Here is a 57435-nt window from a genome sequence, read left to right as displayed (position 1 = left end):
ACTTCGGCGACCTGTTCGGCCGCAAGCGCATGTTCACGCTGAGCGTGCTGCTGATGTCGGTACCGACGCTGCTGATGGGCCTGATGCCCACCTACGCGAGCATCGGCGTGCTCGCACCGGTGCTGCTGCTCGTGTTCCGCGTGATGCAGGGCGCGGCGGTGGGCGGCGAAGTGCCGGGTGCATGGGTGTTCGTGTCCGAGCATGTGCCCGGGCGGCACGTCGGCTATGCATGCGGCACGCTGACGGCCGGCCTCACGGCGGGCATTCTGCTCGGTTCGCTGATTGCGTCGGCGGTCAATCGCCATTTCACGCCGGCCGATATCTCCGCGTATGCGTGGCGGGTTCCGTTCCTCATAGGAGGCGTGTTCGGCATGTTTTCGGTTTATCTGCGCCGCTGGCTGCACGAGACGCCGGTGTTCGCCGAGCTGAAGCAGCGCAAGGCGATCGCCGCGGAAGTGCCGCTGAAGGCTGTGCTGCGCGATCACGGCCGCGCGGTGATCGTGTCGATGCTGCTCACGTGGATGCTGTCCGCGGCGATCGTCGTCGTGATCCTGATGACGCCGACGCTGCTGCAAAAGCAATTCCACGTCGAGCCGGCCACCGCGCTGATCGCAAACTGTGCCGCGACGCTGTGCCTGACCATCGGCTGCGTGATGGCCGGTTCGATCGCGGGACGCATTGGCGCGGGGCGCACGATTTTCGTCGGCGGCCTTGCGCTTGCGCTGATCTACTACGTGATGTTCCGCCAGTTGGCCGTCGATACCTCGCTGCTCGTACCGCTGTACGCACTGGCCGGGCTTTTCGTCGGCGTAATCGGCGCGATTCCGCTCGTGATGGTGCGCGGCTTCCCACCGGCGGTGCGCTTCTCGGGCATCTCGTTCTCGTACAACGTCGCGTATGCGGTGTTCGGCGGCCTGACGCCGATCGCCGTGTCGCTGATGATGAAGTCGAACCCGCTGGCCGCGCCCCTGTATGTCGCGGCGATTTGTGTGCTTGGCGCGCTGACCACGCTGTTCGTCAAGGACGCCCCGCGGGCGCACTGATCCGACCGGCCCCTGCGACGGCGTGCTTTTCGAGGCGCCGTCGCTAGCGAAGCGACTTCCACACTTCACGCGACCCCGAAACGTGGCGCGCTGCATCGGGTTTACGATGCAGTCATGAACTCATCCACCCCCTCCCTTTCGCCCGCGCTCGGCCGCGTTCTCGCGACCGTCAGCGTCGGCTTCGTGGTCACGCAACTCGATGTGACCATCGTCAACATCGCACTGCCGCGAATCGGCGCCGACTTGCACGCCAACGTCGCGGGCCTGCAATGGGTCGTCGATGCGTACACGCTCGCGTTCGCGGTGCTGATGCTCTGCGCCGGCGCGCTCGGCGACCGCTTCGGCGCGCGGCGCATGTATGCGTGCGGGATCGTGCTGTTCGCGCTCGCGTCGCTGGCCTGCGGGCTCGCGCTCGACGCGCCGATGCTGATCGCCGCGCGCGCGGTGCAAGGCATCGGCGCGGCCGCGATGCTGCCGAACTCGCTCGCGCTGCTCAATCAGTCGTTCGGCCACGAACCGAAGCTGCGGGCCCGCGCGGTCGGCCTGTGGACCGCGTCCGGCGCGATTTCGATCGCGGCCGGGCCGGTGGCCGGCGGTCTGCTGATCGCCGCATTCGGCTGGCGCAGCATCTTTCTCGTCAATCTGCCGATCTGCGCGGCCGGCCTGCTTGCGACGCTGCTGTGGGTGCCGCGTCCGCCAACCGCGCAGCGCGGCACGCCGGCCGCCGCTTGCGACAACACCGACGGGCAGCCGCGCGGCATCGATCTCGGCGGCCAGTGCCTCGCGATCGTCGCGCTGACCGCGTTCGTCGCCGCGGTGATCGAATGGCGCCCGCTCGGGCTCACGCATCCGCTCGTGGCCGGCGGCTTCGTGCTGGCGCTGTTGGCGGCGGGTGCCTTCGTGTTCGTCGAAGCGCGGGTCGCGCGCCCGATGCTGCCGCTGTCGCTGTTCGGTACGCGCACGTTCAGCGCGGCAGTGCTGTTCGGCGTCTGCGTGAACCTGACGTATTACGGCATGGTGTTCGTGCTGAGCCTTTACCTGCAGCGCGTGCGCGGCTACACACCGTTGCAGGCGGGCCTCGCATTCCTGCCGCTGACCGGCGGCTTCCTGATCTCGAACGTCGCGAGCGGCTGGGTGATCGGCCGCTTAGGGGTGCGCGTGCCGATGATCCTCGGGGCGATCACGGCGGGTCTCGGCTACGGCCTGCTGCATCTCGTCGACACCGACACGCCGCTCATCGGCCTGCTGCTGCCGTTCTTATTGATTCCGTCGGGCATGGGGCTCGCGGTGCCGGCGATGACCACGGCGGTGCTGGCATCGACCGAGGCGCGGCGCGCGGGTACGGCGTCGGCAGTATTGAACACGGCGCGCCAAGCCGGCGGCGCGGTGGGCGTGGCGGCTTTCGGCGCGCTCGCCGGCGGCGCGGCCGCGACGCAGATCGTGCCGGGGATGCAGGCGGCGACGGCTATTTCGGTGGGACTGCTGGTGCTGGGCCTCGTGCTTGCGTGCTTCGTGCATCCGGAGCCGCACGCGGCCGCATCGTCCGCGCGCGGGGCAAGCGCCGCAAGCAAGTAAGCGGCGTGCGTGACGCCGTCGCCTACAGCGCCGCCTCCTGAATCGTGCCGGTATCGATTGCGCGCTCGATCAGACCGTCGTTGCGCGCCTTGGCGATCGCATCGGCGAGCAGTTTCTCCGGGTCCTCGATCTCGGCCTTCAGCGTGCCGATGAATCCGGATGCATCCAGAACCACCAGCGTCTTCGCGGAATCAGCGAGGCTGATGATCACGCGATGCGGCGTCGGCCCTTCGCCGAGACTCGCGCACAGTTGCGTGACCTGGCCGCCGATCATTTGCTCGAAGTTCTGAATCATCATCTGCTCCCTTGATTGCCGCGGATCGTAGCTGCTGCGTAGCACGATGCGGGCCGCGTGGACTGCGCGCGCTCGCGCCTCACAAGCCGCCGAGACCGCCGCGCGGCGCGCGCGCGCCGTCGATGCTCAGACGCCCCGCGCCCGTCACGAACAGCAACAGGAAACCGCCCGCGATGCCGATGTTTTTCCAGAAATGGATCACCATGTCGTGCTGCAAGGCAGGGTCGGTGATATTCCAGAAGTCGTGGCCGAGCACCGCCGTCGCGACCGTATACACGGCCATGATCAGCGCGAGCGGCCGCACCTTGAAGCCGATCACGAGCAGCAGGCCGCCGAGCACCTCGACCGCGGTTGCGATCGGCGCGGCGATCTGCACGAACGGGACGCCCTTCGAATGCAGGTAGCCGACGAAGCCCGCATAGCCCAGCAGTTTCATCACCCCGCTCCACAGGAACAACACGGAAAGCGCAAGACGAGCGATGAAAATAATGCCGAAATCGACGGGACGCGACATGGGGGACTCCGTAATTGAATAAGCAGCAGACCCGAACGGACGGACTCAGTTCCCCGCCTCGCCCCTGAGCATATGTGCAATGGCGGCGATTTCCAAGCGCGCTCAGGCTGGCGGATACGTGGCGACCTCGATCAGGTTGCCGTCCGGGTCGCGGCAATACACCGACGTCATCTTGCCGCGCGCGCCGTCGCGCTCCACCGGCCCGGCCTCGATCGCGACGCCTTGCGCGCGCCAGTGCGCCTTGACGTCGTCCGGGCTCGCGGTGGTCACGAAACACAGGTCCGCCGTGCCCGGCACCGCCTCGCGCGACGTGAACCATGCGCCGGTATCAGCCGACGCAGGGCGCAGGTTGATCTTCTGATTGCCGTAGGTCATCGCCACGCGCGTGCCGCTGCGCGACGCGAACTCGATGCGGCGCATGCCGAGCATCTGCGCGTACCACGCCGCGCTGACTTCGACATCGGCGACGTTCAGAACCAGATGATCGAGACTGTCTAGCTGGAAGCTCATGATGGGTCGTGGCGCATCGAGGAAGGTGGACACACTATGCGTATGTGCGTGGCGCATCCGGCGCAAGCAACACGCCTTTCGTGAACACGAAGCAACCGTAGCCGCGCTCCTCGCCGGTCGCGATCACGCAGTACGCGCGACGCGCACGCTCGTAAAACGCGAATCGCTCGATCGACACGAACGGCACCTCGCGGCCCTCCCCCGCATTGACCTCGGCTTGTGCCTCGCGCTGCACCGCGGGAATCGTGTGCGGCTCGCCAACCACTTCCATGCGCGACGCGGGATGCTCGATGAAGGTGTCGAGCGGCAGCACCGACAGCACCGCGCGGATCGCGCGCGGCGAACTGACGCCATCCAGACGCAGCGGCTTACCGAGCACGGTATCGCGCGCGACCGCATCAGCGGGGAAGTTCGCGTCGCAGATCACGAGCTCGTCGCCGTGCCCCATCGAGCGCAGCGCATGCAGGATATCGGCGTTCAGTAGCGGGTCAAGATTTTTCAGCACGGGGTCTCCTGGTCGTTCGTTCGGAACGGGTCGCGGGGGTGGGTCGTGCGCTTCGCGCAAGATCATTGTCACGCGTTATCCGCACGACGATCGATTGTAGCAAGCACCTCTCGCGCGTTGCGGCGCTGCGCTCGCACCACATTGCCAGCGCAGCCATCCGACCACCGCGAGCAGCACGAGCCCCGCGCCGCCGAGCACCGGCTCGCGCCAGCCGAACAGTGCGACGAACATGAACGCGCGCGCGCCGCCGAGCAGCGCAAAACCAGCGATCGCGCTCGATAACGCGTCGAGCGCGGCCGCGACGCGCGACAACGCGAGATGGATTTGGGCAGGTTTCGCAGCGGCGGGCTCGTGCATGTTCGTCTCCGATGAACAGCGCCTCAGGCGCCGCCGGGGGCTTCGTCCAGGAAACCGGTGACCGCTTGCAAGCGCCCATGCGCGTCCACCACACCGAAGTCCGAGCCCTTCACGATCGCCTCGCCCGCGGGCGTCGTCAGTGCCCACGAGAACCGCACGCGATCCGCGAAGCCGTCGACGTCGGTCGTACGGCGAAACGTGTGATGGGGAAACCGCTCATGCACCGCGCGGATCATTGCGTCGATACCATCGTGGCCGGTACCCGCCAGCAGCGGGTCGCGATAGTCGGCATCGACGCTCCACGTTGCCGCGATCAACTCGCGACGGCGCGCGCCATCGGTCTCGTTCCAGCTATCGAAGTAACGGTCGATCAAATCGGTATGCGCATTCATCACAAACTCCTTGATTGGCAGAATCGAGCACTTCGCGCGGCATACGCGTTGCATGCGGCGGGCTCGGAATGAAGATTGGCTGCTCGCGTGCATTGCGTCGATTACGTGGCAGGTAATCAGGCGGATGCAGTGTCGCTCTCGCGCAATTAGCGGAGCATGACCTGACAGGTAATCGATTGCTTGCGCGCTTCGACTATGATCGATGGCATGAACACACTCTCTATTGCACAAACCGCTCCGTCATCCGCGCCGACGGTCAGTCGCTCGGTCGGCGATCTGCTGCGCGAATGGCGGCAACGGCGGCGCATGAGTCAGTTGCTGCTCGCCACGGAGGCCGAGATTTCGACGCGCCATCTGAGCTTTGTCGAATCAGGGCGCGCGCTGCCGAGCCGGGAAATGGTCATGCATCTGGCCGAGCGCCTCGAGGTGCCGCTGCGCGCGCGCAATGCACTGCTCGTCGCGGCCGGTTACGCGCCGCTGTTTCGCGAACGTCCTCTCTCCGACCCCCAGCTCGCCGCCGCGCGCGAAGCCGTCGAACTGGTGCTCAACGGACACGAGCCCTACCCCGCGCTCGCGATCGACCGGCACTGGACCATCGTGGCGACCAACAATGCGATCGCGCCGTTGCTGAGCGGCGCGAGTCCCGAACTGCTGAAGCCGCCGGTCAACGCGCTGCGCCTGAGCCTGCATCCGCAAGGCATTGCGGCGTCGATCGTCAACTGGCACGCGTGGCGCGAGCACGTGCTGGCCCGGCTGCAACGACAGATCGACGTCAGCGGCGACGACACGCTGAGCGCACTGCGCGACGAACTGGCCGCCTATCCCGCGCCGCCGGATGCAGACGCCGCCATGCCGGACGATGCAGTCCTCAGCCAGATCGCCGTGCCCTTGCGGCTGCGCACGCCGCTTGGCGTGCTGTCGTTTTTCAGCACCACCACGGTCTTCGGCACGCCGGTGGACGTTACGCTGTCGGAACTCGCGATCGAGGCGTTCTTTCCAGCAGATCGGCAAACTGCGGCGGCGCTGCGCGAGTTTGCCGAACAGCAGCGCGGGTAGCCGCTATGCGTGCCCCTTTCGCACGACCTGCCACGAACAGGTGATATGTCCGACAACGCCGACACCCTGCTCATCCGCCAGCTCGGACCCGCCGACCGCGATGCCTATTTCCAGCTTCGTTTGCGCGGGCTGAAAGCGCATCCGGCCTCCTTTGGACAAAGCTACGAGGAGGCGCTCGCGAAAGGCGCCGCGCAGTACGACTCGACATTGCAGGGTTCCGAGACGGAAGGCACGTTTCTGCTTGGCGCCTACGCGTCGGCGGATGCTCCGTTGATCGGCGTCGTAGGTCTGCTGCGCAATAAAGCCCACAAGGAGCGGCACAAGGCGAGCGTGGTCGGCATGTATGTCGCACAGGAAACGGCAGGTCGCGGGGTCGGGCGTGCGCTGCTCACCGAGCTATTGACCCGCGCGGCGCGCGTCGACGGCTTGCGGCAGGTGCAGCTCACCGTGGGGAGCCGCAACGACGCAGCGCGCAAGCTGTATGAATCGCTCGGGTTTCGGAAATATGGGTGTGAAGTCGACGCCTTGCACGTCGACGGCAGGTTCCATGACGAGGATCTGATGGCGCGGTTCCTGGCATAGCGCCTCGAATCCTTGGCGCGGGGCCGCCTGTCCGCATCTGTGCGCCTCGTTACGACCTCGTTACAACTCGGGTTCGCGCCTGGTGGAATTTGTAACCGGGGGCGGTTCCTCCCGTTACATCCTTCATCCGTCCCCCATGCGTCGCCCATGGCGAGTATTTATTACCGTCTATTCCAACGCTTTCTATTCCCTTCTAATCCCGCAGAAACTTGCCGGTCGTCCCGCGGCGGGCATTCGTCGCCTGTGCCACTTGGCAGGAGGCCGATCCAGCAAGGGTTTTCATGGATTAGAGGCAAGTCTCCAAACCCTCAAAATGCACCCCGAAGCGTTCATTACAACGGCGTGAAAATCTTACCGAAAATTCATGCATTTTTTTGAGATATTTTTTCGACAAGGGATTGCTTTCTGGTTTTACGCTTCATACAATTCGTCCCAAGCTGTTACGAAATGTAACGGCTTGTATCAAATGTTCGCGGCCTGTAGCCGAGCAAGATATAGCCGGAGGCGAGGTCTCCGGCGACGCAAAAAAGTCATAACGGCGCAAAGCCGACATGGTAATTCGGGGCTTCGGAAAACAGAGAACATGGACCGTAGCAGCGAGACGCTGGATTCAATCCGCGAGATTAACTTGTCTTACATCATGCTCGCGCAACGCATGTTGCGCGAGGACAAACCGGTCGGCATGTTCCGGCTGGGGCTGTCGTCGGAACTGGCTGACTTGCTTGTCGGGCTGTCGCTCGCGCAGATCGTCAAGCTGGCCTCTTCCGATCAGCTTTTGTGCTTTTTCCGCTTCAACGACCACGCGATGCTGTCGGCGTTGACGCAATCGACCAAGCACGCCGCAGTTGCACCGACCCACACGGCGATCCTGCTTGCAGGCCAGCCCGCCGAGCAATTTGCCTGATCGAGGTGACTGCCATGCTCAAGCGAAGCCTGACCGAAGATGCACAGGAAGTATTCCGCGCAATCGCACTGATCGAACTCGGCGCCCGCATGCAGGTACTCGAGAGCGAGTTGACGCTGTCGCGCGACCGCATGATCCGTCTGTATCGCGAGGTCAAGGGGGTGTCGCCGCCCAAGGGCATGCTGCCGTTCTCGGCGGACTGGTACATGACGTGGCTCGCGAACATTCACGCGTCGCTGTTCTACAACACGTACCTGTTCCTGAAGAACGAGGCGCGCTGCTCGCACCTGGATGCGCTGACCAAGGGCTACCGGTTGTATCTCGAACACTGTCGGCACAGCGATACAGAACCGGTGCTCGATCTGACGCGCGCGTGGACGCTCGTGCGTTTCTTCGACGCGGACATCCTGCAATTGACCAAATGCTGCCGCTGTACCGGCAAGTTCGTCGCGCACAAGCATGACCTGCAGCACAACGTGGTGTGCGGCGCGTGCCAGCCGCCGTCGCGTGCCGGCAAGACGAAGAAGGCGGCTGCCGCCCGCCAGGAAGCGCTCGACGCAGCGCAGGTTGCGCAGGCCGCCTGAGCGATCGATTCGCCCGACGCGAGACGCGGCCAGTCCGATTCAAACCGAAGCTCACAGATATCCGCGCGGTGAATGCACTGCGCGGTTTTTTTTCGCCTTCGCGCTGGGCAAACCGGCAAAACGGTGTGCCGAATTCGCATCGTGCAGGCGGTGCCGCATTACCTGCGTTGCGCCTATAAGAAACTCGATATGCACAACACGAGCCAGATTCCGTGGCTGCTCGGACTGCGGGATGCACCGGCCGCGAGCCAGTCCGGCGCATAACCGTCCGGCGCGTCCTCATTCGTCGTGTTGCGCCCCACGTTCAGATCGTCGATGGCGCGATACACGCGCTCGACGATCTCCGTGCCGATCGTCGGTTCGCGCGGGTGGTAATGCGCTGCGAGGTCTTTCGAAATCACCCGCACCAGTTCGGCGCTCGTGTCCGTCAACGACAGCAGCGCGCGCCGCTGTTCTACGGCGAAGCGTTCCTTCGGTATCAGTTCCATGGCTCCATTCGCACAAGCACGGCCGCCTGTGCTGGGCGGTCGTCTTGTGGGTACGCTGGAGATCGATCTGCGGTGCGTCGGTGCACTGCTGTACAAGACGGGGCGGTCGAGGAAAGCGGTCAGGCGGCGGTGCTGAATCATCGCGCCAATGGCGCCACCTGGCTCTCGAACAAGATCCGCGCTGCGACCAAGTCCTGAACGCCAGCGCCGTGATCCTCAGTGGCTCGTTGACGTCCGAACCGCATCCGCAGCACGCTCGCGCAACTGCAAGCGGTCGCCGCTTACCCATCGCATCCGGTGCTGCGGCCCGTGCGCAGCAATGCCGCGCTAATCAAGCAGTTGCCCGATATCGGCGCACAGAGCCTGCTGTTGCCGATGATCGAAACACCGGAGCAAGCCGCCGACGCGGTCGCCACAAGGCGCTACCCGCCGCGGGGCATTCGGGACGTCGGCAGTGCGCTGGCGCCGCGCTGGAACTGTATCCCCGACTATCTGGCGACGGTGGCGCAGGAATTGTGCGTGTTGGTACAGGTGAAGAACAAAACCGGCTTGGGTAACCTCGCCGCGATTGCGAATACAGGCAGCATAGACGGCGTGTTCTTCGGCCTGGCCCGCATCGACGGGCCTGCTCGGCAAGCCGGCCGCGCCTCGCGTCCGGGACGCGATCCGCAACGGTATCCAGACGGTGCGCGCTACGAGCAAAGCTGCCGACGTGCTGGCGCCAGACCGCGAGATTGCGATGGAATACCTCGAAGCGGGTGCGACGTTCGTCGCGGTGGGTACGGTACCGGTTTGTTCAGTAAGGCTGCTTCCGATCTGTCCGCGTCGTACAAACAGATTGCCACCCTCTCGACTGCGCCTAAAGGCGGCTACTGAAGCGCTCGCTTTGCACTGCACAGGTCCACTCGCGAGAGCGCGGCAGGACCTTGGCGGTCTGCGCCGCGCCCGGAAGCGCCTTTCCCTCGCCCCCCTTCCCCTAGCGTTCCTTTCCCTTCGCCTCGCTAACTCGCCCCGTCTCCATCCACCCGGCGTGTGCATGAATTCGCCCGCTTCTTCGCTCTCCACCGCCAGCATGGCATCGCCTTTCAACCCGCAACCAGGCCGTTCCGCGGTCGCATCGGCGCGTCTTGACTAGCCACACCAGGGGTAAACACAGATTCGTCCCGACCGAAAGCTGCATAGAATGGCAAATATTAGCAAGGAGCAATGATACTTGCTATAGATTAATAAATCCGACGCGCAGCACACGGAGACACGATGCAAATCGATTATCAAACGATGCGGTTCGACTACGAGCGAGCCGCCGACCACGACGCCGCGACGCCCACTACCTATCCGGTCGTCGTGATCGGAGCGGGCCCTGTCGGGCTGAGCGCCGCGATCGATCTTGCGCAGCAGGGCGTGCGTACCGTGCTCGTCGATAACGACGACACGCTGTCGAGCGGCTCGCGCGCCATCTGTTTCGCCAAGCGGACGCTGGAAATTTTCGACCGCCTCGGCTGTGGCGCGCAGATGGTGGACAAAGGCGTGAGCTGGAAAGTCGGCAAGGTGTTCCTGCAGGACGAACTGATCTACACGTTCAATCTGCTGCCCGAAACGGGACACGCCCGCCCCGCCTTCATCAACTTGCAGCAGTACTACGTCGAAGGCTATCTGGCCGGGCGCGCACGGCAGACGGCCAATCTGCAGATGCGCTGGAAAAGCAACGTCATCGGTCTGACCCAGCACGACGGCTATGTCGAATTGCAGGTCGAAACCCCCGACGGCGTCTACCCGATGCGCGCGCAATACGCGATTGCCGCCGATGGCTCCCGCAGCGCGGTGCGCAAGGCGCTCGGTCTCGATAGTCGTGGCCGTACGTTCAAGGACCGCTTCCTGATCGCCGACGTCAAGATGAAGGCGCCGTTTCCGAGCGAGCGCTGGTTCTGGTTCGATCCGCCGTTTCACCGCAATCAGTCGGTGTTGCTGCATCGTCAGCCCGACAACGTCTGGCGCATCGATTTCCAGCTCGGCTGGGACGCCGACCCGGTTGCGGAAAAGCAGCCGGAGAAAGTGATTCCGCGCGTGAAGGCATTGCTGGGCGAAGACACGGAGTTCGAACTCGAATGGGTCAGCGTCTACACGTTCTCGTGTCTGCGCATGGACAGCTTTCGGCACGGTCGGGTGCTGTTCGCGGGCGATGCGGCGCACGGCATGTCGCCGTTCGGCGCACGCGGCGCGAATAGCGGCGTGCAGGACGCCGACAACCTCGCGTGGAAGTTGCGGCTGGTGGTCAACGGCGACGCGCCGCCTTCATTGCTCGACACCTATGCATCGGAGCGCGAATACGCGGCCGATGAAAACATCCTGAACTCGTCACGCGCAACGGACTTCATCACGCCAAAAAGCGCGATCTCGCGGATGTTCCGCGATGCGACGCTCGAGCTCGCGAAAGACTGCCCGTTCGCGCGACGCATCGTCAATAGCGGGCGACTGTCGATTCCCGCCGTGTTGCGCGACTCGACGCTGAACACGCCCGACGCCGCTGACGCCGCGTTCTCCTGCACGATGGTGCCCGGCGCGGTCTGCACGGACGCGCCCGTGAAGGTGCAAGGCGACGACGCGTGGTTCCTCAACCAGACGGGCCACGGCGGCTTTACGGGCGTGCATTTCTGCGGCCATGGAGACGATCTTTCGGCGTGTGCCGAACAGCTTGCCGCGCTCGCCCGGCTCGCGGTTCCGGTGCGCACGGTGATCGTCGTGCCGCGCGGCGCTGCGGCGACGGCCTTGCCGGGTATGCCTGGCATCACCGTGGTCGAAGACGTGGAGGGCATCGTCACGCATCGCTTCGATGCGCGTCCCGGCACGTTCTATCTGCTGCGACCCGATCAGCATGTCTGCGCACGCTGGCGCGCGTTCGACGGCGGATCGGTCGCGAAAGCCGTCAATCGCGCTACGTGCAACGGATGACCATCATGACCACGCTGAATATCGAAACCAATATCGCCGACCCTGACGCGTTCTACGAAAAACTGATCGACGCGCACAACGGTCTGACCGACCAACAAAGTCATTTCATGAACGCGAAGCTGGTGCTGCTGCTCGCCAACCATATCGGCGATGCCAGCGTGCTGGCCGAGGCGCTCGCCATCGCCCGCGCGGGCGTCGCGTCCGATAACGACGCCGCGCCGCAATAGCCGCACTGATCCAACATTTCCCGTTCCACGGAGAAGCAGATGCCGGAAAACACACATGGACTGACACGGGTGTCGGACGACCGATACCAGTCCGGATTTGGCAACGAGTTCGCCACCGAAGCCTTGCCGGGCGTGCTGCCCGTGGGCCGCAACTCGCCGCAGCAGGTCGCAAGAGGGCTGTACGCCGAGCAGTTGTCGGGCACCGCGTTCACCGCGCCGCGCGCACACAACCGCCGTTCGTGGCTCTACCGGATTCGTCCGGCCGCCGTTCACAAGCCGTTCACACGGCTGTCGAACGACCGGCTGGTTGGCGACTTTTTGACGGTGCCGACGACGCCGCCCAACCAGTTGCGTTGGGACCCGCTGCCGATGCCCGATGGTCCGGTGGACTTCGTCGATTCGCTGGTGACGATGGCGGGCAATGGATCGGTGGCGTCGATGAGCGGCTGCGCGATTCATCTGTACGCAGCCACCGCATCGATGCATGAGCGCTTCTTCTATTCCGCCGACGGCGAATTCCTGATCGTGCCGCAGCGAGGCCGCCTGACGATTGCGACCGAACTCGGCGTACTCGATGTCGAGCCGTTCGAGATTGCGGTGATTCCGCGCGGCGTACGTTTTTCGGTTGCGCTGCCGGATGGCGAGGCGCGCGGCTACGTATGCGAAAACTTCGGCGCGTTGCTCGCGCTGCCGGACCTGGGACCGATTGGCTCCAACGGCCTCGCGAATCCGCGCGACTTCCTGACGCCTCATGCGGCTTTCGAAGATCGCGAAGGCCGGTTCGAACTGGTCGCAAAATTCGACGGTCATCTTTGGCGCGCGGATATCGGGCATTCGCCGCTCGATGTGGTGGCGTGGCATGGCAACTATGCGCCATACAAATACGATTTGCGGCACTTCAATACGATCGGCTCGATCAGCTACGACCATCCCGATCCGTCCATCTTCCTCGTGCTGCAATCGCCGAGCGATACGGAAGGCGTGCACTCGCTCGACTTCGTGATTTTCCCGCCGCGCTGGCTGGTCGCGGAAGATACGTTCCGCCCACCCTGGTTCCATCGCAATGTCGCAAGCGAGTTCATGGGACTCGTGCACGGCGCGTATGACGCAAAGGAAGAAGGCTTCGTGCCGGGCGGTGCAAGTCTGCATAACTGCATGTCCGGGCATGGGCCGGATGCGGAGACGTTCCGCAAAGCATCGGCATCGGACACGACCCAACCGCATAAGGTGGACAACACGCTCGCATTCATGTTCGAGACGCCGCGCGTGATTCGCCCGACTGCGTTCGCACTGGAAACCTCGCAATTGCAGGCCGAGTATTTCGAATGCTGGCAAGGTCTGCGGAAAAACTTCAAGCTGGAGACACAGGCATGACGAATCCCACTTCGATGACGTGGCAAGCGGCCAACGATCCGCGCCGTAAAAGCTGGGTCGAATCTGCAAACGATCCAGCCAGCGACTTTCCGATCCAGAACCTGCCGTTCGGCGTGTTCAGTGACAACCACAATGCGACGCCGCGGGTCGGTGTCGCGATTGGCGATCGCATCGTCGATCTCGCCGCACTTGCGGATAACGGGCTGCTGCCATCAGGCCCTGACGTGTTCGCGTGTGCGTCGCTGAACCGCTTTATCGGGCTCGGACAGGCGCAGTGGCGCGCAGTGCGCGCGCAGCTGTCGTCGCTGCTCGATGCGAACACGGCCTCGTTGCGCGACGACGCTTCGCTGCGCGAGAAGGCGCTGGTCGCGCAAGCCGATGCCCGGATGCATCTGCCCGTCGAGATTCCGGGCTATACGGATTTCTATTCGTCGAAGGAACATGCGACCAACGTCGGCTCGATGTTCCGCGATCCGAAGAACGCCCTTCTGCCTAACTGGCTCGAAATCCCGATTGGTTATAACGGCCGCGCGTCGTCGGTGGTCGTCAGCGAAACGCCCGTCAGGCGACCCAACGGCCAGATCAAGACGCCCGACAGCGATCGCCCGATTTACAGCCCGTGCCGCAAGCTCGATATCGAACTGGAGACGGGTTTTATCGTCGGCACGAATACGACGCTCGGCGAGCCGGTTGCATGCGAACAGGCTGAGGCACATATCTTCGGCATGGTGCTGCTCAACGACTGGAGCGCCCGCGACATCCAGCAGTGGGAATACGTGCCGCTCGGACCGTTCAATTCGAAAGGCTTTGCCACCACGATTTCGCCGTGGATCGTGACGCTCGACGCGCTCGACCCATTCCGCTGCGCACAGCCGGAACAGTCGCCGCAACCGCTGCCGTATCTGCGTCACGCAGGAAGACACGGCTTCGATATTCAACTCGAAGTCCATCTGCACGGCGCGGGCGAACCCGAGACGTCTACGATTTGCCGCACCAACTTCAAATACATGTACTGGACGATGGCGCAGCAACTCGCGCATCACACCGCTTCCGGCTGCAACCTTCGGGTCGGCGACCTGATGGGCTCGGGAACGATCAGCGGCGCAACGCCGGATTCGTGCGGCTCGCTGCTGGAATCGACGTGGAACGGCCAGCGCCCGCTCGCGCTGCCTTCCGGCAACACGCGCGCGTTCCTTCAGGACGGCGACGAAGTGGCGATACGCGGATGGTGCCAGGGCGACGGCTATCGCGTCGGCTTCGGCACATGCTCTGGGAAGATCCTGCCCGCGCCGGAGCTTGCATGAGCGATCCCACGCTGCATGGCTATTTCCGCAGCTCGGCGTCGTATCGGGTGCGGATCGCGCTGGCGTTGAAAGCGATTCCGTTCGACCAGTCGCCGGTCCATCTGGTGCGCGACGGCGGCGAGCATCTGAAGCCCGCATATCGTGCGATCAATCCCGATGGGCTCGTACCGTCGCTGACGCATAGCGTTGGCGATCAGACGCATGTGCTCACGCAATCGCTTGCGATCATCGACTATCTGGACGAGGTATATCCGGAGCCACCGCTGTTGCCTCGCATCGCGCTGGATCGCGCGTATGTGCGCTCCGTGGCGTTGCAGGTGGCATGCGACATTCATCCGGTGAATAACCTGCGCGTGCTGAAGTATCTGAGCGGCACGCTCGGTATCACGGACGAGCAGAGGAGCGCGTGGTATCGGCACTGGATCGAGCTTGGCTTCGCTTCGCTGGAGAAGCGGCTGTCGGTCGATCCGCGCGTCGCCACGCTCGTGTTCGGCGATACGCCGACGCTCGCGGACCTCTGCCTCGTGCCGCAGGTCTGGAACGCGCGGCGCTTCGACGTGCCGCTCGACGCCTATCCGACGATAGTCAGGATCGCCGGTCACGCGATGAGCCTTCCCGCTTTCGCTGCCGCCGAGCCGTCCTTGCAACCCGATGCCGAGCCGCCGCCCCACTCCGCTTAACCACGCGCCGCGCGTCGGCATCAGCCGCACAGCCGGTCGCGGAGTCAATTGCAGGGTCGCAAAGTCAGCCGCCGATCCAGCCAAAGCGCCACGACAGCGGGCGACCTGCCGAAACCAGCGCGAGCAACAGTTCGCCCGTGCTGTCGAGCGCGCTGATGCCGCGCTGCACTTTCGGATCGCTGGTTTGAGTCACGTTGAAACCGGACGTGTCCGGAGTGGCAGTCTGCATGGTTTCAATTCGAGGCGACGAGCGCTTCGGTGATTTGCCGGGTGGTTTCGATCAACTGGCGAGCCACCTCGCCGTCCCAGCCGACGTCGATCGATCCCGAGGAGCCAATTGCCGTCAACGCAAGCTGCATTCGCTGCTGCGCGTCGAACACCGGCACGCTCAGGCTGCTGATGCCCGGACTCGGCACGTCGATGCCGCGCTCTATCCCGCGTGCGCGAATGGCGTCGAAGCGCTTGGACCATTGCGCATCGACCACCGGTGTCCTGGCCGAGTTGTCACCCGGCGACGATGCATCGGGCGCGAGCGCCTGACTCCGCGCCATCTGGCCGACCTGCTCGCGCGCGTAAAAAGCACAGAAGATGCGGCCCGTGGACGTGGCTTCGAGCGACATCACCGTGCCGATATGCAGATTCACATGCAGCGGAAAACCGCCGCGCTCATATCTCACGATGGTCGGCCCTTGCGCGCCTGCCACGCAGATCGCCACGCTGAAACCAATCCGTTCGGCGAGCGCTGGCGCATACGATGCGGCGATCCGGTACACCGGTTGCTGTTCAATATGCATGAGCCCGAGCCGCAACGACAGCGGGCCCAGCTCGTAATTGCCCGTCAGCGCGTCGCGCTTGACGAGGCCAAGACGCGTCAGGCTCACCAGATACGTGTGGGCCTGCGCGGAAGGCAGTTGCGCCTCGCCCGCCAGTTCGGTCAGGCCGAGCGGCACGCGATGCCGCGCCAGCGCTTCGAGCAGACGCCCGCCTACCTCGACGCTTTGAATGCCGCGTTGCTTCTTCTCGACCGAGGCGTCAGCCGTCGTATGACCGGGACTTTCGTCCGCAGCGGATTTGACCAATTCGGTGCCTCGCAATGGAAGGGATAGATGGTATCCGATTGAGCCCCTTGCCCCGACACACGGGAGTTTACCCTACGTTAGTGAAAGGCAAGTTGATTTGCTATTGACAAATTTTTGCGTGGCGACGACCATGGCTCATCCCCAACGAGTCGTATAACGGAGACATACATGGCAAAGGCTTTTGCATCCCAGGCCGACCTGGAAGAAAAGAAAATCACGTGGACCCAATTGTCCGAAAACGCCTATGCGTATACGGCCGAGGGCGACCCGAATTCTGGCGTCATCATTGGCGACGACAGCGTGCTGATCGTCGACACCACCGCCACGCCCGCAATGGCGCAAGACCTGATCGCGAAGATCCGCAGCGTGACCGACAAGCCCATCAAATACGTCGTGCTGTCGCACTATCACGCGGTGCGTGTGCTCGGCGCGTCGGCGTATTTCAACGAAGGCGCGCAGCAGGTGATCGCGAGCCGCGGCACCTACGAAATGATCGTCGAGCGCGGCGAAGCCGATATGAAATCGGAAATCGAGCGCTTTCCGCGTCTGTTTGCGGGCGTCGAAACCGTTCCCGGTCTGACGTGGCCGACTCTCGTGTTCGAAAAGGAAATCACGCTGTTCCTCGGCAAGCTCGAAGTGCGCATCGCACATCTGGGTGCCGGTCATACGAAGGGCGACACGGTGGTGTGGCTGCCATCGCAGAAGGTGCTGTTTTCCGGCGACCTCGTCGAATACGACGCTGCCTGCTATTGCGGCGACGCGCAACTCGAACAATGGCCCGCGACGCTCGAGGCATTGCGCGCGCTTAATGCGGACAAGCTCGTGCCGGGACGCGGCCCCGCGCTGCTCAATCCGGCTGACGTGAACAAGGGCCTCGACTACACAAAAGACTTCGTGACGACGCTGCTGCAAGCCGGCCGCGACGCGTACAAGGACAAGCTCGATTTGAAGGGCGCGATGGCGCTCACGCGCAAGGCGATGGACCCGAAGTTCGGCCAGGTGTTCATCTACGAACACTGCCTGCCGTTCGACGTTTCACGCGCGTATGACGAAGCGAGCGGCATCACGCATCCGCGTATCTGGACCGCGCAGCGCGACAAGGAAATGTGGGCCGCGCTGCAGGGCTGATCGCGAAACAGGGCGCGGCACGCGCCGCGCACTGATCGCACGAAGCACACCTGGAAAGGCCGTCCGGCTTTTCCTCTCACCGTTCAGAACATGAAGGCGCACAGACGCCTCGGGCTTGCTCGTCTCCAGTCAGACGCGCAACGTATATGGAGCGAGACATGCAACATTCCCTCGATGGCGACGCCATTCGGCAAGTCGCACCGGTCACGGCCGATCACCTGATGTTTCAGAAGGTCGCGTGGCGCATCATTCCGTTTCTGTTTCTCTGTTATGTCGTGTCCTTTCTGGACCGCATCAATATTGGTTTTGCGCAATTGCAGATGAAGCACGATCTCGGCTTCAGCGATGCCATGTATGGGCTTGGCGCAGCCGTGTTCTACGTCGGCTATGTGCTGTGCGAAGTGCCGAGCAACATCCTGCTCGCCCGATACGGCGCACGTAAGACCTTCATGCGCATCATGCTGCTGTGGGGCATCGCGTCGATGTGCATGATGTTCGTATCGAAGCCGGCGCACTTCTATATCCTGCGATTCATGCTCGGCGTGTTCGAGGCAGGCTTCTTCCCCGGCATCGTGCTGTATCTGACCTACTGGTTTCCGGCAAATCGTCGCGCGGCGGTGATCTCCGTGTTCTTTGCGGGCGTCGCGGTAGCGGGGGTGCTGGGCGGCCTGTTTTCCGGCTGGATCATGCGCGACATGAACGGCGTGATGGGACTGTTCGGCTGGCAATGGATGTTCGCAATCGAAGGCGCACCCGCCGTGATCCTCGCGTTTCTCACATGGCGCTACCTGGTGGACAAGCCGCACCACGCGAACTGGCTCACCCAGGAAGAAAAGGACCGGCTCCTTGCACTCTGCGCGCAAGGCCAGGCGAAGGACAGCAAGCACGACGGTCGCAGTTTCGCGGCGGCGCTGCTCAATCCGCGCGTCTATCTGTTCGCGTTCATTTACTTCTCGCTGACCTGCGCGTCGCTCACGTTGAACTTCTGGATGCCGCTGATGATCCGCGATTTCGGCATCAAGGATGTCGTGTCGGTGAGTCTCTATACCGTCGTGCCGAACGCGATCGGCGCGATCGGTCTCGTCTTGATTGCGCGTCGTTCCGATCGCACGGGCGAGCGGCGCAAGCACTTTGCGTTTTGCACGATCGGCGGCGGGCTGGCGCTGGCGGCACTGACGCTGCATCTGAACAGCTTTCCCGCGATGCTAGCGATCCTGTCGCTTGCCGCCGTATTGATCTTCGCCGCACTGCCGATCTTCTGGTCCGTGCCGACGAGCTATCTTTCCGGCAAGGCTGCGGCATCCGGCATTGCGTTTATCAGCAGCATCGGGATCACGAGTGGCATTGTCAGCCCATGGGTAATCGGCCAGATTCGCACGAGTACGGGCAGCATGGATCTCGCGGTGTACCTTCTCGCGAGTTTGCTGGTGCTGAGCGGGCTGGCGTTGATGGTCGGCATCAAGGCCCAGGCAGTGAAGGCTTAGTCATCCGGCCGCGCTCAGGCGTCTCCAGCAATGACGCCACGCGCGACTTTCGCGTTTGTCGATATCTGTTTCGCAAGCTTGTCGGTTTCATCGGCAAGCGTTTTGATTTCTGATGTCGGTCGGAATCCGTGGACGCCAACGGGTTAAGCAGCGATTTTACTCAATATGGAATCGCTGCGTGATTGCGGCCGGCGACAGATAGTCCAAACGCGCCTGTGTGCGCTGCCGGTCATAAGAGATTTCGATGTATTCCGGTGATTTCTTTCTCAGCTTGATTGCGGGTGACGAACTTGCGATGACAGCCAAGTTCATTTTTCAGCGGGCTCCGGAATGATTCGATGCTGGCGTTGTCGAAGCAGTTTCCACGTCTGCTCACCGACGCCTGCATGCCGAACTGTTTGAGGAGCTTCGATAGGCGTGAGCGCAGTACTGACTGCCACGTTCCGTGTACTGTATGAGAGCAGCCGGTGGTCGGTGAGACGCGGCGGCACGAAACAGCGCCTCATCCTGCCCCTCTTTACTGTTCCCAAGCAAACACACGGGAAGTTCGCCATGCACCCTTGCGCGGGCCCGTCCTGCGGGCCGCTCCGGACTCGCTCGAACGCGGCCATCCCCGTCCCGTAACGGGTCCTTCGTGCGATCGATTGGTCTATCGAGCTAACGATGAGAGCGGGCCGGTTCGTCTTCCGAGAGGGGCCTTTCTTTAAGTGTCTGCAGACGTCCGCGAGTGTCAATAAAGCGGCCGTGCCAGATGTCGAACAACGCTAGTTATTTACGGTACTCAGGGCATAGGAAGTCGTCGCGTCCATATAGCCCTATAGGAAATTGGGTTGCGAATCCTGTTGACAGTGCATAGGTCACCTTAACTGGTGCAGAACGGCGCGGTGGCGCTGGTCGGTAGTTTGAACCGCAAGCCGGAAATCTCTCATGGGGAATCGACGCGACGCCTGGGGCGCCGCAAGCCGCCTCGAGTGTACCGAGAAACTTCCGGCAGAGTCCCGCTGAACAACGCCGGACGGCGCTTACGCGCCGCCCGGCGTGGGTGATGAGGTCGATGAAGCGCTTGCTAACAGGGTTCGGAATTCAGCGCTTCGCCACCTGCTGTTGCGCTGAAACAGGTGCAGCCATCGCCGCACCGCCGGCAACGTCGACCGGCACCGGCGCCGCTCCGACCGCCGTCTCCCCCGCCGCCGCATCGCCCCAACCACCGCCGAGCGCGCGAATCAGATTCACGGTCGCGACCGCCTGAACCCCCGCCAGATGGCTCGCCTGCAATTGCGACTGCAGCACCTGCCGCTCGCCATCGATCACGTCGAGGTAACTGACCGCGCCCTCCGTGTACTGCGTGCGCGACAGATGCGCGGCGCGCTGCGACGCATCGACTGCGTCGTTCTGCTCGCGCATCTGATCGTCGAGCAAGCGCAGATCGGCGAGATTGTCCTCGACTTCACGGAACGCCACGAGCACCTGCTGGCGATATTGCGCGACGTCCTCGTCGTACTTCGACCGCGCCTGCGCGAGATTGGCCTTGCGACGGCCGCCGTCGAAGATCGGCATCGTCAGTGCGGTACCCGCGAACGGACCGAGGATGAACGCGCGGCTCGACCACATGAACAGGTCGCCGAGCGTCGCCGATTCAAAGCCGAACGCACCGGTGATGTCGAGCTTCGGGAAAAAGGCCGACTTCGCGAGCCCGACGCGCGCATTCGCTGCCTGCATCGCGCGTTCGGCTGCCGCGATGTCCGGTCTGCGTTCGAGCAGCGCCGACGGCAAGCCCGGCGGCACGCGCACCGTCACCGGCGCGAGCGGTGCTTCCGCGAACGAAAAGTTCGCGGGCGGCTTGCCGAGCAGAATCGCGAGGCTGTGCTCCGAGGCCGCCCGTTGCCGCGCGACGCCGACTGCATCGGCACGCGCGCTCGCGAGCTCGTTACGCGAGCGCGACAGGTCCAGCTCGCTGATATCGCCTTCCCTGAAGCGCCGTTCGACGAGCTTCAGCGTGTCTTCGCGCAATGCGACGGTGCGGCGATACAGGTCCTGGTCCGTGTCGAGCTCGCGCAACTGGAAGTAGTTCTGCGCGACGTCGGCCTGCAACGACAGCTGCACTGAACGGAACAGCGCTTCGCTCTGCTGCTCGTCCGAGCGCGACGCATTCACGTTCGAGCTGACCCGCCCAAACAGATCCGCTTCATATGACGCGCCGACCTGCGCGCGCCAGATCGTGCCCGTCGTGCCGCCCGCGCTGTCCGGCTGGAATTGCGACGCCGCCGACGCACGCTCGCGCGTCGGGCCGAAGCCCGCGTCGAACTTCGGGAACCAGTCGGACTTCGCGGCCTGCGTGACCGCGCGTGCCTGCTGCACGCGCGCGGCCGCGGCCTTCAGGTCCTGGTTCGCGGCGGCGGCCTGTTCTTCGAGCGCATCGAGCTGCGGGTCACCGAACACCTTCCACCATTCGCCACGCAGCGCGTCGTCGGCGGGCTGGGCCGGTTTCCACGTGCCGGCGTTTTGTGCCGACGCAGCCGAACCAGCCGTCACTCCCGACGCCGCCGCGGCCGACGTCGCCACCGCGGGCGCTTCCTTGAACGCCGCCGGCGTATCGACGTCGGGACGCTTGTACGTCGGCTCGACAGAGCAAGCGGCCAGCAGCGCAACCAGCAAACCGCTCGCAGCCGCGCGGCCCCAACCGCGCAAAGATACAAAGCGAGATTCAAAGCGTTTCATTGTTGTTTTCTCCTCAAGCGTCCGTAACCGGCGCGCTATAGCGCGGCGCATCCTTCTGCGCGACGTGAATCGTCCCGCCGGCGAGCGAACGCAGCACCACATAGAACACCGGCGTCAGCATCAGACCGAACAGCGTGACGCCGAGCATGCCGAAAAACACCGCGACGCCCATCGCGTGACGCATCTCCGAACCCGCGCCGCTCGACAGCACCAGCGGCACCACGCCCATGATGAATGCGATCGACGTCATCAGAATCGGGCGCAGACGCAGGCGGCTCGCTTCGATTGCCGCCTGCAACGGGCTGCGTCCATCGTGTTCGAGCTCACGCGCAAACTCGACGATCAGGATCGCGTTCTTCGCCGACAAGCCCACCAGCACCATCAAACCGATCTGCGTGAAGATGTTGTTGTCGCCACCGGTGAGCCACACGCCGGTCAGCGCGGACAGCACACTCATCGGCACGATCAGGATCACCGCGAGCGGCAGCGTCAGGCTTTCGTACAACGCCGCGAGCACGAGGAACACCAGCAGCACGCTGATCGGGAACACCCACATGCCCGCGTTGCCGGCAAGGATCTGCTGATACGTCAGGTCGGTCCATTCGAGCTTCACGCCGCGCGGCAATACCTCGGCCGCCACGCGTTCGGCCGCGGCTTGCGCCTGCCCTGACGAATAGCCGGGCGCGGGGCCGCCGTTGATGTCGGCCGCCGTGTAGCCGTTGTAGCGCACCACCATCTCCGGTCCGTAAGTCGGCGTCACCGTGACGAGCGACGACAACGGCACCATGTCGCCCGCCGCGTTGCGCGTCTTCAGTTGCAGGATGTCGTCGGCGCGTTGACGGAACGGTGCATCCGCCTGCACGCGCACCTGATACACCCGCCCAAAGCGGTTGAAGTCGTTCACATAGAGCGAGCCCAGATAGATCTGCATCGTGTCGAACACGTCCGTGACCGGCACGCCGAGCTGTTTCGCCTTCACGCGATCGAGATCGACGTTCAGTTGCGGTACGTTGATCTGATAGCTGGAGAAGGTCGGCCCGAGTTCGGGGGTTTGCGCCGCGCGCTTCACGAATGCTTCGGCCGCTTTATTGAGCTCCGCGTAGCCGAGCGCGCCGTGGTCTTCGAGCTGCATCTTGAAGCCGCCGAGGGTGCCGAGACCGAGCACCGGCGGCGGCGGGAACACCGCGACGAAGGAGTCCTTGATCGCGCCGTACTGCTGGTTCAACGCACCGGCAATCGCGCCTGCCGAGAGCTTCTTGTTGCCGCGCTCCTTGAACGGCTTCAGCGTAACGAAGACGATGCCCGCGCTCGAACTATTCGTGAAGCCATTCACCGACAGGCCAGGGAAGGCCACCGCGCTTTCGACGCCCGGCTGCTTCAGCGCGATCGCGCTCATATCGCGGATCACCTTCTCCGTGCGATCGAGCGACGCACCGTTCGGCAACTGCGCGAACGCGATCAGATACTCCTTGTCCTGCGCGGGCACGAAGCCGCCCGGCACGACCCGCGCCACCAACACGGTCGCACCGACGAGGATCGCGTACACCGCGAGCATCCCGCCCTTGCGACGCAGCACACCGGTCACACCACGGCCATACGCTTCGGAACCACGATGAAAAACCTTGTTGAAACGCTTGAAGAAGCCGCCGAGCACACGGTTCATCACACGCGTCAGCCAGTCTTCCTTCTCGCCGTGGCTGCGCAGCAGCAGCGCGGACAACGCCGGCGACAGGGTCAGCGAATTGAACGCCGAGATCACCGTCGAGATCGCGATGGTCATCGCGAACTGCTTGTAGAACTGGCCCGTGAGACCCGTCATGAAGGCGAGCGGCACGAACACGGCGACGAGCGTCAGCGCAATCGCGATGATCGGCCCGCTCACTTCGCGCATCGCCTTGTAGGTCGCCTCGCGCGCACTCAGCCCGCTTTCGATGTTGCGCTCGACGTTCTCCACCACGACGATCGCATCGTCGACGACGATCCCGATCGCGAGCACCATGCCGAATAACGACAACGCGTTGATCGAAAAGCCGAACGCGAGCAGCAGCGAGAAGGTACCGACGATCGACACCGGCACCGCGATCAACGGAATGATCGACGCGCGCCACGTCTGCAGGAACACGATCACGACGATCACGACCAGCGCGATCGCTTCGAGCAGCGTATGGATCACCGCCTCGATACTCGAACGCACGAACTGCGTCGGGTCATAGACGATCCGGTACTCGACGCCGGCCGGCATGTCTTCGGCGAGTTCCTTCATCGCCGCGCGCACCTGTTCGGAAATCGCGAGCGAGTTCGCACCCGGCGCCTGGTTGATCGCCAGCGCAACCGCGGGCTTGTTGTCGAGCAGCGACCGCAGCCCATACTCCGACGCCGCGAGTTCGACGCGAGCAATATCGCGCAGATAGGTCACGCCGCCGTCGGGCGTGGTCTTCACGATGATGTCGCCGAATTCGCCCTCGGTCTTCAAACGGCCGCGCGCATTCACCGACAACTGCAACTGCGTGCCAGGCACCGACGGCGATGCACCGATCACGCCGGCCGCGACCTGGATGTTCTGCTCGCGAATCGCGTTGACGACTTCGGTCGCGGTGAGGCCACGCTGCGCGACTTTCTGCGGATCGAGCCAGATACGCATCGCGTAGTCGCCCGAGCCCCACAGCTGCACTTCGCCGACGCCTTGAATTCGCGCGAGCCGATCCTTCACGTTCAGCAGCGCGTAATTGCGCAGATACGTCATGTCGTAACGATCGTTCGGCGAGATCAGGTGCACGACCATCGTGAGCGTCGGCGAACTCTTGATCGTCGTCACGCCGAGCCGCTGCACGTCTTCCGGCAGACGCGGCAGCGCCTGATTGACGCGGTTCTGCACGAGCTGCGTGGCGAGGTCGGGGTTGGTGCCGAGCTTGAACGTGACCGTCAGCGTCAGATTGCCGTCGCTATTCGCCTGCGACTGCATGTACAACATGTTCTCGACACCGTTGATCTGTTCTTCGAGCGGCGCGGCGACCGCTTCGGCGATGACCTTCGGATTCGCGCCCGGGTACTGTGCGTGCACCACCACCGAAGGCGGCACCACTTCCGGGTACTCGGAAATGGGCAGCTTGAACAGCGAGATGATGCCCCCGAGCAGGATCAATACCGATAGCACGCCTGCAAAGATCGGGCGATCGATGAAGAATTTGGATATGTTCATTGGAAGCTCTTAACGTTGGAGCATGCGCGTTGGAGCACGCGGCTCACGAATTGCCTTTCGCGCCGGCGTCCGCCTTCGCACGCGACTGCGCGAGCGCTGCGCTGTTCGGGTCGTCGTCGGTCGTCATCGGCACCATGTGCGCGCGTACCGTGTCGCCGGGACGCACGCGCTGAACGCCGTTGACGACGATGCGGTCGCCCGGCTTCAGACCGTCCTTGACGACGCGCAGATTGCCTTGCATCGAACCCGTCGTGATGTTGCGATAAACGACGTGGTTGCCCTGGTCGACCACCAGCACGAACTTCTTGTCCTGGTCGGTGCCCACCGCGGCGTCATCGATCAATAGCGCCGGATGCGGTGCGCTGCCGCCCACTTTGACGCGTGCGTAGAGGCCCGGAATCAGTGCGCCGTCCGCGTTGTCGAACTTCGCGCGCACGCGGATGGTGCCCGACGACGTGTCGAGCCGGTTGTCGACCGACTCGATCGTGCCGCTGCGCGAGTAGCCGGATTCATCGGCGAGACCGAGTTCGACCGGCACCTTGGCGCCGTCCTTCGCGCGGCTCAGGTATTGCAGATAGGTCTGCTCGTCGGCGTCGAACGACGCGTAGATCGGCGACACCGACACGAGGGTCGTCAGCGGCGCCGAACTGGCGCCGGCCGACACGACGTTGCCGACCGTGATCTCCGCGCGCGACACGCGGCCCGACACCGGCGCGACGATCTTCGTGTAGCCGAGATTGATGCGCGCGGTTTCGAGCGCGGCTTGCGCGGCCTTCAGGTTCGCGCTCGCCTCGCGCGCGGCGTTCTGCTTCTCGTCGTAGTCGCGTTTGGCGATCGCGTTTTCGACGATCAGCCGTTGCGCGCGTTCCCAGTCGCTTTGCGTGTAACCGGTGCGCGCCTGCGCGGCCGCGAGCTGCGCTTGCGCGCGATCGACTTCGGCCGCATACGGGCGCGGATCGATCACGAACAGCGTGTCACCCTGCTTGACTAGCGCGCCGTCCTTGAAGTTGACCGACACGATCGTGCCCGGCACCTGCGAACGCACGTCCACTTTCTGGACGGCTTCGAGACGGCCCGAATACGACTGCCAGTCGGTGATCGTCTTCTGCACGACAGTCGCCACGTCCACTTCCGGCACGATGGTCGGCGCGGCTGGCGAGCTCGCATCCACACGGATCGCGCCGAACGTGCCAAGCCCGGCAAGAACGACGACCACTAGCGCGGCAAGCGCCACGCGGCGGCGGGAAAGAGGAAGGATAGTCATGTGTAGCTCCCGGTATCGTTGATTGAATTTCTGTTTATCGATGAGCGCGCGCATCGAAGCGCCACTGGAAAAAACGCACCGCTTCCTGCAAAGCGGGCGGATGATCGGCGAGCGCCGCGTGCGACACGCTCGGAAAGCGCACCACCTGGGTCTGCACGCCGGCGTCGATCAAATTGCTTGCATACTTCTCGGCCTCGACGTGCAGCACGTCGTTCTGCGCGGTGGCGATCAGCGTGGCCGGCAAGCCGGCGAGCCGCGACGATTCGAGCGGCGCCGCGTACGGATGGATGCGCTGGGACGCCTGCGGCAGATACGCGCGATAACACGCGGCGCACTCGCGCGCGGTGATGTCCGAACCGAGGCGCTGCTCGTCGCCGAGCCGCGTGAGGCTCGGATCGAGCATCGGGCCGAACAGCGCCTGCGCGCTGATCTGCACGTCGCCACGATCACGCGCGATGAACGCGAGACAATTGGCGAGTTGGCCGCCCGCGTCATGGCCCGCCACGCCGATCTTTCTGCTATTGCCGCCAAACGCCCGCGCCCGCGTCTGGACCCACAGCGCCGCGCGATGCGCGTCTTCGGGCGCGGCCGGAAACGGAAACCGCGGCGCGAGCGAATAGCCGACCGATACGACAAGCGCCGGTAAGTGTTCTGCGAAATACCGCGCGGCGAAGTCGGCGGATTCGATGGAGCCTTTCGTAAAGCCGCCGCCGTGAAAATAAAGCAGTACCGGCAGCGCGGTTTTCTTCGTCAGCCGGTACAGGCGCAGCGTAATCGGCTGAGCGTGACCATCGATACCCACGTCGGTGAGTTCAAGCGTTGCGTGATTGGCCTCAGCGCCAGTGTCTTCGGCGAAAACGCCGGTGGAAACAGGCGGGTAAGGCAATTTGAATGCATCCATGTCGAGCCGCGCAAATGCGCATAGAACTTCAATGGTGCGAATTGTGGGTTCGGCAGACTCGTAAATAAATGCCTATAATCCGGCAACACAATTCGGTGCCTTTGAACAATCCCGTTGCGATTGTTTTCGCGGACTCCATTCCCGCCTGCGCACCTGCCCCTTTCGGAGGTTTGCAATGGACCGGCTTCAGGCCATGCAAGTGTTCACGCGTGTCGTCGACACCAACAGCTTTACCCGTGCAGCCGAAACGCTCGATCTGCCGCGCGCATCGGTTACTACGATCATTCAGAACCTCGAAGCGTTTCTCGGCACCCGGCTGATGCACCGGACCACCCGGCGTCTGTCGCTCACGCCCGATGGCGCCGCGTACTACGAGCGGTGCGTGCGCATCCTCGCGGACGTCGAGGAGACCGAGGCGAGTTTTCAGAGCGGCAACAAGAAGCCCCACGGCAAACTGCGCATCGACATGCCGGGTTCGATCGGGCGCTTGCTCGTGATTCCCTCGCTGTGCGAATTCCACACCCGCTATCCGGACATCGATCTGCAACTGGGCCTGACCGACCGGCCCGTCGATCTGCTGCAGGAAGGCGTCGATTGCGTCGTGCGGGTCGGCGCGCTGCAGGATTCGTCGCTGGTCGCGCGCCGCATCGGTCTGTTCGAGGGCGTGACCTGCGCGTCACCCGACTACATCAAGCGTGCGGGCATGCCCGCCTCGCTCGAAGATCTCGACAATCACAAGGCCGTCAACTACTTCTCGAGCCGCACGGGACGCACGATCGATTGGGCGTTCATGGTGAACGGCAGCGAAGTGGAAGTGAAGATGAAGAGCATCGTGTCGGTCAACGACGCGGATGCCTACGTGACCTGCGGACTCGAAGGCTTCGGCCTGATCCAGCCGGCGCTCTTCATGGTGCTGCCGCATTTGCGCTCGGGTCAGCTCGTCGAAGTACTGCCGGAGTTGAAACCCTTGCCGATGCCGATTTCGGCAGTCTATCCGCACAGTCGTCATCTGTCGCCGAAAGTCCGTGTTTTCGTAGACTGGATTGCTGAGCTGTTCGATCGTTGCCCATTGCTGAGCGGACGCGGCAGTCTCGATGCCACCTGTACGAAGCGCACGTTCGAGGAGCGCGAGTCCGCGCCCGCACTCGACACGCCCGTGATGACCGAATGGGTCGCATGACGCGCGGTAAGTGAAACAGTGAATTCCAGCCGCGGCGCCAATGCCGCGGCCACTGCGCAATCGCACGGCGCCGTCCATCCCTTTCCGCGATTGTTCTTGAATCGCGACAATTCATTTCGCAAAACCGCGATTTATCCGCTCGGCGTCGACGTCTACATTTCACCCTGTCGCAGCGCCACCGCGCTGCCAATGAATCGACAGGAGTGGATCATGAAACGCAATCTGTTGGCAGGCCTCGCTCTTTCGCTGCTCGTCAGCGCTCCGGCATTCGCGCAAGGCGGCGGCGGTATCGGCCGCGCAGGAACGTATGACACGCAGCCGGCGCCGACTGCAAGCACGAAGACACGCGCCGAGGTCAAGGCCGAAGTCGTCGCCGCGTATCGCGACGGTTCGCTGCCGTCGTTGAACCGCACCTCGTATCCGGACAAAGGCCTGATCGGCCAGACGCAAGCCGCGCGCATCGCGTTGCAGGAACGGGACAACGGCGAAGTGACGCGCGTCGCGAAGGGCCAGTAACGAGTTGGCGGAAGTTATTCAGAACCCGGCGCGCTCGCGCGAACGATCCGGCTTCGCGAAGAACTGCCGGTCATCGCGCAGAACCGCGCGCCTCTTGAGCAAGGAGAACATCATGACACCATCGGAACTCGATCAGTGGAATACGGACACGCCCGTGTGGACTCCCTATCGTCCGGTACGGCATTGAGCGTTAACTGTCGTTCACGGCACTCGCCGTTATGCGCCCGCGAAGTGGCTTCGCGGGCGCTTTGCCATTGGAGCGATCGAAAGCGCCGCGGCCCGTGACGACGCGCTTGCCGTCGTTTCCCTATAATCGGACATCTTTCCCTCGCAGCGGGTTTGTGCCCTTCACGACAGGAGCACCACGATGGACTATGTGAAACTTGGCCGCACCGGCCTCGATGTATCGCGTCTTTGTCTCGGCTGTATGAGTTATGGCGTGCCGTCGCGCGGCACGCACCCGTGGTCGCTCGACGACGAAGCCGCACGGCCGTTCATCAAGCAGGCACTCGATCACGGCATCAACTTCTTCGATACGGCCAACGTCTATTCGGACGGCACCAGCGAGGAAATCGTCGGGCGTGCGCTGAAGGACTTTGCGAAGCGCGATGAGATCGTGCTCGCCACCAAGGTCAATAGCCGCATGCATCCCGGCCCGAACGGCGCGGGGCTCTCGCGCAAGGCGATCATGGCGGAGATCGATCACAGCCTGCGGCGTCTCGGTACCGACTACGTCGACCTGTATCAGATCCATCGCTGGGACTACGGCACGCCGATCGAGGAAACGATGGAAGCGCTGCACGATGTCGTGAAAGCCGGCAAGGCGCGCTATATCGGCGCATCCTCGATGTACGCATGGCAGTTCGCCAAGGCGTTGCATGTGGCGGAGCGCCACGGCTGGATGCGCTTCGTGACGATGCAGAACTACGTGAATCTGTTGTACCGCGAGGAAGAGCGCGAAATGCTGCCGCTGTGCGAAAGCGAGGGCATCGGCGTAATTCCGTGGAGTCCGCTTGCACGTGGACGCTTGACGCGCGACTGGGACAGCGAAAGCGCGCGCTCGGAAACCGATGAATTCGGCCGCACGCTGTACGCGCACACGCAAGAAGCGGATCGGCGTGTCGTCGAGCGGGTCAGCGAGATCGCGAAGGAGCGCGGCGTGCCACGCGCGCAGGTCGCGCTAGCCTGGGTGCTGCAGAAGAAACCGATTACCGCGCCGATCGTCGGCGCGACAAAACTGCATCATCTCGACGATGCAGTCGCGGCGCTTTCCTTAAAGCTCAGTGACGAAGAGATTCACCGGCTCGAAGAACGGTATGTGCCGCATGCGGTGATGGGGTTCAAATAGGCGCGGTGACGCGTACCGGAAGCCCTCACGGTCCCAGTTCATGTGCGCGCTGCCGTTCGGCTTGCGTCGGAAACAGTCTCACTCGCAAAGCCTGAAGCTGCGCGTTACGCTGGGAGGTGTCGAGACCCGGATCGTGACTGATTGTTTGAGCGTCGCTCTGATAGCTCGAATATCGCTCGGCCCAATGCTGTCCTTCGTGGCTCCGTTCGCTGAAACTCGTCACGGCTTTTTGCAATAGCCCAAGCAGGTATTGGATGTGCAGTTTTTCGTCGTGGCTGTTTTGCCAATGAGGAACCGGATAACGCGGCTGCCGCGCGAACGCGGCTACCCCTTCCTGATCGGCCGCGCGTTGCCGCCATTCGTCGATTGCCTGCGTCAATTGCGAATCGTCGTTCTGATACCAGGCCTGCTCCACCTGGTCGCCCAGCATGCGTTGCCGCAATTGATCGCGCTGCTGACGCCACGTCATGATGCGGTTGATGTCGACGTTCGATGCACTCAGGTTCTGCGCATTCAGGTTCTGCGCGGCGAGCAGTTCGTCGTGCGCTGCCATATAGGCCACGTAATGCTCGGCGAGCAGCACCGCTTCCTCGGAAGCGGGAGGACGGAGCCGGGTTCTCAGATACAGCTTCAGTTGGTCCGCGCGATCGTCGTCCGCCTGTTCGAGAAGAAAGAAATCGATCAGGTCGTGCAATGCGTCGTTGACAATCAGATGATGACTGTCCGTGATTGCTAAACCATTGGCGAGGCGCGAATCGGCGGGCCAGATGCGCAACGAGTTATCGGTCTGCGCCGCGGGTGCGTGGACTGAAGCCGCCGGAGCCGCGTTGTTTTCGCTATCGGCAACGACGCTCGTCGCAGCCCCCGCCGCTGGCGCCGCGTGCCGGAAGTACAGCACGCCGGTCGACAGCCCCAGCGCCGCCGCGCAGATCACGCAAACAGGTCCCAGCCATTTTTCCGGCATGCTGATCCTTGACCACAATCGCTTGATAGAGCGATGCGGAAGAGCCGCTGATCATGCGCCTCTCCGCACCGCTCGCCGCTACCCTACGGCGCGGTTAGAACGAGCAACTCGGTACGCTGCCGCTCAGCGTGAAACTCGACGTGGTGACGCCAGTGCCGGACGGTGTGACGTTCGAGTTATACAGACCGACGCTCGCGTACTGGTCGCCGCTTTGCGCGGTCGCATCGAGGCTGACATTGGCCAGATACGCTGTCACCGGATAGCTCGAGCTGCGTCCATCGATCTTCGTATAGGCACCGGACACAGACGCCGTCGAATACGCACCATTGACGATGATGTTCGACAACGTCGGGCTGCCGCCGCTACTACAACTGCTGTAGTTCGTGTCCATCACGATCAGATGCTTTGCGTTGGTGATGCAGGTATTGACGTAGCTGACCTGCTGCACCGTCAGCGAACATGGATCGGCCTTCACGTTGATCGCGTTCGCGTCGGTCGAGGCCGTGCCGTTCAGATCGTTGCCGTACACATAGTTGTTGTTGAACAGGATATTCGACACCGTATTCTGCGCGATGCTGCCGACCGACAAACCGTGCGTGCCATGCAGCTTCGTGTTCGAAACGGTGACGTTCGAGATGTTGCCCGAGTTCGTCTTGACCGCGACGCCATCGTCTCCGGCTTCGATATCCGAGTTGGTCACCGTCGCATTGGTCAGGCTGTCGATGTCGATACCGTCGGCATTCTTACGCGTGGCCGGCGTGCGAATCGACACGTTCCATGCGGTGAAGCCGCTGCCGCCTTCAACGTAGAGGTTCGGATGGGCCGCCTGAGACAGCGTCACGTTATAGACGATGAAGTTCGTTGTATTGCTCGCCTGTACGAGCCGCGGCGTGCCAGTGATGATATCGCCGCGGCCGTCGACGGTGCCCGGTCCCATCAGTGACGCGTTCGTGCCCGAGAATGACAGCAGGTTCGCATTGCTTGAATAGCTATTGTTGCCATACAACGTGACGCCCGAGTTGACCACGATACCCGCGCCGCTGATCGTCAGACTGTCGGTATAGAACGCGTTGTTCGATCCGGAAGTGGCCAGCACGACGCTGCCGCCCGTGCCGGCGCAGCTGTTCAACGCCGCCTGCAGACGGCTCGTGTCGTCGGTAGTCGGCGGTGATGCGCGTTGCGAACTCGTGAATTGCGCGGTGAGCGTGGTGCAAACAGTGGGATAGCCTGGCTGCGTCACCGTTCGGCTGTCGCCGGTCGCCAGTGTTTGCGCGTGAGCGGCAATAGCAAACAGACAGGAACAAGTAAGGACAACGGAAGAAAAGGCGCGACCGATATTTTTCATCGACATCTCCGATGTGACGCAGTTCTTTTAATGGGAACCTGATGTGGAACGTGGGCGAGTGGCCTGACTACTCTAGAGTCGTATGACCAATTCCCCGACGAATACTAGGTTCCGGGGTCGGGCGTGTCAAGCAGCGAGATGTCGATTCGGGCGACGTGAGCGCAGGCCCGTTATGAATGGAAGACGTTTTTAATTGCGCGGCACGTCCGGTTCAAAAAACACCCAGCGCACCTGAGGAAACGTGGCCTGCAGATCGGCCTCGATGAGATTGATCGCATCGACCATCGCGCGGCCGCTCGCATAGTCGATCATTTCCGCCTGCACCGCCACCACCACGTGACGCCCCCACTGCAACGTAATCATGTTGATGATGCCGCGAATCTCGGGACGCGCGCGCAGATGCGCGTCGATGGCGCTGCGCATTTCCGGGCTCGCGGATTCGCCGGCGATCATCGACTTCACTTCACGCGCGATGAGCCACGCGATCGTCATCAGCAGAAGACCCACCCCCACCGAGCCGAGCGCGTCATACACGGGGTCGCCGGTCACCATCGTCGATAGCACGGCGACGAAGGCGATCGCCAGACCGAATAGCGCGGCGATATCTTCGCCGGCCACGACCAGCAGATCCGATTCGCGCGTCTCACGAAACCAGCGCCAGAGATTTTTATCCGGATGCGTCTTGCGAATCTCCCTCACCGCGCCCCACAACGATAGCGATTCCAGCACCACCGACACACCGAGCACCGCCAACGCGACGAACGCATACTGCAACGGCTCGCGCGCAATCAGTCGATGCACACCCTCATACACCGAAAACGCTCCGCCGACGAAAAACAGCAGCAACGCAACCAGCAGCGAATAGAAGTTGATTTCCCGTCCACTGCCCATCGGGTGCAAAGGGCTCACCGGCTTGCGCGCTTCGCGCAGCCCGAAAAGCAGCAGCAGTTGATTGCCGCAATCGGCGGTGGAGTGAATCGCCTCGGCGAACATCGAGCCTGAGCCGGTGAACGCGGCCGCGGCGAACTTGCAGACGGCGATGCCCAGGTTGGCGGCGAGTGCGTAAAAAATGGCTTTCGGCGATTCTTCTTTCATCGGCTGGCGGGCGTCCATGAGTGTGCTGGGTACTGCACGATCGAAGCTATCGGCAAGTACTCGATATTATGGATGAACAACGCCCCCCCCCGGTCTTCGCGCAGCTCACACCCTCTCGAGCGCCGCCATCTCCCGCACGACCACCAGCAGCACTGACAGGCTCGCGCCGCCCGTCGCGCGCAGATCGGTCAGCAAACGCGTGTAGCGATCGAGCTGCGCCGCGCGTTTGTCGCGCCAGGTTTGCACGAGCGAATCGGGCGTCGACGCATCGGTCGCGCCGGCCAATGCGCTCGTGGTCAGCGCCCGCTTGAGCCTTGCGAGTTCGGCGAGCGCCGAAGCACGCGCGAGCATGTCCCAATGCGTCGGCGCCGGCAATGAAGCGGCGCGCTCGCTGATCCAGCCGTAGTTCAGCAGCGTGCCGAGCGCGAAGTAGACGCCCGCGACCTGTTCGAGATTGCGCCCGCACGTCGACGCGACTTCGGCGATATCGAGCAGCGCGGCGGACACCTCACCGCTCGCGATCCGCACCGCGAGATCGCTATCGACACCGGCATCGACGAATATTCGTTGCCGTTCCGACAACGCTTCGAGATCCGCGCCTGGCAACAGCGCCGGCCATTGCGGCGCGAGGCGCTGCGCGGCATCGCGGCAGCGCGCGAGCAGCCCGGTCACGTCGTCGGCGGCCGCGCCGGTTTGCAGATGCCGCAGGAACCACAGCGCCGAACGTTCGACGAGCCGCGCGACCTCCGCAAACATGCGCGCCTGCACGTCGTCCGGAACACGGTTGTCGAGCGCGTCGATGCTGCGCCAGATTTGATCGAGATCGAACACGTCGCGCGCCATGATGCACGCGCGAACGATGTCGCCAGGCCAAGCATCGGTCTCTTCCATCAGCCGATGCACGAACTCGCAGCCCACGCGATTCACGAGCGCATTGGTCAAGTGCGTCGCGAGGATTTCACGGCGTAGCGGATGGCGCTGCATCGGTTCGCGGAAACGCTGCCGCAAAGGTTTCGGAAAGTAGTCGATCAACATGTCGCTGACGAGCGGGTCTTCCGGCATCGACGAGTCGAGCAGCGCGTCATAGAGCCACATCTTGCTGTATGCGAGCAGTACCGCGCGCTCGGGTGTCGTCAGTCCCTGCTTTGCGGCGGCGCGCTCGGCGAGGTCTTCGTCGGTGGGCAGAAACTCGATCACGCGATTGAGCCGCCCCGCCTTCTCCAGATAGCGCATCAGACGCGCCTCGGCATCGAGCAACTCGACGCCAAAACGGCCCGCGATCGACAAAGCCTGGGTCTGATAGTAGTTATCGGTCAGCACGAGCAGACCGACCTCATCGGTCATCTCGGCAAGCAACGCATTGCGCTGCTTTTCCGTCATCTCGCCATCGGCGACGACGAGCCCCAGCAGAATCTTGATGTTGACTTCGTGATCCGAGCAATCGACACCCGCCGAGTTATCGATCGCATCGGTATTGAGGCGGCCGCCGCGCTGCGCGAACTCGATGCGCCCGAGTTGTGTCAAGCCGAGATTGCCGCCCTCGGCCACGACCTTGCAACGCAGATCCGCGCCGTTCACGCGGATCGCGTCGTTCGCGCGATCGCCCGCCTGCTGATTCGTTTCGCGGCTCGCCTTCACGTAGGTGCCGATGCCGCCGTTATAAAGCAGATCGACGGGTGCCTGCAGAATCGCGCGCATCAGCTCGGCCGGCGAGAACGCCGCCGCGCTGATGCCGAGCACCGCTTGCACCGCCGTCGACAGCGGAATCGTCTTCGCGCTGCGCGGGAAGACGCCGCCGCCCGCCGAGATCAGCGACGGATCGTAATCGGCCCAGCTCGAGCGGTCGAGCATGAAGAGCCGCGCGCGCTCCGCCATGCTCGCGGCGGGATCGGGATTCGGATCGAGAAAGATATGGCGGTGATCGAACGCGGCGAGCAGCTTGATATGCGGCGATAGCAGCATGCCGTTGCCGAACACGTCGCCCGACATGTCGCCGACACCGACCACCGTGAAGTCCTCGCTCTGCGTGTCGATGCCCATTTCGCGGAAGTGCCGTTTGACCGACTCCCACGCGCCGCGCGCGGTGATGCCCATTTTCTTGTGGTCGTAGCCGACCGAGCCGCCCGACGCGAATGCGTCGTCGAGCCAGAAGCCGTATTCCCGCGAGATCGCGTTCGCGTAGTCGGAGAAGGTGGCTGTGCCCTTGTCGGCGGCGACGACCAGATACGGGTCGTCGGGGTCGTGGCGCACTACGTCGGGCGGTGGCACGACGTCGGTGCCCGCGAGATTGTCGGTGACGTCGAGCAATCCGCGCAGGAACGTCTGATAGCACGCGACGCCTTCACGCATCCACGCATCGCGCTCGCTCTGCGGCGGCGGATTCTTGACGACGAAGCCACCCTTCGAGCCGACCGGCACGATCACGACGTTCTTCACCATCTGCGCCTTCATCAGGCCGAGCACTTCCGTGCGGAAATCCTCGCGCCGATCCGACCAGCGCAAGCCGCCGCGCGCGACGCGCCCGCCACGCAGATGCACGCCCTCGACGCGCGGCGAGTAGACCCAGATCTCGAACATCGGTTTCGGCTCGGGCAAGCCGGGCACCTGGGCGGGATCGAACTTGAACGACAGGTACGGTTTCGGTTGCCCCGTGGCGCCATAGCGGTAGTAATTGGTCCGCTTGGTCGCCTTGATCACGCCGAGAAACTGACGCAGGATGCGGTCTTCGTCGAGATTCGGCACCTGGTCGAGCGCGCTGTCGATCGCCTCGAGACAACCGCTCACGCGGGCCTCGCGCACGTCGCCGAGCGCCGGATCGAAGCGCGCAATGAACAGCGCGACGAGCATGCGCGCAATCGCCGGGTTGCCGGTCACCGCGCGTTCGATATACGCGTCGCTGAAGGTCGAGCCGACCTGCCGCAAGTACTTCGCGTACGCACGCAGAATCGTCACCTCGCGCGCGTTCAGCTGCGCGCGCAATACGAGGCGGTTGAAGTCATCGCTTTCTATCGTGCCGGTCCACACCTGCTCGAACGCCTGTTCGAACAGATCTTTGACCCGCTCGATGTCGAACTCGGCATCGTCCGCGAGTTCGAGGCCGAAGTCGTGGATCCACGCGGGCGTCGCGCCCGGCGCTTCGATCAGATAAGGCCGCTCTTCGTCGACACGCACGCCGAGATGTTCGAGCATCGGCAAGCTGCGCGACAGCGCGATCGGCAAGCCCGCGCGATACACCTTGAAGCGGAATGCGCGCGGTCCCGATTCGATCGGCCGGTACAGGTTCATCGCGAGCCGCTCGGTGCCCTGTACGCGCTCGATCAGTTCGATATCGCGCACCGCCGTGCGCGCCGGATAGTCGTCACGATAGCCGGGCGGAAACGAATCGCTGTAGTGCTGCAGCAAACGGTTGCCGTGCTCTTCGCCGTACGCGTCAAGCAACGCGTCGGCCAGATCGTCCTGCCAGCGTCGCGCGACCTGCACGAGGCGCGCTTCGAGCTCGCGCGTATCGACGTTGGGCATGCTGCCCGTTTTAGCATGGACGACGAAATGAATTCGCGCGAGCGTCGACTCCGACAGCAGCGGCGTGAATTCGACGTTCTCGCCGTTGAACGCATCGGCGAGCAGGTTCGCGATCCGTTGCCGCAGATCGGTGTTGTACTTGTCGCGCGACACGAACACGAGGCACGACACGAAGCGATCGAAGCGATCGCGCCGCACGAACAGCCGCGTGCGCTGATGTTCCTGCAAGCGCAGCACGCCGAGTGCGGTGTCGTAGAGCTGGTCCTCGTCGGCCTGGAACAGTTCGTCGCGCGGATAGGTTTCGAGAACCGTCACCAGCGATTTCGCCAGATGACCTTTGGGCAGGAATGCGGCGCGTCTCACGATGTTCGCGCATTTGCGCCGCACGATCGGAATCTCGGCGGCCGACACGAAATAAGCGGTCGACGTATACAGGCCGATGAAGCGCCGTTCGCCCGTTACTTTGCCATCCGCACCGCTCAGCTTGATGCCGACATAGTCGAGGTAGCCGGGCCGATGCACGGTGGCGCGCGAATTGGCCTTGGTCAGAAAGATCGGCGACGATCCGGCGACGATCTCCGCGGCCGCCGGCGGCAACGCGGTGACTTCCGCCGCGCCGGCGGGCCGCAGCGCATCGCGCAGAATGCCGAGACCGGAGCCCGCGACCGCCCGCAAACCGTAACCGCCCTCCTGCTGCACCAGTTCGTAATCACGCTGGCCGAGGAACGTGAAATGATCGGCGACCATCCATTCGACGAACGCGCGCGCTTCGACGCCCTCGGGACCGGTCTCGCGCACCTTCATGTCCTGAATCGTCTGCTTCGCGCGTTCGACGATCTTCGGCCAGTCTTCGACCGCTGCGCGCACGTCGCCGAGCACGCGCGCGATGTCATCGCGCAACGCGTCGAGTTTTGCCGCATCGCCACAACGATCGACCTCGAAATGGATGCACGAGGTCAGATGCGAGCGCGCATCGCCGGCCTCTTCGGCGCCCTGGCTCACGCGCGCGATGTTGCCGTCGGGCGCGCGCCAGATGCGAAACACCGGATGCACGACCGAATGCAATGCGAGCCGATGCCGGTTGACCGTCATCGAGACCGAATCGACGAGGAACGGCATGTCGTCGTTGACGATCTCGATCACTGTGTGATCGGAATGCCAGCCATGCTGTTCGAGGATCGGGTTATAGACGCGCAGCCGCTGCTCGCCCGGCACGAAACGCTGCGCAGTCTGCCAGTGGGCGAGCGCCGCGCCGTACAGATCGGCGATCGAGCGGCTTTGCAGATCGCCCGCGTCGACGAAATCGTAGTAGTGCCGCAGAAAGGGTTCGACGATATCGAAGGTCGGCTCCGGCAGCCGCCCCCGTGCAAATTCGACGACATCGTTCAGCAGGTGCGTGACGGCTTCTTCGTTCTTTGCTTGCATGATCGACTCCCCTGGCTGGCGGCAATGGTGAGTATCGCGTGATTCGCAGGCAACGTCTGACTTGGAATTATGCGCCTGCCGTGCGTAATGCGGCCGTTTTTGCGCCGTCAGGTAATACCCGCTGACGGGTCATTGAAGAGTCACCCAAAGCTTTGCTGCAACCAATTGCGTCGCTGCGGCGCGGCAACGCGGTCCGCGGTTCAACCCGCGGGCTTTGCTCGCGCCGGTGCCGGCGCGGCCGCATCGCTGTCTTCGGCGCGCCGCGTGAGCCACGCGCGAATCTGCTCGGCGGTCCACGCGGGATCGTCGTGCGGCAGATCGTGGCCGGCCCAAGGATGCTCGCGATGCGGCGCGCCCCACGCCGCCGCGAGCTTCGCCGAACAGACCGGGTTGACGAGCCCATCGGCCCGCGAAGAGAGAATGAGCCGTGCGCAGCACGGCGCGGCGGACCCGGCGCTGAAACGCGCGGCGGCCCACAATTGCCGCAGCGCATTCGCGCGGCTCACCGGCGCGCTGCGGCGGATCGCGGTCCACGCAGTGAGATCCGCGCCCAAGGTATCGACGTTATTGCACGTGATCCGATGGATACCGCTCTCGGCTTCGGCCGCATCGCCCCAATGCGCGGCGACACCGAGCAAGCCCGGCCACGACGACGGCCGCAGCCGTTGGTGCGGGCGGCTGAATGGCCGCATGCTCGTATTGATCAACACGAGCCGTTCGATTTCGCCGGGGTGACGCTGTGCCCAGTCGGTCGCGACCATGCCGCCTAGCGACATCGCGACCACGTTGTAAGGGCCCGGCACGCCCGTTTCGAGCGCCGCGTGCCGCACGAATGCGACCATGCCCGCGACGCTCGCTGGAGCGCGCCGCCGCGCGTATTCACCGTTGCCAGGCAGATCGAGCAGCAGCAAACGCAAGCCGGTCGCGCTCATTGCGGTTGCGGTTGCCGTTGCTTCGCGCAAGCAATCGGCCGGGAGTTGGCCCAAGGTTTCGTGCAACGCAGCCGGCAAGCGCCCCCAGTGCCGCGTTTCGCGCGTGAGTCCGCGCAGCAGGATCCACGTGCTCATACGCTATGCGGCCTGTACCAGTGATCGAGCGCGCCTTGCAGCAACTGCTCGCGGCGGTTGCCTTGCGGCAGCCAGCGCTGCGCTGAAAACGCCGCGCGCGCGAGGAAGTCGAACAGGTTCGCATGGCGCCGCAGCACGCGCGCGGTGCGGTGCGCCATGACCGGATTGAACATGCCTTGGCGCGAAAACAACTGGCGCGGGTTCTTCTTGATCCACAACCACGAGCCGAGTTCGAGCGTCATCGGCAGGAAGATGTTCGGCGCTGGCGTGCGGTCGTACGCGCAGTCCCACAGATCGCCGTGCAGCAGATACTGGTGGCTCTGCGGCTCGAACGTATAGCCGTGATGCGGATGCGCGTGCTCGAACATGCTCTTCAATACGTACATCTCAGGCAGATGCGGCATGTGCCGGCGCGTTCGCGCGTACGGAAACCAGATGCTGTCGCTCCAGCCGTAGCCGGAATGGCAATCGAGCGCGATGCTCAGCGGCCGCGCGGCGAGTTGCGTGTCGACCAACTGCAGCAGCGCGGCCGCCTCCGGTTCCATCGGCTCGCCCGCGCGGCCGCGATACCAGGGCAGCCATGCGCCGACGCGCTGCCCGCCCGCCAGCAGCGGCACGCGTGCGTCGGCGTTTTGCGGCGCGTTGCGCATCAGATCGACGCCGTGCGGATTCGCGCGCGTCGACGCCCACATGCCGCCGGGATTAACGATCGGGCAGAAATATATCCTGATGGATTGCAATTGCCGCACCAGCAATTCGTCCCATTCGAGCCGCGCGAGTAGCGCGCGCATGTAGTCGAGCACGAGTTGCGAGCCGATTCGCTCGAGCCCGTGAATGCCGCCGATGAAAGCAATAGCGGGCGCAAGCGAATCCGATGAACCGATGCTCGCGGTGTAGACGGAAAAGCGCCGGCCGCGCACCTCAGTCTCGCAGATGGCGCGGATTTCGAAGCTCGCGCTGCCCTGGTCGAGTATCGACTTGAGATCTTCGTATTCTTCGAAGCTGTCAGGTAGGAAGCTTATAGCCGGCATGGAACGTCAATCGGAACGTTGGAGGGGGACGGAGCCAGGAATGCGGCGCGCCGCACCGCCCCTAATATATCCGTGTGCTGTGACAGTTGCGCGGGCGCAGCGTTAGCCGGCCTTTACCGGTGGTCGGAGCAGTACAGGCGAATGACGAAGATTGCGGCTTTCACCGGACACGCGGCGGACCGGCCGCTATTGCCGCAGCTGCGCGACGTTGAATTGAGCGGGATGGGGCCAAGCGATTGTGTGCTCACCGGCATCGAGTTCATCGGCGATATCGCCTACGGCTGTGCGGAGTCCCGCCGAAGCGGCGGCCGTAATTTCACGCTCTGCCACTTAGCCATATGCACTGACCGGCGTCGATCTTAGTCGGCAAACGCTGCTCAATGCCGTTTTTTTTGAGCAGCGATACAGCAAAGGGGCGCTGCTTCGTTCACAAATCGCTCATGGCCATCAGTTTGTCATCCGCATGTCACTGACCGTTCGCATCAGTGAGTTGGCGTCGACTTCGCATTGACTTTGTTTTGTCATCCTGACGACACATGACATAGCGGAAAAGTCGCCCAAAAGATGTAGTCGTCTAGACGTTGCGATGCCTTCACTCAACCGTCACAGTCGCTTCCTAGAATGAGCCCGACACATGCCGGCAGTGTCCGGATGCATCGAGGGGGTACACATGGAAGCGATCCGTGAAGCTATTCGAATCGAACGTTTGAGCAAGACGTTCGGTAACGGCCGCAAAGCGCTCGACGAAATCGACCTGCGCATCGCGCCCGGTGAAATGGTCGCGCTGATCGGCGCGTCGGGCTCGGGAAAATCGACGTTGCTGCGGCATATCGCGGGCTTTACCGCGTCGGACGCGCAGCCATCGCAGATCGAGATTCTCGGCCGGCCGATCCAGCAAAACGGCCGCATCGTGCGCGAAGTGCGCAGCATTCGCCGCGACATCGGCTTCGTATTCCAGCAGTTCAACCTAGTGAACCGGCTGTCGGTCGAAACCAACGTGCTGATCGGCGCGCTCGCGCGCCTGCCTTGGTGGCGGCGTCTGAGCGGCCGTTTCCCGCGCGCGGAACGCGCGCTGTCGCTGGCCGCGCTGCACGAGGTCGGTATCGCCGAACATGCGCGCGAACGCGCCGCGAACCTGTCGGGCGGTCAGCAGCAACGCGCCGCGCTTGCGCGGGCACTCGTGCAGCGTGCGCAGATCGTGCTCGCCGACGAGCCGATCGCCTCGCTCGATCCCGAATCGTCGCGCCGCGTGATGGACATGCTGCAGGCGCTGAACGTCGAGCATCGGATCACGGTGCTGGTGTCGCTGCACCAGGTCGACATCGCGCTGCGGTACTGTCCTCGCACCGTCGCGCTACGTCGCGGCAAGGTGGTCTACGACGGCCCTTCCAGTGCGCTGACGCCGGCGCTGCTGAAAAGACTCTACGGCGACGATGCTTGTGAGCTGCTCGACGACGCCACGCAGGACGCCGACCAAACACCCAACGCACCTGACGTCGCCGCCACCGCCGCCGCGCCGGCCCGGTCGGATACCGGCCCCGCCGCCGCGCGCTACGCGTTCGCGCTCAACGCCGCGCCGTCGAACTGAACCCGCCCGCGCTGTCGCGCGCTTTTGATTCCTTCCGTTCACCCAACCGGATCTCAACCGATGAAATTCCTGCGCTCCCTGATCACGCTCGCGGCCGGCGCGGCCGCTTTCGCCTGCGTCGCCACGGCCCATGCCGAGGACGTCAACCTCGGCATCATCTCGACCGATTCGTCGGCGGTACTCAAGCAACGCTGGGAACCGCTGATCGATGACATGAGGAAACAGACCGGTCTGAATGTGAAAGCATTCTTCGCGACCGATTACGCCGGCATCATCGAAGGCATGCGCTTCAACAAGGTGCAGGTCGGCTATTTCGGCAACGCGTCGGCGATCGAAGCCGTCGACCGTTCGGATGGCGAAGTGTTTGCCAAAGCGCAGCACGCGAACGGCGACAGCGGCTACTACTCGCTGCTGATCACCAACGTGAACAGCCGCTTCAAGACGCTCGACGACGTGTTCAGGAACACGAAGGACGTCACGCTCGGCTTTGGCGATCCGAACTCCACGTCGGGCACGCTGGTGCCGGGCTACTATCTGTTCGCGAAGCACAACGCGCCGGTCAATACGTCGTTCAAGAGCGTGCTGCCGTCGAGCCACGAAGCGAACCTGCTGGCGGTCGTCAACAACAAGATCGACATCGCGACCAACAACAGCATGATGATGGAAACGCTGAAGCGCGAGCACCCGGACAAGTTCGCGCAGGTGCGCGTGCTGTGGACTTCGCCGCTGATTCCATCGGACCCGCTCGTGTGGCGCAAGGATCTGCCGCAAGCGACGAAGGACAAGCTGCGCAAGTTCTTCCTGAACTATGCGAAGACCGATCCGCACGAAAAAGCGGTGATGGCCGGCATCACCGAGTACAGCGGCTTCGAGGCATCGTCGAATCAGCAGCTGCTACCGATTCGCGAGATCGTGCTGTTCCAGCAGAAGCAGAAGATCGAGAGCGATGCGCATCTGTCCGATAGCGATCGCAAGACGCAGTTGGCCGCGCTCGACGCGAAGCTGAGCGCGCTCAGCAACGCACAGTCGAAGCAATGAATACGGCCGACGTGATCGCATCGCCAGCGCGCGCGAGCGAAGCGGCCGCGGCGCAGGCGGCGCAGGCGGCGCAGGCGGCGCAGGCGAGACATCGTGCCGGCAAGCGCGGCTGGTGGTCGCTGCTCGGCTGGATCGCGGTGCTCGCCATACTCGGGGGCGCGTGGCATGGTGCCGACATGCGTCCGCTCGACCTGCTCAGCGACTCGGCCAACATGGGCCAGTTCGCGGCGGATTTCTTCCCGCCTGACTTCACCGAGTGGCGCAGCTACGCGCACGAGATGTACGTGACCTTGGCGGTCGCAATCTGGGGTACCGCGCTCTCGCTCGTGTGCGCGGTGCCATTTGGCCTGATGTCCGCGCACAATCTCGCGCCGCAGTGGGTGGTGCAACCGGTGCGCCGCCTGATGGACGCGTGCCGCGCGATCAATGAAATGGTCTTTGCGATGCTGTTCATCGTCGCGGTCGGGCTCGGGCCGTTCGCCGGCGTGCTCGCGTTGTGGGTGCATACGACGGGCGTGCTCGCGAAGCTGTTCGCCGAAGCGGTCGAGGCGATCGATCCGCGCCCGGCCGAAGGCGTGCGCGCGACCGGCGCGAGCCGCCTCGACGAAATCGTCTATGCGGTGCTGCCGCAAGTGCTGCCGCTGTGGATCTCGTACGCGCTGTATCGCTTCGAGTCGAACGTGCGCTCGGCGATGGTGGTCGGCATGGTCGGCGCGGGCGGCATCGGCGTCGTGCTGTACGAGGCGATCCGCTCGTTCAACTATGCGCAAACGGCCGCGGTGATGATCATGGTGATCGTCATCGTGACGGTGATCGATCTCGGCTCGGCTTGGCTGCGTGAGCGGGTGATCTGAGGACGGCACCGGCGCCGAAACGCCGCTCTCACCACAAAACCCCTTCGCTTTGCTCATCCACTCCGCCATTCCTGCGTTCTGCTGGAATAATCACGAGCTTGCGACCGCCTTGCGGTCTTCCCTTGCCTTGTTCGGCTGATCCCGTTGTCGATGGAAACCTTTGTCGTCCTGCTGGTGCTGTTCTCCGCGCTGCTTCACGCGACGTGGAACGCGTTCTTGCATCTGTCCGAAGACCGCGTCTGGCTGCTCGGCATGATGGCGATGCCGTATATCGTAGTCAGCGCGATCGGCGTGCTGGTGCTGCCGCTGCCGGCGCCGGCCGCGTGGCCGTATATCGTCGCGTCCGCGGTGCTCGAATGGGGCTATCTGCTCGCGCTGATTCGCGCGTACAGAAGCGGCGATTTCAGCCAGATCTATCCGATTGCGCGCGGTCTCTCGCCAATGCTCGTGTTCGTCGGCGCGCTCGTGTTCGCGGCAGAGGTGCTCGAACCGCTCGCCGCGCTCGGCGTCGCGCTCGTGTCGTGCGGCATCGTCTCGCTCGCCTTTCGGCGCGGCATGCGATTTTCCGGCGAGAGCGTGCCGTTCGCGTTGCTGACGGGTCTTTTCATCGCGACCTACTCGGTTGTCGACGGCGTCGGCGCGCGCGTCGCGGGCAATGGCCTGAGCTACATCATGTGGGTCTATCTGATCTGGAACATCCCGCAGTTCATGCTTGCGTGGTATTGGCGCGGCGGTGCGAAGGGGCTGTTCATCGGCCGCGCGCTGGTGGTGAAGGGCATCGCGTCGGGCTTGCTCGCGCTCGGTGCGTATTGCCTGATCATCGAGGCGTATCGCTATCTGCCGATCGCGATGGTCTCCGCGTTGCGCGAGTTGAGTTCGATCTTCGCGGTGTTGATCGGCTGGATCTTCATGGGCGAGAAGCTCACCGCGCGACGCATCGTGGCGTGTGCACTGGTGACGCTAGGGGCGGTGCTGATACGGATTTGATGGTTTGCAGCGACGAGCGCTGGAGCACGCGGCGGCGCGAGTGCCCCACGTACTTCAGCGTCAAACTGGCAGCGGCAGCGGTTGTGCCGGTTTGGAAACCGATCAGACCACGTAGTAAGCCCTGCACTATGAATTCATCGTTGCTATAACGACCACGATTCGAGGCGCCTGCTTTCGGCGCAGCCTCATCGCGATGCACTACACTGATCACGCCAAACGACGCTCCGCAGCCATCGCATCCGATCGAGGAGATAGACGCTCATGTCGCATCCCGTTGCCCTGCCGTCTTACAGCGAGACCGTCCGCGCCGAATGGGTCGATTACAACGGCCACATGCGCGACGCGTTCTATATGCTGATCTTCAGTCTCGCGATCGATGGACTGATCGATTTCATCGGCCTGCCCGATGCGGTGCGCAAAGAGCGGCATCGATCGATCTACACGCTAGAAGCGCATCTCAACTATCTTCACGAAATCAAACGAGACACGCAGGTGCGTGTCGACATGCGCGTGCTCGGCCACGACGCAAAACGTATTCATGTCTACCTCGAAATGTTTTCGCTGGGCACGACGCAAAGCCAGCGCACCGGTCCCGTCGCCGCGGGCGAACAGATGCTGCTGCACGTCGATACCAGCGGACCGCGCGGCGTCGCTTTCGATCCGGACGTCAAAGCGCGCGTACACGAACTCGCGCTAGCACATGCGACATTGCCGGCGGCGCGTTTTGCGGGACGTGTGATCGCTTTGCCGTGCACAGCGCAACTGGGAACACTGTCCGAACGGAGTGATCATGCTTGAGCCGGAAATCGCCGCCTTCATCGAACGGGCCAGTGCGCTCTATCCATCGCATCACGCGGCGATGACGCCGCGCGAGCAGCGCGAGCTATACGACCGCTACGCTGCGGTGCTGACGCCGCCGCTGCCCAGCGATCTCATCACGCAGGACGCAAGCTTTCACAGCGGCACGGGCCACGCGATCCCGCTGCGGCTCTACCGGCATCCAGCGAAGGCACGCGAAAACGGCCCGATCCGCGGCACGGTGCTGTATTTTCATGGCGGCGGCTTCGTGCTCGGCTCGCTGAACAGTCATCAGATGGTGACCGCGCGCCTCGCCGCCGACACCGGCCTCGACGTGATCGCGGTCGACTACCGGCTTGCGCCCGAGCATCGCGCGCCGGCCGCGCACGACGACTGCCTCGAGATCACGCGGGCCGCGTTGAACCGCCAACTGCCGTTCGACCTGCCCGAGCACGCTTCATTGCAGCTCGCGGGCGATAGCGCCGGCGGCACGCTCGCGGCAAGCGTCGCGCTGCAGCTGCGCGACGACGGCATGAGTGCGGTGCGCGGCATCGCGCTCGTCTATCCGATGCTCGGCACGGAGCCGCAATTGCCCGCGCGCGACACCGAGTCCGATGCGCCGATGCTGACGCTCGCGGACGTGCGTCAGTTTCGCGACGCTTATTGGGGGAAAAGTGGGGAAGGCGACGCGACGCCCGGCCCCGCGTGGACGATCCCGCTCGCCGCAACCCGCTTCGACGGATTGCCGCCGACACTTGCCGTCGGCGCCGAGCACGACCCACTGCGCGACGACGCGCGCGTGTTCGTCGAACGGATTCGCGCGGCCGGTGGAGATGCCCGGCTCCTGATCGGCACGGGGCTTGTGCATGGATGCTGGCGCGCGCTTGAAACGAGCCCCGCCGTGCAGGCCATGCACCGGGCTGTATGCGGTTTTCTCCGCGAACACGCAAGCCATTAGCGCGGCGGCATACACCGCCGTGACCGCCGCGTTATCCCGGCTCAGCGATTGCGATCGCTGCGCCAGTGCGCAAACGTGACGAGATCGAGGCCGACCTCGGCCGGCTCGATGCGAGTCCAGCCGAAGAACGCGTCGTCCCAGCCGGGAATGCTTTGGGGCGTCAGCGAGCGGAACTTCATGCCGGAGCGATATGCGAGGTCCGGCCAGAACAGCGGCATCACCTCGCGCGTGGCAAGCTGGCGCAGCAGGTCGGACGGCCCCCCCTCGTCGGCGACGATCTCGCCCTGCGAGATCCAGTCGTTCTCGGCCCACGCGACGAACACGCTCGGGTTGCCCGCGGCGTCGAACATCAGGATCACGTTCTGCTCGGGCCGCCAGTAATACTCGACGATGCCCTGTGCGGCCACCACTTCGTCGATCACTTTGCGCGTGCGCGGATCGCAGTAGGTCATGCCGTTTTCGCCGAGCGCGAGCCAGCCCGACTCCGCGCAATGGCGGGTCTTCGCGTCCTTCAGGAAATGCGTGAGGCGATTGGCCGAATCCGCGTCGGTCTTGCGCAGGTACAGATCGACGATGCCGGCGTTGAACGCCTTCACCGCGACGGTTTCATCGGCGACGCCGGTGAGCAACACCTTCGCGCAACGCAAGTGCGAGATCGACGACAGGAATTCGACGCCGCCAATGCCCGGCATGTCGTAGTCGACGACGACCGCCGACACCTCCTCGAAGCGCGACGGCCGCGCGACGATGTCGCGCTCGGCCGAGGTCTCGACGAAACGCTCGACGCCGGGCTCGCTCAGGCACGCCGATGCCGCCGCGAATTCGAGCGAATTCTCGCGCGCATGCTGGCGAATATAGTTGAGGGCTGCTTGCGGACGGGTGAAAAACAGGTTCGTGTAGGTGCCCGGAAAAAACCGGCGCAGCGCGTCGAGGTAGCTGTCGTTATCGTCGACGAAAACCACCGTGGACGGATAAAAAACGGGAGGTCGAATAAAGTTGTTCATATCTTCACGTGTTTCCCGCGCTGCCGCTGCGACCGCCCCGGACCGACCGATGGGTCTGGCGTCTCGCCAAGCGACTGCCCAAGGAATGCCGGGCGATGTCTCGCCCGCGGGTCCGCATGATCAATGGGTTGTTGCCGCTATTTCCGGTCGCCGCCTGCGCTCGCCGCTGTCGACGCTGTTCGCGCGTCTCGATTCATTTTCCACGCCGGACAATGGAACCTGGCTGCCGGTCGTCTGCAATGGTTCGTATAGTACAGGCTCCACGCATTGGCAGTACAACTTAAATCGTATTGCTGCGGGTGCCGGTCGCGCCAATGCGGCGATCATAATCGAGTCGAAAAGAAAATCGCAGCACCCGGAAAGTCTCCTTTTGCGCCGTGCAAACGAATCGCGATAACGGCAGGCGTGCGCTGTTTTGGTGCCAGGCCCATTCGGACATCAACCATCGCGCAGCATCGCGGAATGCGAGCAACAAGCGTCGCTGACGCGAGGGTCGTTTATCATCAGTCAATCGCAGTTGCTGAATGGTTGTTGCTTAGATATGACGAATACCGGCAAGATGATGATAGTCGGGCTGCTCGTGGTCGATGCGGGTGTCGCCGGTTATCTGCTTTACCCCAGAGACGATCAGGTGCCAGCCGTGACCGGCGCGGTGACCCGCGGCACCACCGGCGCGGTGGAACCGCAACCGCAGACCGACACGACGCGTGCGGCCGGCGCCAGTGTGATGCCGGCGCAACCGATGAGCCCGCCCGCGCCGCAGTCGGCGCTCGCGCAAACGGGTTCCGCCGCTCGGGTACCCGCGCAGGCACTCGCTCCCGCACCCTCCCCGCCCGCAACAGCGGCCGCGCCCGCCTTGGGCGCCACGCCCGATTCGGGCCAGACCGCCGGCGGCCGCATCGATAATGCGGCGCCGCCCGCGGTCAATCCGGCCGCAGTCGCGCACGCTCGCGCGAAACTGCAGTCGTACGCGGAGCAAAAAAACCCATCGCGGCCGCAGTACGGACCGCGCATCGACCAGACCCAGGGCCACCGGCGCGACGACATGCACCCGAATGGCGCCAACTCCGTCGCCGCGATGCTGACGGACCAATTGGTCAAGGAATCGGCCAAACCCGACCCGTCGCTGCCGATGCCATCGGGCATCACCGTGCCGATGTCATCGGGCAACGCCACTGGGGCTGGCGCCGGCACCGGCCGCGGCACGAATCCGGTCGCGTCGGCGATGACCGATCAGCTCGTGCGCGAATCGTCGAAAGTGACGCCGACGCCCCCCGCGGCGGCGCCGCCGGCGGCGCCGCCGGTGATCAAGCCCTGATCGACGCCCTGCTCACGGCCGCGACGCCACTTCGTCGAGATGCCTGAGCAGGTCGGCAGGATCGTCGTAGACACGCAACGCCCCCGCGCGCTCCAGCTCCTCGGTGCCGTAGCCGCCCGACAGCAGGCCGACCCCGAGCGAGCGGCAGCGGCGCGCGGCGAGCATGTCCCAGATGCTGTCGCCGACCACGACCGTGTGCTCGATCGGCACGCCGAGCCGCGCGGCCGCGGCGAGGAAGAGGTCGGGATCGGGCTTCGCGTATTTGACGTCGTCGCGCGTGACCACGACCGACTTCGCCGGATCTACGCCGAGCGCCGCCAGATTCAGTGCGGCAGTTTCCATCCGCCCGCTGGTCGCGACGGCCCACGGTGTACCGGCCTGCGTCAGCGCCTGGAGCAGTTCGCGCGCGCCCGGCAGCGGACACACCTGCGCGCGCAGGCGCTGATAGGCGGCCGCGTGCGCGTGCCGCAGCCGTTCGGCGCGTTCGACGCTGATCTCGCCGTGCGTCTCACGCAGCAACTGGTCCGTGAACAGCCCACCGCTCATGCCGATCTTGCGATGGATTCGCCAGACGGACAGCGCGATCCCCTCGCTGTCGAGCGCCTCCTTCCACGCCAGCACGTGCTGATAGACGCTGTCGACGAGCGTGCCGTCGAGATCGAAAAGAAAGGATGTCTGAATACGCATGCCGGCCTCCGGTGATGACGGGTTCAGTCACTATGCCATGGGAACATGAAACGGCCAGGGCCGCCTTCTGCCTTTCAGCGCCGCTCGATCGCAATCGAATACTGCGCTTGGACGCAGCAGCGGCAACGACAACGCCGCTTAACGGGCCTTCTTGCGAGCGCCCTTGCCCGTCGTCGCGGCGCGCGGCGCTTCCTTCTCGACCGGCACGCCGCCATTCATCTGCTCGAGCCACGACAGCGTATCGACATACGACAGAAACTGCTTCAGATAGCCCGGCGACAGCTCGCGCATCAACGACAGCGCGCGATGCACGAGGCTGCTCGAATTGAGCGGCCCCGCGTTGCCGGGCACCTGCGCAAGCGACTGGCGCAGCTGCTTTTCTGTGCGGACTTTGGACCAGACTTCGCGGAAGTAGTCGATCGCGGGGAGTTCGGGATAGGCCGCGGCGTGCGGTGCATCCGCGCGCGCATGGTGGCGGGCGAGCTGTTCGATCAGCGACGCGAGCGTGGCGTCGGTGGCGTCGTTGCCTTCGTCGACTTGACCGGTGGCAGCTTGCGACGCGGCCTCGTCCGCAGCCGCGCGTTCGACCTCGGCCGTATATTCGGCCAGCAGTTCTGACAATCGTTGCTCAAGCGCGCGTCGCGACTCGCCGCTGTGCCGCGTCGTGCGCCGCGCAAAGGCGTCGAGCAGATGAAAGCGCACCGGATCGAGCCGGGCCGCGCCGCTCGCGCGCCATGCATCGAGCGTCGCGCGAGTCATGTGGATCGCGTCGTCGGTCATGGCGCTGCCGTCACGCGCGTCATCAGACACCGGCCTTCTCCGCTACCGCCCCGCTCGACGGCCGCGGCACCGGCGCGATTTCGACGCGGCGGTTTTTCGCGCGACCCGGTTCGTCGGCATTCGAACTGACCGGTTGCCCGGAACCGAACGCCGCCGCAAATACCGACGACGCCGGCAGGCCCTCGTCGATCAGCGTGCGCGTGACCGTCAACGCGCGTTGTGCCGACAGCTCCCAGTTATCGGCGAAGCGTCGGTTGCCTTCGCGCAGGCGTTGATCGTCGGTGAAGCCGCTCACCATCAAGATCTGGTCGCTCGCGCGCAGATATGCGGACAGCGGCCCGGCGAGACTCTTCAGCAGCGCGCGGCCCTCCGGCTGCAGCTGGGCGGAATTCAGCGGGAACAGCACGTTGCCGCTAATGCCGATGCGGCCATTGACGAGCGTCACGCGCCCCGCCGCGAGCGGTCCGGCGAGCGCCTGTTCGAGCGTCTTGCGGCGCTGCGTTTCAGCCTGGCGCTGCTTGACCTCCTGCTCGAGCTTGCTCGACAGTTCGAGCTGCACGCCGATCACGCTCACCAGAATCAGCACGAAGGCGCCGAGCAACACCGACATCAGATCGCCGAAAGCGGCCCAGATCGGCGCAGCCGTTTCCACGCCGCCGTCGAGTTCCTCGCTCATACCGCGTCGGCTCCGTCGGTCGCGCGCTGCGCGGCCAGCAACTGCAGATCTTCGACGATCTGCCTCTGCGACATCACGCTGAGGTCGACCACCTCACGCGCCTGCGCGACGTAGTAGGCGAGCTGTTCGTCGCTGCGCGCAAGCGATTTATCGAGCGCCGTTTCGATGCGTTCGAGGTGCGCGACGAGCTTGTCGTTCGCTTCACCGAACACGCCGACGGCCGCGCCGAATGCTTCGCCGAGGCTCGCGACCTCGACCGCGCTGCCGGTGACCTGCGCGGCGACCGCGCCGAGCTTGCCGGTCTCCTGCTCGAGATGTTCGGTGAAGCGACTGCCGACACGTTCGAGCAGATCCGCCGACGTCGAGACCAGCGTATCCACCGCCGTGCGTTGTTCAGTCGACGCATGATTGACCGCGTCGAGCAGTGTCTCCAGCGTGGCGAGCAGACGGCTGCGCTCCTCCAGCATCGCGGTGTCGCGGACCATGCTGTCGGAGAGCTTCTGGCGCAACTCCGCGACGACTTCCGCAGCGGCCTTCGGCGCTTCCGACGCCGCCTGCACGAGGCGCTCGATCTCGGCGATCGTCGCGTTGGCATGCGTGTGCGTCTGCGCGGAGATATCGCGCGCGGTTTGCGCGAGTGCGTCGCAGATTTGCTGCTGTCGGCTCGCGGTTTGCGAGCCGGTTTGCTGCCATTGTTCGCTGAGCTTCGCGGTCATCGCACCGAGCGCTTCTGTCCACGCGGCGAAGCGCTGTTCGTCGCGCGCGGCGAGTTCGGCTTGCAGGTTTGCCGCCGCCTTCGGTGCTTCAGCCGCTGCCTGTACCAGTCGATCGATTTCGGCGATGGTCGCGCTCGCATGCGTTTGCGTCTGCGCGGAAATACCGCGTGCGGTTTGCGCCAGCGCGTCGCAGATTTGCTGCTGATGGCTTGCGGCTTGCGCACCCGTCTGCTGCCATTGATCGCTGAGCTTCGCGCCCATCGCGTCGAGCGCCTCGGCCCATGCGGCCAAACGCTGCTCGTCGCGCGCAGTCAGTTCCGTCTGCAAGTTCGCATGCGAGCTACCGACGGCGCTCAGCAACGCCACGGCATGCTGCTCGAACGTCGCGGCGGCGCGCGCCAACGCCTGTTCGTTGTTGGCGGCCAGCTTGTCGCCCGCGCTTTGCTGCTGTGCCAACGCGTCGCCCCAAGCCTGCGACATGCCGCTTGCCGTCGCTTCGAGCCGCGCGGACACGGCGTCGAGCAACGCGGCCGAGCGCTGTTCGAACGCTTCGGCGACGCGTTCGACCGAAGCGCGCTGCTGCGCGGCCGACTCGTCGCTCGCCTGCCGATGTCCGGCGAGCGCGTGGCTGCAAATCTCGGCGACGTTCGCACTGGTCGCCGCGAAGCCGCTCGACATGCCGTCGAGCTGGCGCTGCACGGCTTGCGTCACCGCGTCGTGCAACGCGGCGGTTTCGCGCGAGAGGCCGGCCATCGTCGCTTCGACGACCGGCTGTAGAGCCTCGCCCGCGGCCTGCGCACTGCCGGCCACGCTGTCCTTCAGCGACTGCTCGATGACACCGGCCAGGCGCAGATAAGCGGCTTCGGTGCGGCCGCAAAACGCGTCGAGGCTCGCGATCTGCCGCTCGTTCGACGCGGCGCTTTGCTGTTCGAGCGCGCTCATCATCGTCTGCAGACGTTCGACCAGCAGCGGCGTCGCTTCGGCCTGCCGCTGCAGCAGCCGGAGGCTTTCCTCGCGCTGATGGCTCTGCGAGTAGACCCGCAAGGTCGTCGCGATCTTCACATCGAGCTGTTGCGCCGCTTCGAGCCGCTCGCGGCGGCACAGCGCGGACAGCAGCCCGAGCATCGCCGAGGTCGCGACACCCGCGATCGACGTGCCGAACGCGAATGCCAGCCCCTTGACCGGCGCGGCCAGCGATGTGCGAATCGCCTGCAGGTCGCTCGCGCTCTCCAACGCAAGGCCGGTGCCGTGCAGCGTCATCACCATGCCGAGCAGCGTGCCGAGCATACCGAGCAGCACCAGCAGGCCGACCAGATACGGCGTCAGCGCGGGGCCCGGCAACGCGACGCGCTCCCCTTCGACGCGCAGCCGCACGCTATTGCGCAGACTCGGATGCACGGGTTCGAGAAACGCGGCGAGGCTTGGCGGCGGTCCGGACAGCGCGGCGAGCGCGCCCGTCAGCGTCGCGCTCGCCTGGCTGTAGCGGCGCAATTCGAGCGCGCCCAGCACGTAGAAGGTGCCGATCAGCAGCGTGACGACGAACGCAAGCGGATTGGAGACGGCGTAACCGACGGCGATCCAGCACGCCGCGGCGAGCCCTGCGAGAAATACGACGAGATCGATACGATATCTGGACATGGGGTCCCAGTTAGCAGGCGCGAAGAGCCGCAAGCAGCCCTTCGACCGGTTGAAAACGAACTTCCAGCTCGGCCAGCAAAACGCTTTGCATGTCCTTGCGAAAGGTGTCGAGCCACGCGTCGGACGGGAGCGTCTCGGCGTGGCCGGCGGGCGCAGTTTTCTCGCCCTCTCGCAAGCGGTCGAAGTACCCGCCGAGCAATCCGGGCACCGCGCCGAGTAGCGTCCGCTCGCGCTCGCCTAGCGCACGCTCCATCACCACATCGACTAGCGCGAGCCGCGCGAGCGCCGGCGTTTGCGTAGCCAGCAGCCCGCGCAGCCGGCCGCGCAACGTGCCGATCGCCGTTTCCATCGACTGCTGAAGCGTGAGATAGCGGTGCCGGAATACCGCGTAGTCGGCCTGCGTGTCCACGGCCGCGCGTGGAGCGGACATGGGGGTGGACGACGGCGCCGATCCACGCCGGCGCGAGCCGGCGAGCAGGCCATCGCTCGCGATGGCGCTCACCAGCGAGCGGCGCACGCGCGTGCACTCGTCCTCTTCCGCGCGGCCGAACGCACGCGCGCCACCGGCGACGGCCGGCGGCTTGCCGTCCAGCGCCGACGACAACGCGATCGCGTCGGTCCAGCCGAGCCACTGGCTCAGCCGATCCGCCAGCGATTGCCGCGATTCGGCGACGTCGGCCTCGGCGAGACGGGCCAGTAGGCGAACGAGCGCGGGCCCGCTGAGGGCGCTGCGTTGAGGGGCTTGCAACATACCACCGGACGCAAAAAAGTCAGCAGTTTACACGCTGAGGCCAGCGAGTCCGAAGTCCCCCGCTCGATCGCGCGTCGAAAGACAGGATTTCGCCCGCTCGCGCCTGGCATTCGCGCGTTTTCCCGAGCGTGGTTTTTTGCCCATAGCGAAGCGGGCCGATCCCTGTATAAGATGAAAACGAGCGCCTCGCCGCGCACTGGAAAACGGCGGAGCGTCGACAACACACAGAACACACCCAAGGCGGGCAGGGAGCATGAAATTCGATACCGTGGTGCTCGGCGCCGGCATTGTCGGGGTGTGCGTCGCCGTGCATCTGCAGAAACGCGGGCGCGCCGTTGCGCTGATCGACCGCAAAGAGCCGGGCAACGAGACGTCGTTCGGCAACGCCGGGCTGATCCAGCGCGAGGGCGTCTATCCATACGCGTTTCCGCGCGGGCTCGGCACCCTGCTGCGCTACGCTCGTAACCAGTCGCCCGACGTGCGCTATCACGCCGACGCGATGCTCCAGGTCGCGCCGTTTCTGTGGCGTTACTGGCGCAATTCGCATCCGGCGAAGCATGCGCAAATCGCGAAGTCGTACGCGACGCTGATCGAGCATTGCGTCAGCGAACATCGCGCGCTCGCCGCGAACGCTGGGGTGGGCGCGCTGCTGCGGCCGATCGGCTGGATCAAGGTGTTTCGCCACGCCGCCGCACGCGACGCCGAAATCACGCTCGCCGAGCAATGGCATCGCGAGTACGGCGTCGAGTTCGAAACGCTCGACGCATCGCGCCTGCAACAACTGGAACCCGATCTCGACAAACGCCTGCAAGGCGGCTTGCGCTATCCGCAATCCGATTCGGTCAGCGATCCGAACGCGCTCGTCACCGCCTACGCGCGGTACTTCGAAGCGCTGGGCGGACGGTTCTTCATCGGCGATGCCGATACGCTGCGCGAAGGCTGGCAAGTCGATACACGAGACGGAGCCATCACGGCCGCGTCGGCGGTGCTCGCGCTCGGACCGTGGTCGGAGAGCGCGAGCACCCGGCTCGGGTATCGGCTGCCGCTCGCGGTCAAGCGCGGCTATCACATGCACTACGCGCCGCGCCGGAGCGCGCGGCTCAATCATCCGATTCTCGACGTCGAGCACGGCTATGTGCTCGCGCCGATGGCGCGCGGCATCCGTTTGACCACGGGCGCCGAAATCGCGCGGTTCGACGCGGCCAAGACGCCGGTACAGCTCGATGCGGTCGAGCCGATCGCGCGCACCCTGTTTCCGCTCGGCGAACGTCTGGACGCCGAACCGTGGATGGGACGCCGCCCGTGCACGCCGGACATGATGCCGATCATCGGGCCCGCTATCCGACATCAAGGACTGTGGTTCGCGTTCGGGCATGCGCATCATGGTTTGACGCTCGGACCGGTGACGGGACGGCTGATCGCCGAAATGATGACCGGCGAGCAAACGCTGGTCGATCCGCGGCCGTTCAGGGTCGACCGGTTTTAGTTCTTCCGGATCCTGAGCACCATAAAAAACGCCGCGGGCCGACAGCCCCGCGGCGTTCCTCATCGAGCCGGATAAAGGTCGATCAGGCCGTAACGGCAGCCCGTCGCGGCGACACTGCCGACACCGCGAAGCTCACGACGATATTCGCGACCAGCGCGATCAGGCCGATATAGAGCGGACAGCTCTCGTGGCCGAAATGCAGCCCATACACCGGCTTGAGCCCTTGCGAAATCGCGAGGCCGGTGCCGAGCACGATACCGACGAGCCAGCCAAGGAACAGACCCGGCGTGTTCAGACGGCGCGTGTACAGCGTGAACACGATGGCCGGGAAAATCTGCAGAATCCATACGCCGCCGAGTAGTTGCAGATCGATCGCGTACTGCGTCGGCAGGAACACAATGAACAGCAGCGCACCGAACTTGACGACCAGCGAGACGATCTTGGCATTGGCCGCCTCGGCCGCGGGTGAGATGTTCGGCGACACCAGCGGACGCCACAGATTACGCGTGAACAGATTCGCCGCGCCGATCGACATGATCGCGGCCGGCACCAGCGCGCTGATCGCAATCGCGGCGGCCGCGAAACCAACGAACCACGACGGGAACAGCGTGCCGAACAGGGTCGGCACCACGTCGCTTGCCGATTTCACGTTCACGCCCGCGGCGATCGCCATATAGCCGAGCAGCGCGATCAGGCCCAGCAGCACCGTGTAGGCAGGCAGGAAGATCGCGTTCTTGCGCACCGTCTTTGCCGACGCCGACGACAGCACCGCCGTCATCGTATGCGGATACATGAACGCGGCAAGCGCCGAGCCCAGCGCGAGCGATGCGAAAGCGGTGTACTGATTCGGCTTCAGCAGGATGCCGGTCGCGCCGCCCTTCGCCTGGAAGTGCGCATCGGCCAGTGCGAACACGTGCCCATAGCCGCCGAGCTTCACCGGAATCAGCCATACCGCCGCGATCACGACGATATAGATCATGATGTCCTTGACGAACGCGATCATCGCCGGCGCGCGCAGACCGCTCGCATACGTATAGAGCGCGAGGATCACGAACGCGACGATCAACGGCAATTCGCCGCTGACGCCAAGCCCCTTGATCACGACCTGCATGCCGACCAGTTGCAGCGCGATATACGGCATGGTCGCGACGATGCCGGTCAGTGCGATGGCCGCCGGGAACCACTTGCCGCCGTACTCGCCGTGTACGTAGTCGGCCGCGGTGATGTGGTGCTTGGCGTGCGCGACTTTCCACAGCTTCGGCATCACCGCGAACACGAACGGATAAACGATGATCGTGTAGGGCAACGCGAAGAAGCCATACGCGCCCACCGAATAGACCAGCGCGGGCACCGCGATCACCGTATAGGCGGTGTAGAAATCGCCACCGACGAGGAACCACGAAATGACCGTGCCGAACTGCCGGCCACCGAGACCCCACTCGTGCAACTGCGTGAGATCGCCGCGTTTCCAGCGTGCGGCAAAAAAGCCGATCACCGTGACGAGCGCGAAGAACGCGATGAAAACCGTCATCGCCACCGGGTTCACAGGATTCA

At 64.1% G+C, this 57435-nt stretch carries 50 protein-coding genes and 3 pseudogenes (2 of these 53 cut by a window edge); 27 read left to right on the top strand and 26 right to left on the bottom strand.

Features of this window, described 5'->3' with window-relative positions:
- Positions 1–1043: the 3' portion of an MFS transporter gene (locus BJG93_RS19365; RefSeq protein WP_027195918.1), read on the top strand. Its footprint begins 259 nt before the window's first position; the window shows 1043 of its 1302 coding nt (coding positions 260–1302); the start codon falls outside the window, past its left edge; the stop codon is at positions 1041–1043.
- A gap of 114 nt (positions 1044–1157) precedes the next feature.
- The gene (locus BJG93_RS19360; protein WP_027195917.1) at positions 1158–2618 is read left to right on the top strand and encodes an MFS transporter; all 1461 of its coding nucleotides are present in this window, start codon (positions 1158–1160) and stop codon (positions 2616–2618) included.
- 22 nt (positions 2619–2640) lie between these two features.
- On the opposite strand, the gene BJG93_RS19355 is transcribed toward BJG93_RS19360, so the two are convergent.
- The 6 genes from BJG93_RS19355 to BJG93_RS19330 form a co-directional block, all read right to left on the bottom strand.
- On the bottom strand, positions 2641–2913 hold the full coding sequence (locus tag BJG93_RS19355; protein WP_027195916.1) for a hypothetical protein: 273 nt from the start codon (positions 2911–2913) through the stop codon (positions 2641–2643).
- A 79-nt stretch (positions 2914–2992) separates the two neighbouring features.
- Positions 2993–3427 carry a DoxX family protein gene (locus BJG93_RS19350; protein ID WP_027195915.1) on the bottom strand — a complete coding sequence of 145 codons (435 nt, stop codon included), beginning with the start codon at positions 3425–3427 and terminating at the stop codon, positions 2993–2995.
- A 102-nt stretch (positions 3428–3529) separates the two neighbouring features.
- Positions 3530–3937 (bottom strand): VOC family protein, encoded by a 408-nt coding sequence (locus BJG93_RS19345; protein ID WP_027195914.1) that lies wholly within the window; start codon positions 3935–3937, stop codon positions 3530–3532.
- Between the two features lie 34 nt (positions 3938–3971).
- Positions 3972–4442: an RbsD/FucU family protein gene (locus BJG93_RS19340; RefSeq protein ID WP_027195913.1), complete on the bottom strand. Its 471-nt coding sequence runs from the start codon at positions 4440–4442 to the stop codon at positions 3972–3974.
- A 75-nt stretch (positions 4443–4517) separates the two neighbouring features.
- On the bottom strand, positions 4518–4799 hold the full coding sequence (locus BJG93_RS19335) for a hypothetical protein (RefSeq protein ID WP_027195912.1): 282 nt from the start codon (positions 4797–4799) through the stop codon (positions 4518–4520).
- A gap of 23 nt (positions 4800–4822) precedes the next feature.
- On the bottom strand, positions 4823–5191 hold the full coding sequence (locus tag BJG93_RS19330) for a nuclear transport factor 2 family protein (protein ID WP_027195911.1): 369 nt from the start codon (positions 5189–5191) through the stop codon (positions 4823–4825).
- 207 nt (positions 5192–5398) lie between these two features.
- Here BJG93_RS19330 and BJG93_RS19325 point away from each other — a divergent pair, with 207 nt between their 5' ends.
- The 4 genes from BJG93_RS19325 (at position 5399) to flhC (ending at position 8317) form a co-directional block, all read left to right on the top strand.
- Complete coding sequence (locus tag BJG93_RS19325; protein WP_082194580.1) at positions 5399–6247, top strand: helix-turn-helix domain-containing protein; 849 nt, start codon at positions 5399–5401, stop codon at positions 6245–6247.
- Between the two features lie 45 nt (positions 6248–6292).
- Complete coding sequence (locus tag BJG93_RS19320; RefSeq protein WP_027195909.1) at positions 6293–6829, top strand: GNAT family N-acetyltransferase; 537 nt, start codon at positions 6293–6295, stop codon at positions 6827–6829.
- A gap of 583 nt (positions 6830–7412) precedes the next feature.
- Positions 7413–7733: a flagellar transcriptional regulator FlhD gene (gene flhD / locus BJG93_RS19315; protein ID WP_027195908.1), complete on the top strand. Its 321-nt coding sequence runs from the start codon at positions 7413–7415 to the stop codon at positions 7731–7733.
- Between the two features lie 14 nt (positions 7734–7747).
- The gene (flhC, locus tag BJG93_RS19310) at positions 7748–8317 is read left to right on the top strand and encodes a flagellar transcriptional regulator FlhC (RefSeq protein ID WP_027195907.1); all 570 of its coding nucleotides are present in this window, start codon (positions 7748–7750) and stop codon (positions 8315–8317) included.
- Positions 8318–8490: 173 nt separating this feature from the next.
- On the opposite strand, the gene BJG93_RS36440 is transcribed toward flhC, so the two are convergent.
- Positions 8491–8805, bottom strand: a complete 315-nt coding sequence (locus BJG93_RS36440; protein WP_407675331.1) for a hypothetical protein — start codon at positions 8803–8805, stop codon at positions 8491–8493.
- 234 nt (positions 8806–9039) lie between these two features.
- Here BJG93_RS36440 and BJG93_RS19300 point away from each other — a divergent pair.
- The 6 genes and pseudogenes from BJG93_RS19300 to maiA all read left to right on the top strand — a co-directional run.
- Positions 9040–9681, top strand: a pseudogene (locus tag BJG93_RS19300) (aldolase/citrate lyase family protein); the annotation flags it as partial.
- A gap of 381 nt (positions 9682–10062) precedes the next feature.
- Complete coding sequence (locus BJG93_RS19295) at positions 10063–11754, top strand: FAD-dependent oxidoreductase (protein WP_027195906.1); 1692 nt, start codon at positions 10063–10065, stop codon at positions 11752–11754.
- A gap of 5 nt (positions 11755–11759) precedes the next feature.
- The gene (locus BJG93_RS19290; protein WP_027195905.1) at positions 11760–11981 is read left to right on the top strand and encodes a DUF2783 domain-containing protein; all 222 of its coding nucleotides are present in this window, start codon (positions 11760–11762) and stop codon (positions 11979–11981) included.
- A 39-nt stretch (positions 11982–12020) separates the two neighbouring features.
- A complete protein-coding gene (gene hmgA, locus BJG93_RS19285; RefSeq protein WP_034478224.1) occupies positions 12021–13355 on the top strand; it encodes a homogentisate 1,2-dioxygenase in 1335 nt (444 codons plus the stop codon).
- Positions 13352–14659 (top strand): fumarylacetoacetase, encoded by a 1308-nt coding sequence (gene fahA, locus BJG93_RS19280; RefSeq protein ID WP_027195903.1) that lies wholly within the window; start codon positions 13352–13354, stop codon positions 14657–14659. The genes hmgA and fahA overlap by 4 nt, the downstream gene beginning before the upstream one ends.
- Positions 14656–15339, top strand: coding sequence for a maleylacetoacetate isomerase (gene maiA, locus BJG93_RS19275; RefSeq protein WP_027195902.1), 684 nt, complete (start codon positions 14656–14658; stop codon positions 15337–15339). The genes fahA and maiA overlap by 4 nt, the downstream gene beginning before the upstream one ends.
- A gap of 85 nt (positions 15340–15424) precedes the next feature.
- Here maiA and BJG93_RS19270 read toward each other — a convergent pair.
- Positions 15425–16418, bottom strand: a pseudogene (locus BJG93_RS19270) (IclR family transcriptional regulator); the annotation flags it as partial.
- A 168-nt stretch (positions 16419–16586) separates the two neighbouring features.
- Here BJG93_RS19270 and BJG93_RS19265 point away from each other — a divergent pair.
- Both BJG93_RS19265 and BJG93_RS19260 read left to right on the top strand, forming a co-directional pair.
- Complete coding sequence (locus BJG93_RS19265; protein WP_027195901.1) at positions 16587–17546, top strand: MBL fold metallo-hydrolase; 960 nt, start codon at positions 16587–16589, stop codon at positions 17544–17546.
- Between the two features lie 158 nt (positions 17547–17704).
- Positions 17705–19030: an MFS transporter gene (locus BJG93_RS19260; protein WP_027195900.1), complete on the top strand. Its 1326-nt coding sequence runs from the start codon at positions 17705–17707 to the stop codon at positions 19028–19030.
- A gap of 156 nt (positions 19031–19186) precedes the next feature.
- Here BJG93_RS19260 and BJG93_RS19255 read toward each other — a convergent pair.
- The 5 genes and pseudogenes from BJG93_RS19255 to BJG93_RS19235 form a co-directional block, all read right to left on the bottom strand.
- Positions 19187–19534, bottom strand: a pseudogene (locus BJG93_RS19255) (IS3 family transposase); the annotation flags it as partial.
- A gap of 579 nt (positions 19535–20113) precedes the next feature.
- Entirely contained in the window at positions 20114–21748 is a 1635-nt protein-coding gene (locus BJG93_RS19250; RefSeq protein WP_027195899.1) for an efflux transporter outer membrane subunit, read from the bottom strand.
- 13 nt (positions 21749–21761) lie between these two features.
- The gene (locus BJG93_RS19245; protein WP_027195898.1) at positions 21762–24947 is read right to left on the bottom strand and encodes an efflux RND transporter permease subunit; all 3186 of its coding nucleotides are present in this window, start codon (positions 24945–24947) and stop codon (positions 21762–21764) included.
- Positions 24948–24990: 43 nt separating this feature from the next.
- Positions 24991–26211 (bottom strand): efflux RND transporter periplasmic adaptor subunit, encoded by a 1221-nt coding sequence (locus tag BJG93_RS19240; RefSeq protein ID WP_027195897.1) that lies wholly within the window; start codon positions 26209–26211, stop codon positions 24991–24993.
- 34 nt (positions 26212–26245) lie between these two features.
- A complete protein-coding gene (locus BJG93_RS19235) occupies positions 26246–27112 on the bottom strand; it encodes an alpha/beta hydrolase (protein WP_027195896.1) in 867 nt (288 codons plus the stop codon).
- 175 nt (positions 27113–27287) lie between these two features.
- On the opposite strand from BJG93_RS19235, the gene BJG93_RS19230 reads away from it, so the two are divergent.
- The 3 genes from BJG93_RS19230 to BJG93_RS19220 all read left to right on the top strand — a co-directional run bounded on the left by BJG93_RS19230 (position 27288) and on the right by BJG93_RS19220 (position 30156).
- A complete protein-coding gene (locus BJG93_RS19230) occupies positions 27288–28292 on the top strand; it encodes a LysR family transcriptional regulator (RefSeq protein ID WP_027195895.1) in 1005 nt (334 codons plus the stop codon).
- Between the two features lie 210 nt (positions 28293–28502).
- Complete coding sequence (locus tag BJG93_RS19225) at positions 28503–28808, top strand: DUF4148 domain-containing protein (RefSeq protein WP_027195894.1); 306 nt, start codon at positions 28503–28505, stop codon at positions 28806–28808.
- A 367-nt stretch (positions 28809–29175) separates the two neighbouring features.
- A complete protein-coding gene (locus BJG93_RS19220; protein ID WP_027195893.1) occupies positions 29176–30156 on the top strand; it encodes an aldo/keto reductase in 981 nt (326 codons plus the stop codon).
- Positions 30157–30181: 25 nt separating this feature from the next.
- Here the strand turns inward: BJG93_RS19220 and BJG93_RS19215 are convergent, their stop codons facing one another.
- The 6 genes from BJG93_RS19215 to BJG93_RS19190 form a co-directional block, all read right to left on the bottom strand.
- On the bottom strand, positions 30182–31120 hold the full coding sequence (locus BJG93_RS19215) for a lipase secretion chaperone (RefSeq protein ID WP_063828905.1): 939 nt from the start codon (positions 31118–31120) through the stop codon (positions 30182–30184).
- 94 nt (positions 31121–31214) lie between these two features.
- The gene (locus BJG93_RS19210; protein ID WP_154671749.1) at positions 31215–32465 is read right to left on the bottom strand and encodes a glycosyl hydrolase family 28 protein; all 1251 of its coding nucleotides are present in this window, start codon (positions 32463–32465) and stop codon (positions 31215–31217) included.
- 189 nt (positions 32466–32654) lie between these two features.
- Complete coding sequence (locus BJG93_RS19205) at positions 32655–33560, bottom strand: cation diffusion facilitator family transporter (RefSeq protein ID WP_027195891.1); 906 nt, start codon at positions 33558–33560, stop codon at positions 32655–32657.
- A 105-nt stretch (positions 33561–33665) separates the two neighbouring features.
- Positions 33666–38504, bottom strand: a complete 4839-nt coding sequence (locus BJG93_RS19200) for an NAD-glutamate dehydrogenase (protein WP_027195890.1) — start codon at positions 38502–38504, stop codon at positions 33666–33668.
- Positions 38505–38704: 200 nt separating this feature from the next.
- Positions 38705–39571: an alpha/beta fold hydrolase gene (locus tag BJG93_RS19195; protein WP_027195889.1), complete on the bottom strand. Its 867-nt coding sequence runs from the start codon at positions 39569–39571 to the stop codon at positions 38705–38707.
- Positions 39568–40602, bottom strand: a complete 1035-nt coding sequence (locus BJG93_RS19190; protein WP_027195888.1) for a M14 family zinc carboxypeptidase — start codon at positions 40600–40602, stop codon at positions 39568–39570. Before BJG93_RS19190 ends, BJG93_RS19195 begins: the two co-directional genes overlap by 4 nt.
- Before the next feature lie 141 nt (positions 40603–40743).
- Between BJG93_RS19190 and BJG93_RS19185 the strand changes: the two genes are divergently transcribed.
- From BJG93_RS19185 to BJG93_RS19155, 7 genes are all read left to right on the top strand, one after another.
- Positions 40744–40965: a hypothetical protein gene (locus BJG93_RS19185; RefSeq protein WP_027195887.1), complete on the top strand. Its 222-nt coding sequence runs from the start codon at positions 40744–40746 to the stop codon at positions 40963–40965.
- A 307-nt stretch (positions 40966–41272) separates the two neighbouring features.
- Positions 41273–42190, top strand: coding sequence for a phosphonate ABC transporter ATP-binding protein (gene phnC, locus BJG93_RS19180; protein ID WP_027195886.1), 918 nt, complete (start codon positions 41273–41275; stop codon positions 42188–42190).
- 60 nt (positions 42191–42250) lie between these two features.
- On the top strand, positions 42251–43228 hold the full coding sequence (phnD, locus tag BJG93_RS19175) for a phosphonate ABC transporter substrate-binding protein (RefSeq protein WP_027195885.1): 978 nt from the start codon (positions 42251–42253) through the stop codon (positions 43226–43228).
- Positions 43225–44082: a phosphonate ABC transporter, permease protein PhnE gene (gene phnE / locus BJG93_RS19170; protein WP_027195884.1), complete on the top strand. Its 858-nt coding sequence runs from the start codon at positions 43225–43227 to the stop codon at positions 44080–44082. Before phnD ends, phnE begins: the two co-directional genes overlap by 4 nt.
- 150 nt (positions 44083–44232) lie before the next feature.
- On the top strand, positions 44233–45069 hold the full coding sequence (locus BJG93_RS19165) for a DMT family transporter (RefSeq protein ID WP_027195883.1): 837 nt from the start codon (positions 44233–44235) through the stop codon (positions 45067–45069).
- 261 nt (positions 45070–45330) lie between these two features.
- Positions 45331–45867: a thioesterase family protein gene (locus BJG93_RS19160; RefSeq protein WP_027195882.1), complete on the top strand. Its 537-nt coding sequence runs from the start codon at positions 45331–45333 to the stop codon at positions 45865–45867.
- Positions 45860–46825 carry an alpha/beta hydrolase gene (locus BJG93_RS19155; protein WP_027195881.1) on the top strand — a complete coding sequence of 322 codons (966 nt, stop codon included), beginning with the start codon at positions 45860–45862 and terminating at the stop codon, positions 46823–46825. Before BJG93_RS19160 ends, BJG93_RS19155 begins: the two co-directional genes overlap by 8 nt.
- A gap of 41 nt (positions 46826–46866) precedes the next feature.
- Here BJG93_RS19155 and BJG93_RS19150 read toward each other — a convergent pair whose 3' ends face one another.
- Positions 46867–47829, bottom strand: a complete 963-nt coding sequence (locus tag BJG93_RS19150; RefSeq protein WP_027195880.1) for a response regulator — start codon at positions 47827–47829, stop codon at positions 46867–46869.
- A gap of 49 nt (positions 47830–47878) precedes the next feature.
- Between BJG93_RS19150 and BJG93_RS19145 the strand changes: the two genes are divergently transcribed.
- Together BJG93_RS19145 and BJG93_RS19140 are read left to right on the top strand one after the other, a co-directional pair.
- Positions 47879–48226 carry a hypothetical protein gene (locus BJG93_RS19145; RefSeq protein WP_154671748.1) on the top strand — a complete coding sequence of 116 codons (348 nt, stop codon included), beginning with the start codon at positions 47879–47881 and terminating at the stop codon, positions 48224–48226.
- A gap of 144 nt (positions 48227–48370) precedes the next feature.
- Entirely contained in the window at positions 48371–49147 is a 777-nt protein-coding gene (locus BJG93_RS19140) for a hypothetical protein (protein ID WP_027195878.1), read from the top strand.
- A 12-nt stretch (positions 49148–49159) separates the two neighbouring features.
- Here BJG93_RS19140 and BJG93_RS19135 read toward each other — a convergent pair whose 3' ends face one another.
- The 5 genes from BJG93_RS19135 to BJG93_RS19115 all read right to left on the bottom strand — a co-directional run bounded on the left by BJG93_RS19135 (position 49160) and on the right by BJG93_RS19115 (position 54395).
- A complete protein-coding gene (locus BJG93_RS19135; protein WP_027195877.1) occupies positions 49160–49834 on the bottom strand; it encodes an HAD family hydrolase in 675 nt (224 codons plus the stop codon).
- Between the two features lie 138 nt (positions 49835–49972).
- The gene (locus BJG93_RS19130; protein ID WP_027195876.1) at positions 49973–50614 is read right to left on the bottom strand and encodes a DUF2894 domain-containing protein; all 642 of its coding nucleotides are present in this window, start codon (positions 50612–50614) and stop codon (positions 49973–49975) included.
- Between the two features lie 22 nt (positions 50615–50636).
- On the bottom strand, positions 50637–51290 hold the full coding sequence (locus BJG93_RS19125; protein WP_027195875.1) for an OmpA family protein: 654 nt from the start codon (positions 51288–51290) through the stop codon (positions 50637–50639).
- Positions 51287–53644 carry a DUF802 domain-containing protein gene (locus BJG93_RS19120; RefSeq protein ID WP_027195874.1) on the bottom strand — a complete coding sequence of 786 codons (2358 nt, stop codon included), beginning with the start codon at positions 53642–53644 and terminating at the stop codon, positions 51287–51289. Before BJG93_RS19120 ends, BJG93_RS19125 begins: the two co-directional genes overlap by 4 nt.
- 10 nt (positions 53645–53654) lie before the next feature.
- Positions 53655–54395, bottom strand: coding sequence for a DUF3348 domain-containing protein (locus BJG93_RS19115; RefSeq protein WP_027195873.1), 741 nt, complete (start codon positions 54393–54395; stop codon positions 53655–53657).
- A 253-nt stretch (positions 54396–54648) separates the two neighbouring features.
- On the opposite strand from BJG93_RS19115, the gene BJG93_RS19110 reads away from it, so the two are divergent.
- Positions 54649–55881 (top strand): NAD(P)/FAD-dependent oxidoreductase, encoded by a 1233-nt coding sequence (locus tag BJG93_RS19110; RefSeq protein ID WP_027195872.1) that lies wholly within the window; start codon positions 54649–54651, stop codon positions 55879–55881.
- Between the two features lie 82 nt (positions 55882–55963).
- Here BJG93_RS19110 and mctP read toward each other — a convergent pair whose 3' ends face one another.
- Positions 55964–57435, bottom strand: partial view of a monocarboxylate uptake permease MctP gene (mctP, locus tag BJG93_RS19105; RefSeq protein WP_027195871.1) — the 3' portion only. Its footprint extends 10 nt past the window's final position; the window shows 1472 of its 1482 coding nt (coding positions 11–1482); its start codon lies beyond the right edge, outside the window; its stop codon occupies positions 55964–55966.

Source organism: Paraburkholderia sprentiae WSM5005, from assembly GCF_001865575.2.
Taxonomy (GTDB): domain Bacteria; phylum Pseudomonadota; class Gammaproteobacteria; order Burkholderiales; family Burkholderiaceae; genus Paraburkholderia; species Paraburkholderia sprentiae.
This window is presented reverse-complemented; position numbering and strand designations above follow the sequence as displayed.

What these genes read in the sequence shown, in the direction of transcription:
- BJG93_RS19360 (WP_027195917.1), top strand. Translation starts at nt 1,158, where the DNA reads ATGAACTCATCCACCCCCTCCCTTTCGCCCGCGCTCGGCCGCGTTCTC.
- BJG93_RS19355 (WP_027195916.1), bottom strand. Translation starts at nt 2,913, where the DNA reads ATGATTCAGAACTTCGAGCAAATGATCGGCGGCCAGGTCACGCAACTG.
- BJG93_RS19350 (WP_027195915.1), bottom strand. Translation starts at nt 3,427, where the DNA reads ATGTCGCGTCCCGTCGATTTCGGCATTATTTTCATCGCTCGTCTTGCG.
- BJG93_RS19345 (WP_027195914.1), bottom strand. Translation starts at nt 3,937, where the DNA reads ATGAGCTTCCAGCTAGACAGTCTCGATCATCTGGTTCTGAACGTCGCC.
- BJG93_RS19335 (WP_027195912.1), bottom strand. Translation starts at nt 4,799, where the DNA reads ATGCACGAGCCCGCCGCTGCGAAACCTGCCCAAATCCATCTCGCGTTG.
- BJG93_RS19330 (WP_027195911.1), bottom strand. Translation starts at nt 5,191, where the DNA reads ATGAATGCGCATACCGATTTGATCGACCGTTACTTCGATAGCTGGAAC.
- BJG93_RS19325 (WP_082194580.1), top strand. Translation starts at nt 5,399, where the DNA reads ATGAACACACTCTCTATTGCACAAACCGCTCCGTCATCCGCGCCGACG.
- BJG93_RS19320 (WP_027195909.1), top strand. Translation starts at nt 6,293, where the DNA reads ATGTCCGACAACGCCGACACCCTGCTCATCCGCCAGCTCGGACCCGCC.
- flhD (WP_027195908.1), top strand. Translation starts at nt 7,413, where the DNA reads ATGGACCGTAGCAGCGAGACGCTGGATTCAATCCGCGAGATTAACTTG.
- flhC (WP_027195907.1), top strand. Translation starts at nt 7,748, where the DNA reads ATGCTCAAGCGAAGCCTGACCGAAGATGCACAGGAAGTATTCCGCGCA.
- BJG93_RS36440 (WP_407675331.1), bottom strand. Translation starts at nt 8,805, where the DNA reads ATGGAACTGATACCGAAGGAACGCTTCGCCGTAGAACAGCGGCGCGCG.
- BJG93_RS19295 (WP_027195906.1), top strand. Translation starts at nt 10,063, where the DNA reads ATGCAAATCGATTATCAAACGATGCGGTTCGACTACGAGCGAGCCGCC.
- BJG93_RS19290 (WP_027195905.1), top strand. Translation starts at nt 11,760, where the DNA reads ATGACCACGCTGAATATCGAAACCAATATCGCCGACCCTGACGCGTTC.
- hmgA (WP_034478224.1), top strand. Translation starts at nt 12,021, where the DNA reads ATGCCGGAAAACACACATGGACTGACACGGGTGTCGGACGACCGATAC.
- fahA (WP_027195903.1), top strand. Translation starts at nt 13,352, where the DNA reads ATGACGAATCCCACTTCGATGACGTGGCAAGCGGCCAACGATCCGCGC.
- maiA (WP_027195902.1), top strand. Translation starts at nt 14,656, where the DNA reads ATGAGCGATCCCACGCTGCATGGCTATTTCCGCAGCTCGGCGTCGTAT.
- BJG93_RS19265 (WP_027195901.1), top strand. Translation starts at nt 16,587, where the DNA reads ATGGCAAAGGCTTTTGCATCCCAGGCCGACCTGGAAGAAAAGAAAATC.
- BJG93_RS19260 (WP_027195900.1), top strand. Translation starts at nt 17,705, where the DNA reads ATGCAACATTCCCTCGATGGCGACGCCATTCGGCAAGTCGCACCGGTC.
- BJG93_RS19250 (WP_027195899.1), bottom strand. Translation starts at nt 21,748, where the DNA reads ATGAAACGCTTTGAATCTCGCTTTGTATCTTTGCGCGGTTGGGGCCGC.
- BJG93_RS19245 (WP_027195898.1), bottom strand. Translation starts at nt 24,947, where the DNA reads ATGAACATATCCAAATTCTTCATCGATCGCCCGATCTTTGCAGGCGTG.
- BJG93_RS19240 (WP_027195897.1), bottom strand. Translation starts at nt 26,211, where the DNA reads ATGACTATCCTTCCTCTTTCCCGCCGCCGCGTGGCGCTTGCCGCGCTA.
- BJG93_RS19235 (WP_027195896.1), bottom strand. Translation starts at nt 27,112, where the DNA reads ATGGATGCATTCAAATTGCCTTACCCGCCTGTTTCCACCGGCGTTTTC.
- BJG93_RS19230 (WP_027195895.1), top strand. Translation starts at nt 27,288, where the DNA reads ATGGACCGGCTTCAGGCCATGCAAGTGTTCACGCGTGTCGTCGACACC.
- BJG93_RS19225 (WP_027195894.1), top strand. Translation starts at nt 28,503, where the DNA reads ATGAAACGCAATCTGTTGGCAGGCCTCGCTCTTTCGCTGCTCGTCAGC.
- BJG93_RS19220 (WP_027195893.1), top strand. Translation starts at nt 29,176, where the DNA reads ATGGACTATGTGAAACTTGGCCGCACCGGCCTCGATGTATCGCGTCTT.
- BJG93_RS19215 (WP_063828905.1), bottom strand. Translation starts at nt 31,120, where the DNA reads ATGCCGGAAAAATGGCTGGGACCTGTTTGCGTGATCTGCGCGGCGGCG.
- BJG93_RS19210 (WP_154671749.1), bottom strand. Translation starts at nt 32,465, where the DNA reads ATGAAAAATATCGGTCGCGCCTTTTCTTCCGTTGTCCTTACTTGTTCC.
- BJG93_RS19205 (WP_027195891.1), bottom strand. Translation starts at nt 33,560, where the DNA reads ATGAAAGAAGAATCGCCGAAAGCCATTTTTTACGCACTCGCCGCCAAC.
- BJG93_RS19200 (WP_027195890.1), bottom strand. Translation starts at nt 38,504, where the DNA reads ATGCAAGCAAAGAACGAAGAAGCCGTCACGCACCTGCTGAACGATGTC.
- BJG93_RS19195 (WP_027195889.1), bottom strand. Translation starts at nt 39,571, where the DNA reads ATGAGCACGTGGATCCTGCTGCGCGGACTCACGCGCGAAACGCGGCAC.
- BJG93_RS19190 (WP_027195888.1), bottom strand. Translation starts at nt 40,602, where the DNA reads ATGCCGGCTATAAGCTTCCTACCTGACAGCTTCGAAGAATACGAAGAT.
- BJG93_RS19185 (WP_027195887.1), top strand. Translation starts at nt 40,744, where the DNA reads ATGACGAAGATTGCGGCTTTCACCGGACACGCGGCGGACCGGCCGCTA.
- phnC (WP_027195886.1), top strand. Translation starts at nt 41,273, where the DNA reads ATGGAAGCGATCCGTGAAGCTATTCGAATCGAACGTTTGAGCAAGACG.
- phnD (WP_027195885.1), top strand. Translation starts at nt 42,251, where the DNA reads ATGAAATTCCTGCGCTCCCTGATCACGCTCGCGGCCGGCGCGGCCGCT.
- phnE (WP_027195884.1), top strand. Translation starts at nt 43,225, where the DNA reads ATGAATACGGCCGACGTGATCGCATCGCCAGCGCGCGCGAGCGAAGCG.
- BJG93_RS19165 (WP_027195883.1), top strand. Translation starts at nt 44,233, where the DNA reads ATGGAAACCTTTGTCGTCCTGCTGGTGCTGTTCTCCGCGCTGCTTCAC.
- BJG93_RS19160 (WP_027195882.1), top strand. Translation starts at nt 45,331, where the DNA reads ATGTCGCATCCCGTTGCCCTGCCGTCTTACAGCGAGACCGTCCGCGCC.
- BJG93_RS19155 (WP_027195881.1), top strand. Translation starts at nt 45,860, where the DNA reads ATGCTTGAGCCGGAAATCGCCGCCTTCATCGAACGGGCCAGTGCGCTC.
- BJG93_RS19150 (WP_027195880.1), bottom strand. Translation starts at nt 47,829, where the DNA reads ATGAACAACTTTATTCGACCTCCCGTTTTTTATCCGTCCACGGTGGTT.
- BJG93_RS19145 (WP_154671748.1), top strand. Translation starts at nt 47,879, where the DNA reads ATGGGTCTGGCGTCTCGCCAAGCGACTGCCCAAGGAATGCCGGGCGAT.
- BJG93_RS19140 (WP_027195878.1), top strand. Translation starts at nt 48,371, where the DNA reads ATGACGAATACCGGCAAGATGATGATAGTCGGGCTGCTCGTGGTCGAT.
- BJG93_RS19135 (WP_027195877.1), bottom strand. Translation starts at nt 49,834, where the DNA reads ATGCGTATTCAGACATCCTTTCTTTTCGATCTCGACGGCACGCTCGTC.
- BJG93_RS19130 (WP_027195876.1), bottom strand. Translation starts at nt 50,614, where the DNA reads ATGACCGACGACGCGATCCACATGACTCGCGCGACGCTCGATGCATGG.
- BJG93_RS19125 (WP_027195875.1), bottom strand. Translation starts at nt 51,290, where the DNA reads ATGAGCGAGGAACTCGACGGCGGCGTGGAAACGGCTGCGCCGATCTGG.
- BJG93_RS19120 (WP_027195874.1), bottom strand. Translation starts at nt 53,644, where the DNA reads ATGTCCAGATATCGTATCGATCTCGTCGTATTTCTCGCAGGGCTCGCC.
- BJG93_RS19115 (WP_027195873.1), bottom strand. Translation starts at nt 54,395, where the DNA reads ATGTTGCAAGCCCCTCAACGCAGCGCCCTCAGCGGGCCCGCGCTCGTT.
- BJG93_RS19110 (WP_027195872.1), top strand. Translation starts at nt 54,649, where the DNA reads ATGAAATTCGATACCGTGGTGCTCGGCGCCGGCATTGTCGGGGTGTGC.